Source organism: Luteimonas sp. A649 (assembly GCF_054072735.1).
Window position 1 is genome coordinate 392563 of the sequence record NZ_JBSVRQ010000002.1, and the last position, 55227, is coordinate 447789.

52 protein-coding genes and 2 pseudogenes (2 of these 54 cut by a window edge) are annotated in these 55227 nt (G+C 70.3%); 34 read left to right on the forward strand and 20 right to left on the reverse strand.

Going from position 1 to position 55227, the window contains the following annotated elements; genetic code table 11:
• Together hslU and ACW5E8_RS11315 are read left to right on the forward strand one after the other, a co-directional pair.
• Positions 1–985, forward strand: the 3' portion of a protein-coding gene (hslU, locus tag ACW5E8_RS11310; protein WP_456965622.1) for an ATP-dependent protease ATPase subunit HslU. 410 nt of this gene lie to the left of the window's left edge; the window shows 985 of its 1395 coding nt (coding positions 411–1395); the start codon falls outside the window, past its left edge; the stop codon is at positions 983–985.
• A 127-nt stretch (positions 986–1112) separates the two neighbouring features.
• On the forward strand, positions 1113–1544 hold the full coding sequence (locus ACW5E8_RS11315; protein ID WP_456965623.1) for a hypothetical protein: 432 nt from the start codon (positions 1113–1115) through the stop codon (positions 1542–1544).
• A gap of 70 nt (positions 1545–1614) precedes the next feature.
• On the opposite strand, the gene ACW5E8_RS11320 is transcribed toward ACW5E8_RS11315, so the two are convergent.
• Positions 1615–2070, reverse strand: a complete 456-nt coding sequence (locus ACW5E8_RS11320; protein WP_456965624.1) for a nucleoside deaminase — start codon at positions 2068–2070, stop codon at positions 1615–1617.
• A gap of 169 nt (positions 2071–2239) precedes the next feature.
• On the opposite strand from ACW5E8_RS11320, the gene ACW5E8_RS11325 reads away from it, so the two are divergent.
• The 4 genes from ACW5E8_RS11325 (at position 2240) to ACW5E8_RS11340 (ending at position 7448) form a co-directional block, all read left to right on the forward strand.
• Entirely contained in the window at positions 2240–3679 is a 1440-nt protein-coding gene (locus ACW5E8_RS11325) for a hypothetical protein (protein WP_456965625.1), read from the forward strand.
• Positions 3680–3686: 7 nt separating this feature from the next.
• Positions 3687–4460, forward strand: a complete 774-nt coding sequence (gene ubiE / locus ACW5E8_RS11330) for a bifunctional demethylmenaquinone methyltransferase/2-methoxy-6-polyprenyl-1,4-benzoquinol methylase UbiE (protein ID WP_456965626.1) — start codon at positions 3687–3689, stop codon at positions 4458–4460.
• Between the two features lie 83 nt (positions 4461–4543).
• Complete coding sequence (locus ACW5E8_RS11335; RefSeq protein ID WP_456965627.1) at positions 4544–6601, forward strand: M1 family metallopeptidase; 2058 nt, start codon at positions 4544–4546, stop codon at positions 6599–6601.
• 91 nt (positions 6602–6692) lie between these two features.
• Complete coding sequence (locus ACW5E8_RS11340) at positions 6693–7448, forward strand: hypothetical protein (protein ID WP_456965628.1); 756 nt, start codon at positions 6693–6695, stop codon at positions 7446–7448.
• Between the two features lie 3 nt (positions 7449–7451).
• On the opposite strand, the gene ACW5E8_RS11345 is transcribed toward ACW5E8_RS11340, so the two are convergent.
• Positions 7452–8780, reverse strand: a complete 1329-nt coding sequence (locus ACW5E8_RS11345) for a hypothetical protein (protein ID WP_456965629.1) — start codon at positions 8778–8780, stop codon at positions 7452–7454.
• Positions 8781–8833: 53 nt separating this feature from the next.
• On the reverse strand, positions 8834–9766 hold the full coding sequence (locus tag ACW5E8_RS11350; protein WP_456965630.1) for a carbohydrate kinase family protein: 933 nt from the start codon (positions 9764–9766) through the stop codon (positions 8834–8836).
• A gap of 278 nt (positions 9767–10044) precedes the next feature.
• On the opposite strand from ACW5E8_RS11350, the gene ACW5E8_RS11355 reads away from it, so the two are divergent.
• The 5 genes and pseudogenes from ACW5E8_RS11355 to rodA all read left to right on the forward strand — a co-directional run bounded on the left by ACW5E8_RS11355 (position 10045) and on the right by rodA (position 15569).
• The gene (locus tag ACW5E8_RS11355) at positions 10045–11088 is read left to right on the forward strand and encodes a rod shape-determining protein (protein WP_456965631.1); all 1044 of its coding nucleotides are present in this window, start codon (positions 10045–10047) and stop codon (positions 11086–11088) included.
• Positions 11089–11111: 23 nt separating this feature from the next.
• Positions 11112–12011: a rod shape-determining protein MreC gene (mreC, locus tag ACW5E8_RS11360; RefSeq protein WP_456965632.1), complete on the forward strand. Its 900-nt coding sequence runs from the start codon at positions 11112–11114 to the stop codon at positions 12009–12011.
• A complete protein-coding gene (mreD, locus tag ACW5E8_RS11365; RefSeq protein WP_456965633.1) occupies positions 12008–12493 on the forward strand; it encodes a rod shape-determining protein MreD in 486 nt (161 codons plus the stop codon). The genes mreC and mreD overlap by 4 nt, the downstream gene beginning before the upstream one ends.
• Positions 12493–14376 (forward strand): annotated as a pseudogene (gene mrdA / locus ACW5E8_RS11370) (penicillin-binding protein 2); the annotation flags it as partial. The gene mreD and the pseudogene mrdA, both read left to right, overlap by 1 nt.
• Positions 14377–14456: 80 nt before the next feature.
• Positions 14457–15569, forward strand: a complete 1113-nt coding sequence (rodA, locus tag ACW5E8_RS11375; protein WP_456965634.1) for a rod shape-determining protein RodA — start codon at positions 14457–14459, stop codon at positions 15567–15569.
• A gap of 42 nt (positions 15570–15611) precedes the next feature.
• Here the strand turns inward: rodA and ACW5E8_RS11380 are convergent, their stop codons facing one another.
• The gene (locus tag ACW5E8_RS11380) at positions 15612–16349 is read right to left on the reverse strand and encodes a hypothetical protein (protein ID WP_456965635.1); all 738 of its coding nucleotides are present in this window, start codon (positions 16347–16349) and stop codon (positions 15612–15614) included.
• A gap of 186 nt (positions 16350–16535) precedes the next feature.
• Between ACW5E8_RS11380 and mltB the strand changes: the two genes are divergently transcribed.
• The 3 genes from mltB to ACW5E8_RS11395 all read left to right on the forward strand — a co-directional run bounded on the left by mltB (position 16536) and on the right by ACW5E8_RS11395 (position 20300).
• A complete protein-coding gene (gene mltB / locus ACW5E8_RS11385; protein WP_456965636.1) occupies positions 16536–17669 on the forward strand; it encodes a lytic murein transglycosylase B in 1134 nt (377 codons plus the stop codon).
• Positions 17666–19000, forward strand: coding sequence for a septal ring lytic transglycosylase RlpA family protein (locus ACW5E8_RS11390; protein ID WP_456965637.1), 1335 nt, complete (start codon positions 17666–17668; stop codon positions 18998–19000). Before mltB ends, ACW5E8_RS11390 begins: the two co-directional genes overlap by 4 nt.
• Positions 19001–19076: 76 nt before the next feature.
• Entirely contained in the window at positions 19077–20300 is a 1224-nt protein-coding gene (locus ACW5E8_RS11395; protein ID WP_456965638.1) for a D-alanyl-D-alanine carboxypeptidase family protein, read from the forward strand.
• Positions 20301–20345: 45 nt separating this feature from the next.
• Here ACW5E8_RS11395 and ACW5E8_RS11400 read toward each other — a convergent pair whose 3' ends face one another.
• Both ACW5E8_RS11400 and ACW5E8_RS11405 read right to left on the reverse strand, forming a co-directional pair.
• Complete coding sequence (locus ACW5E8_RS11400) at positions 20346–20558, reverse strand: hypothetical protein (protein WP_456965639.1); 213 nt, start codon at positions 20556–20558, stop codon at positions 20346–20348.
• On the reverse strand, positions 20491–20862 hold the full coding sequence (locus ACW5E8_RS11405) for a hypothetical protein (RefSeq protein ID WP_456965640.1): 372 nt from the start codon (positions 20860–20862) through the stop codon (positions 20491–20493). The genes ACW5E8_RS11400 and ACW5E8_RS11405 overlap by 68 nt, the downstream gene beginning before the upstream one ends.
• Before the next feature lie 147 nt (positions 20863–21009).
• On the opposite strand from ACW5E8_RS11405, the gene ACW5E8_RS11410 reads away from it, so the two are divergent.
• The 6 genes and pseudogenes from ACW5E8_RS11410 (at position 21010) to rarD (ending at position 27561) form a co-directional block, all read left to right on the forward strand.
• Complete coding sequence (locus ACW5E8_RS11410; protein ID WP_456965641.1) at positions 21010–21288, forward strand: DUF493 family protein; 279 nt, start codon at positions 21010–21012, stop codon at positions 21286–21288.
• The gene (gene lipB / locus ACW5E8_RS11415) at positions 21276–21965 is read left to right on the forward strand and encodes a lipoyl(octanoyl) transferase LipB (protein ID WP_456965642.1); all 690 of its coding nucleotides are present in this window, start codon (positions 21276–21278) and stop codon (positions 21963–21965) included. Before ACW5E8_RS11410 ends, lipB begins: the two co-directional genes overlap by 13 nt.
• A gap of 83 nt (positions 21966–22048) precedes the next feature.
• Entirely contained in the window at positions 22049–23056 is a 1008-nt protein-coding gene (gene lipA, locus ACW5E8_RS11420) for a lipoyl synthase (RefSeq protein ID WP_456965643.1), read from the forward strand.
• 162 nt (positions 23057–23218) lie between these two features.
• Complete coding sequence (locus ACW5E8_RS11425; RefSeq protein WP_456965644.1) at positions 23219–25405, forward strand: carboxy terminal-processing peptidase; 2187 nt, start codon at positions 23219–23221, stop codon at positions 25403–25405.
• Between the two features lie 210 nt (positions 25406–25615).
• Positions 25616–26518: pseudogene (yedA, locus tag ACW5E8_RS11430) on the forward strand (drug/metabolite exporter YedA); the annotation flags it as partial.
• Positions 26519–26652: 134 nt separating this feature from the next.
• Positions 26653–27561, forward strand: coding sequence for an EamA family transporter RarD (rarD, locus tag ACW5E8_RS11435; protein WP_456965645.1), 909 nt, complete (start codon positions 26653–26655; stop codon positions 27559–27561).
• 84 nt (positions 27562–27645) lie between these two features.
• On the opposite strand, the gene ACW5E8_RS11440 is transcribed toward rarD, so the two are convergent.
• Genes ACW5E8_RS11440 through ACW5E8_RS11455 form a run of 4 tightly spaced genes read right to left on the reverse strand, consistent with a single transcriptional unit; the run spans position 27646 to position 32165 of the window.
• A complete protein-coding gene (locus ACW5E8_RS11440; protein WP_456965646.1) occupies positions 27646–28971 on the reverse strand; it encodes an ABC transporter permease in 1326 nt (441 codons plus the stop codon).
• Positions 28972–28980: 9 nt separating this feature from the next.
• Positions 28981–30147: an ABC transporter permease gene (locus tag ACW5E8_RS11445; protein WP_456965647.1), complete on the reverse strand. Its 1167-nt coding sequence runs from the start codon at positions 30145–30147 to the stop codon at positions 28981–28983.
• A 28-nt stretch (positions 30148–30175) separates the two neighbouring features.
• Positions 30176–30868, reverse strand: coding sequence for an ABC transporter ATP-binding protein (locus ACW5E8_RS11450; RefSeq protein WP_456965648.1), 693 nt, complete (start codon positions 30866–30868; stop codon positions 30176–30178).
• A 52-nt stretch (positions 30869–30920) separates the two neighbouring features.
• Complete coding sequence (locus ACW5E8_RS11455) at positions 30921–32165, reverse strand: efflux RND transporter periplasmic adaptor subunit (protein ID WP_456965649.1); 1245 nt, start codon at positions 32163–32165, stop codon at positions 30921–30923.
• Between the two features lie 154 nt (positions 32166–32319).
• Here ACW5E8_RS11455 and ACW5E8_RS11460 point away from each other — a divergent pair, with 154 nt between their 5' ends.
• The 3 genes from ACW5E8_RS11460 to ACW5E8_RS11470 are packed head-to-tail and all read left to right on the forward strand — an operon-like array spanning position 32320 to position 36042.
• A complete protein-coding gene (locus tag ACW5E8_RS11460) occupies positions 32320–34173 on the forward strand; it encodes a CIA30 family protein (RefSeq protein ID WP_456965650.1) in 1854 nt (617 codons plus the stop codon).
• Positions 34174–34192: 19 nt separating this feature from the next.
• Positions 34193–35443, forward strand: coding sequence for a sensor histidine kinase (locus tag ACW5E8_RS11465; protein ID WP_456965651.1), 1251 nt, complete (start codon positions 34193–34195; stop codon positions 35441–35443).
• Entirely contained in the window at positions 35440–36042 is a 603-nt protein-coding gene (locus ACW5E8_RS11470) for a response regulator (RefSeq protein ID WP_456965652.1), read from the forward strand. Before ACW5E8_RS11465 ends, ACW5E8_RS11470 begins: the two co-directional genes overlap by 4 nt.
• A gap of 66 nt (positions 36043–36108) precedes the next feature.
• Here the strand turns inward: ACW5E8_RS11470 and ACW5E8_RS11475 are convergent, their stop codons facing one another.
• From ACW5E8_RS11475 to ACW5E8_RS11505, 7 genes are read right to left on the reverse strand one after another with little or no spacing between them, the layout of a single operon-like run.
• Positions 36109–37485 carry a leucyl aminopeptidase family protein gene (locus ACW5E8_RS11475; protein WP_456965653.1) on the reverse strand — a complete coding sequence of 459 codons (1377 nt, stop codon included), beginning with the start codon at positions 37483–37485 and terminating at the stop codon, positions 36109–36111.
• Positions 37482–38228 carry an HAD family hydrolase gene (locus ACW5E8_RS11480; protein ID WP_456965654.1) on the reverse strand — a complete coding sequence of 249 codons (747 nt, stop codon included), beginning with the start codon at positions 38226–38228 and terminating at the stop codon, positions 37482–37484. Before ACW5E8_RS11480 ends, ACW5E8_RS11475 begins: the two co-directional genes overlap by 4 nt.
• Before the next feature lie 20 nt (positions 38229–38248).
• Positions 38249–39358, reverse strand: coding sequence for an AI-2E family transporter (locus tag ACW5E8_RS11485; RefSeq protein WP_456965655.1), 1110 nt, complete (start codon positions 39356–39358; stop codon positions 38249–38251).
• A gap of 17 nt (positions 39359–39375) precedes the next feature.
• Positions 39376–39903 carry a protein sip-5 gene (locus tag ACW5E8_RS11490; protein WP_456965656.1) on the reverse strand — a complete coding sequence of 176 codons (528 nt, stop codon included), beginning with the start codon at positions 39901–39903 and terminating at the stop codon, positions 39376–39378.
• Complete coding sequence (locus ACW5E8_RS11495) at positions 39900–40397, reverse strand: phage holin family protein (protein ID WP_456965657.1); 498 nt, start codon at positions 40395–40397, stop codon at positions 39900–39902. The genes ACW5E8_RS11490 and ACW5E8_RS11495 overlap by 4 nt, the downstream gene beginning before the upstream one ends.
• Before the next feature lie 5 nt (positions 40398–40402).
• Complete coding sequence (locus tag ACW5E8_RS11500) at positions 40403–40765, reverse strand: hypothetical protein (protein ID WP_456965658.1); 363 nt, start codon at positions 40763–40765, stop codon at positions 40403–40405.
• Between the two features lie 25 nt (positions 40766–40790).
• Positions 40791–42239: a Do family serine endopeptidase gene (locus ACW5E8_RS11505; RefSeq protein WP_456965659.1), complete on the reverse strand. Its 1449-nt coding sequence runs from the start codon at positions 42237–42239 to the stop codon at positions 40791–40793.
• 509 nt (positions 42240–42748) lie between these two features.
• Between ACW5E8_RS11505 and ACW5E8_RS11510 the strand changes: the two genes are divergently transcribed.
• The 3 genes from ACW5E8_RS11510 to ACW5E8_RS11520 all read left to right on the forward strand — a co-directional run bounded on the left by ACW5E8_RS11510 (position 42749) and on the right by ACW5E8_RS11520 (position 46384).
• Positions 42749–44908 carry an adenosylcobalamin-dependent ribonucleoside-diphosphate reductase gene (locus tag ACW5E8_RS11510; RefSeq protein ID WP_456965660.1) on the forward strand — a complete coding sequence of 720 codons (2160 nt, stop codon included), beginning with the start codon at positions 42749–42751 and terminating at the stop codon, positions 44906–44908.
• Between the two features lie 58 nt (positions 44909–44966).
• The gene (locus ACW5E8_RS11515; RefSeq protein WP_456965661.1) at positions 44967–45503 is read left to right on the forward strand and encodes a histidine biosynthesis protein HisIE; all 537 of its coding nucleotides are present in this window, start codon (positions 44967–44969) and stop codon (positions 45501–45503) included.
• 65 nt (positions 45504–45568) lie between these two features.
• Complete coding sequence (locus ACW5E8_RS11520) at positions 45569–46384, forward strand: TSCPD domain-containing protein (protein ID WP_456965662.1); 816 nt, start codon at positions 45569–45571, stop codon at positions 46382–46384.
• A 10-nt stretch (positions 46385–46394) separates the two neighbouring features.
• Here ACW5E8_RS11520 and ACW5E8_RS11525 read toward each other — a convergent pair whose 3' ends face one another.
• Positions 46395–48335 (reverse strand): pyridoxal phosphate-dependent decarboxylase family protein, encoded by a 1941-nt coding sequence (locus ACW5E8_RS11525; protein WP_456965663.1) that lies wholly within the window; start codon positions 48333–48335, stop codon positions 46395–46397.
• A gap of 151 nt (positions 48336–48486) precedes the next feature.
• Here ACW5E8_RS11525 and ACW5E8_RS11530 point away from each other — a divergent pair, with 151 nt between their 5' ends.
• From ACW5E8_RS11530 to ACW5E8_RS11540, 3 genes are all read left to right on the forward strand, one after another.
• Positions 48487–49587 carry a hypothetical protein gene (locus ACW5E8_RS11530; protein ID WP_456965664.1) on the forward strand — a complete coding sequence of 367 codons (1101 nt, stop codon included), beginning with the start codon at positions 48487–48489 and terminating at the stop codon, positions 49585–49587.
• An 89-nt stretch (positions 49588–49676) separates the two neighbouring features.
• The gene (locus ACW5E8_RS11535; protein WP_456965665.1) at positions 49677–50543 is read left to right on the forward strand and encodes an EcsC family protein; all 867 of its coding nucleotides are present in this window, start codon (positions 49677–49679) and stop codon (positions 50541–50543) included.
• 31 nt (positions 50544–50574) lie between these two features.
• Positions 50575–51039, forward strand: coding sequence for a YbjN domain-containing protein (locus ACW5E8_RS11540; RefSeq protein ID WP_456965666.1), 465 nt, complete (start codon positions 50575–50577; stop codon positions 51037–51039).
• Positions 51040–51069: 30 nt separating this feature from the next.
• Here the strand turns inward: ACW5E8_RS11540 and ACW5E8_RS11545 are convergent, their stop codons facing one another.
• Positions 51070–51342, reverse strand: coding sequence for a hypothetical protein (locus ACW5E8_RS11545; RefSeq protein ID WP_456965667.1), 273 nt, complete (start codon positions 51340–51342; stop codon positions 51070–51072).
• An 84-nt stretch (positions 51343–51426) separates the two neighbouring features.
• On the opposite strand from ACW5E8_RS11545, the gene ACW5E8_RS11550 reads away from it, so the two are divergent.
• A complete protein-coding gene (locus tag ACW5E8_RS11550; RefSeq protein ID WP_456965668.1) occupies positions 51427–51819 on the forward strand; it encodes a hypothetical protein in 393 nt (130 codons plus the stop codon).
• On the opposite strand, the gene ACW5E8_RS11555 is transcribed toward ACW5E8_RS11550, so the two are convergent.
• Complete coding sequence (locus tag ACW5E8_RS11555) at positions 51820–53013, reverse strand: PQQ-dependent sugar dehydrogenase (RefSeq protein WP_456965669.1); 1194 nt, start codon at positions 53011–53013, stop codon at positions 51820–51822.
• A 229-nt stretch (positions 53014–53242) separates the two neighbouring features.
• On the opposite strand from ACW5E8_RS11555, the gene ACW5E8_RS11560 reads away from it, so the two are divergent.
• The 4 genes from ACW5E8_RS11560 to ACW5E8_RS11575 all read left to right on the forward strand — a co-directional run.
• Positions 53243–53659, forward strand: coding sequence for an EF-hand domain-containing protein (locus ACW5E8_RS11560; protein WP_456965670.1), 417 nt, complete (start codon positions 53243–53245; stop codon positions 53657–53659).
• A gap of 83 nt (positions 53660–53742) precedes the next feature.
• Positions 53743–54456 carry an HAD family hydrolase gene (locus ACW5E8_RS11565; RefSeq protein WP_456965671.1) on the forward strand — a complete coding sequence of 238 codons (714 nt, stop codon included), beginning with the start codon at positions 53743–53745 and terminating at the stop codon, positions 54454–54456.
• Positions 54457–54544: 88 nt separating this feature from the next.
• Positions 54545–54976 (forward strand): copper resistance protein NlpE N-terminal domain-containing protein, encoded by a 432-nt coding sequence (locus ACW5E8_RS11570; protein WP_456965672.1) that lies wholly within the window; start codon positions 54545–54547, stop codon positions 54974–54976.
• A 17-nt stretch (positions 54977–54993) separates the two neighbouring features.
• Positions 54994–55227, forward strand: partial view of a hypothetical protein gene (locus ACW5E8_RS11575; RefSeq protein WP_456965673.1) — the 5' portion only. Its footprint extends 222 nt past the window's final position; only the first 234 of its 456 coding nucleotides appear in the window; the start codon lies at positions 54994–54996; its stop codon lies off the right edge, out of view.

Below are 55227 nucleotides of genomic sequence, written 5' to 3' on the forward strand. Positions count from 1 at the left end.
CCGCATCCTCGATGCGCTGCTGCCCAAGCGCCAGGGCCAGGCGCCGGCGTTCGGCTTCGGCCCCTCGGCGCAGTCCACCACCGTCGACATCGGCGCCGAGCCCTCGTCGCAGGAATCCGAGACCCGGCAGAAGCTGCGCCGCCAGCTGCGCAGCGGCGATCTGGACAATCGCGAGATCGAACTCGACCTCTCCGCCGGCGGCGGCGTCGACATCATGACCCCGCCGGGCATGGAGGAAATGGGCCAGCAGCTGCGGCAGATGTTCGCCAACCTCGGCAGCGGCAAGACCCAGAAGCGCACCATGGCGATCCACGCCGCGCGCCCGCTGCTGGTCGAGGAAGAGGCCGGCAAGCTGGTCAACGAGGACGAGGTGCGCGCGGCCGCCATCGAAGCCTGCGAGCAGCACGGCATCGTCTTCATCGACGAGATCGACAAGGTCGCCAAGCGCAGCGAAGGCATGGGTGCCGACGTCAGCCGCGAAGGCGTGCAGCGCGACCTGCTGCCGCTGGTGGAAGGCTCGACGGTCAGCACCAAGTACGGCCCGGTGAAGACCGACCACATCCTTTTCATTGCCTCGGGCGCGTTCCACTTGGCCAAGCCGAGCGACCTGATCCCGGAGATGCAGGGCCGCTTCCCGATCCGCGTGGAGCTGTCCGCGCTGACGAAGCATGACTTCGTGCGCATCCTGACGGAACCCAAGGCTGCGCTGACCCGTCAGTACGTCGAGCTGATGAAGACCGAAGGGCTGGAGCTCGCGTTTTCCGACGACGCCATCGACCGGCTCGCCGAGATCGCCGCCGACGTCAACGAGCGCCAGGAGAACATCGGTGCGCGCCGCCTGCACACGGTGCTCGAGCGGCTGCTCGACAGCCTGAGCTTCGAGGCGCCCGACCGCGGCGGCAAGGTCGCCATCGATCGTGCCTATGTGGATGCGCAGCTCGGCGAGCTGGTGCAGGACCAGGACCTGAGCCGCTACATCCTCTGACCGGAGGAAGCCTCCATCCACACGCCCCCGCCCGCGGGGGCGGTGCGTGCGTTCAGCAAGCGGAGCGTGTCCGGCGGCGATGGGCTGGCAGACTGGCCGCCCCCCCGACCGCTCCGTGAGGCCCGACATGCTTCGACCCCTGCTGATCACTGGCGCCGCACTGTCGATGCTGCTGGCTGCGCCCGCGGCGGCGCGCGACGTCTCCTGCCGCCTCGACTTCGACATGGCTGGCTGGTCAGCCTTCTACAAGACGGCATCGGGCACCGGCCGCGTGAGCTGCGACAACGGCCAGTCCATGGCCGTGCGCATCGACGCCAAGGGCGGTGGCCTGACCGTCGGCAAGTCCGAGATCCGCGGCGGACGCGGTGAGTTCTCCGGGGTCCGCGGCATCAACGAGGTGCTGGGCACCTATGTCACCGCCGAAGCGCACGCCGGCGCGGTGAAGTCGAGCAAGGCGCAGGTGATGACCAAGGGCGAGGTGTCGCTGGCCCTGGCCGGCACCGGCGAGGGCTTCGACCTGGGGGTCGCGTTCGGCGCGTTCACGATCGAGGCGCGTTGAGGGGTTGCCGGGGCGAGGCGCGGGTTCTCTGCCGGAAGCCGTTGCGGCCGCGAGTCGCGGCGCGCGTTGCTCAGTCCTCGCCGATATCCTCGTTCCAGAGCGCCGGATTCGCCGCAATCCATTCCTGCATCATCGTGATGCAGCGCGGGTCGTCCAGCACCACCACTTCGGTGCCGGCCTCGCGCAGCCACTCCACGCCGCCGGCGAAGTTCACCGCTTCCCCCACCACCACCGTGCCGATGTTGAACTGCCGCACCAGGCCGCTGCAGTACCAGCAAGGCGCCAGCGTGGTGACCATGATGGTGTCGCGGTAGGAACGCTGGCGGCCGGCCTTGCGGAAGGCGTCGGTTTCACCGTGGATCGAAGGGTCGCCTTCCTGCACGCGGCGGTTGTGGCCGCAGCTGAGCATCCGGCCGTCCTGGTGGTAGAGCGCGGCGCCGATCGGGATGCCGCCCCCGGCCATGCCCTTGCGGGCCTCCGCGATGGCGGTTTCGAGCATCGCGCGTGGATCGAAGGTCTGGATCATCGTGGTTCGCCGGGCCGTGGGGTGCATCACGATACCGGCGATGCACCGCGCCCGCGATCCGTGACGGCGGTCGTGCGGCTTGTCCCCGTTGCCGGGCTGTCACAGAATCGGGCGTCACGCTCACATCGTCACGGAAGGGGGAGCCGGGATGCGACGGATCAGGACAGGGATGGCAGCGCTCGCGCTGCTGTCATGCGCGTTCACCGCGCAGGCTGAAGTACTGCAGGGTGGATTGGAGCTGCGCTGGGGCGATCCGTTCGCGCCCGGTGGCGACGAGGGTCTCGCGCCGCGATTCCAGGCGACCCTGGTACTCGACAGCGGCGAGCGCATCACGCTCGATCCGGAGCAGGCACGGCGTGGCGCCGGTGACCTGTATGCGCTCGCGAACCGCCGCGTGGCGATCGAGTTCTCACGTCCGGCCGCGGCGCACGGGCGACGCGTGATCGAGGCGATCGTGCCCGCGGACGACATCGGCGCGCCGCGCGCCGAGCACCCCATCGCCGGCCGGTCCGATACGGTGGCGCAGGCGGTGTTGGGCTCGACGCGGTGGATCACCATCGCCTGCAAGTTCAGCGACATCACGGCGGAGCAGAAGACGGTGGACTTCTTCCGCGCCCAGTACGGCGACGCGGTCGGCCAGCTGGGGCACTACTGGCGCGAGGTGTCGTACAACAAGATCAACCTGGCCGGCAGCGGCGCGCGCGGCTGGTACACGCTGCCCAATCCGCGGTCGCACTACGTGACGTTCAACGCGGAAGAGGACAAGGACAAGGCCGACCTCGACGCGCTGTTCAACGACTGCACCGCCGCGGCCGATGCCGACGTCGACTTCCGCCAGGTGCTCGGCATCAACCTGATGTTCAACGGCGACCTCGACGGCTACGCCTGGGGCGGCGGCCGCTGCGTGACGCTGGACGGCGTGTACAACTGCTGGTCGACCACCTGGAACCCGCCGTGGTCGTTCAACAACGTCGCACCGCTCGCGCACGAGATGGGCCATGGCTACGGCCTCCCGCACTCCGACAACTCCGACGGCGACGACGATCCCTACGACAACCCCTGGGACGTCATGAGCAGCGCCTGGCACAACGCGGTGCAGGATGCGACCTACGGCACCCGGCCCAAGCACATCAACATCTACCAGCGCGACCGTCTGGGCTGGGTGGATGCCGCGCGCAAGCACACCATCGCCGCCGGCGCGCTCCCGGCGCAGGTGCGGGTCGACTACGCGAGCCTGCACGCCTCGGGCAATGCGCAGATGCTGGTCCTGCAGACGCCGGCGTCGCCGGATCCCTATCGCGGCACCATCTACACGGTGGAGGCGCGGCGTCCGCTGGGTGCCTACGAAGGCCAGCTGGCGGGCGACGCCATCATCATCCACAGCGTGGGCAGCGACTACCGGGCGATGGCGAAGAGCCAGGACGCGGACGTCCCGCCGGCGAACGTCTCCAACAACGAGGGCTCCATGTTCAAGGTCGGCGAAACCTGGCTGTCGCCGGACGGCCTGTTCTCGGTCCACGTGGAGTCGAAGACGGCCAGCGGTTTCGTGGTGGTCGCGGGCACGCCGGTGCGCACCGGCGGCAACCAGCGGCCCGCCGCGGTGCCATAATTGCCGGATGGACGACCGCGACCCCCGCCCCGACACCACCCATTTCGGCTTTCGCGACGTGCCGGTGGGCGAGAAGCAGAAGCTGGTAGGCGAGGTGTTCTCGTCGGTCGCCGGCAGCTACGACCTGATGAACGACCTGATGTCGTTCGGCATCCACCGGCTCTGGAAGCGCTATTTCACCGCCACCGCCCAGGTCGGCCGCGGCGACCGCGTGCTCGACCTCGCCGGCGGCACCGGCGACGTGGCGGCGCTGCTGCGCCAGCGCGTGGGCGACACCGGCGCGGCTTCTGACGGGTGTGTCGTGCTGGGCGACATCAATGGCGAGATGCTGCGCGTGGGCCGCGACCGCATGGTCGACCGCGGCAACGTCCGCGGCTTCAGCTACGTGCAGTGCAACGCGCAGTCGCTGCCGTTCCCGGATGCCAGCTTCGACCTGGTCACGATCGCCTTCGGCCTGCGCAACGTCACCGACAAGGACGCCGCGCTGTCGGAGATGCTGCGCGTGCTCAAGGTCGGCGGGCAGGCGCGGGTGCTGGAATTCTCGGAGGTCCCGGACTGGTTCAAGCCGGTCTACGACTTCCATTCCTTCAAGGTGCTGCCGCGGCTGGGGCAGCTGTTCGCCAGCGACGCCGGCAGCTACCAGTACCTGGCCGAGTCGATCCGCAAGCATCCGCCCCAGGCCGAACTGAAGGCGATGATGGAGGCCGCGGGCTTCGCGCGCTGCCGCTTCCGCAACCTGTCGGGCGGGATCGTCGCCATCCACGACGGTTACAAGGCCTGAGCGCAACCCGGGGGGCCGCCGGCGCGCTGGCGCCGGCCAGCGGCTAGAATCGGGGGCTGTTTCCAACCACCGGACCCCCGTCCATGACCTTGAGCCGTACCCTCCGCCTGGCCGCGTTCGCGGCCCTGCTCCTGTTCGCCGTCGCCGCGTGCAAGCGCGAGCCGACGCCCGCCGAGACGCCGGTGGCGCCCAAGCCGCAGGCCGCCGCCAGCGGCGACGACTACGACGAGCACTCCTACGCCGAGCCCGACAAGGTCGCCATCGACGACCTGGCGCTTGACCTGGCGCTCGACTTCGACGCCCGCACCATCAGCGGCACCGCCACCTACACCCTGGACTGGCGCGACGGCACGGCCACCGAGCTGGTCCTCGACACCCGCGACCTGACCATCGAGCGCGTGGAAGGCGAGGGCGAGGGCGGCACCTGGCAGCCGCTGGAGCACGCCCTGGCCGGTCGCGACGAGCTGCTCGGCAGCAAGCTCACGATCCAGGCCCCGGCGCGCAACGAACACATCCGCGTCGCCTACCGCACATCGCCGGAGGCTTCCGGGTTGCAGTGGCTCGATGCCGCGATGACCGGCGGCAAGGCCGCGCCGCTCATGTTCAGCCAGTCGCAGGCGATCCACGCGCGCTCGTGGGTGCCGCTGCAGGACACGCCGCGCGTGCGCTACACCTACAGCGCGCAGGTCACGTCGCCCGCCGACGTGATGGTGCTGATGAGCGCCGACAACGACCCGGCCGCCGTGCGCGACGGCGACTACAGCTTCAGCATGCCGCAGCGCATCCCCTCGTACCTGATGGCGATCGCGGCCGGCGACCTGGTGTTCAAGCCGATTTCCGCGCGCTCCGGCGTCTGGGCCGAGCCCGGCATGGTCGACCGCGCCGTGGCCGAGTTCGAAGACACCGAGAAGATGATCGCGACCGCGGAGTCGCTCTACGGCCCCTACCGCTGGGAGCGCTACGACCTGCTGATCCTGCCGGCGTCGTTCCCGTATGGCGGCATGGAGAACCCGCGCCTGTCCTTCATCACGCCGACCGTGATCGTGGGTGACAAGTCGCTGGTGGCCCTGGTCGCGCATGAGCTCGCGCACAGCTGGTCGGGCAACCTGGTCACCAACTCCAGCGCCAAGGACGGCTGGCTCAACGAAGGCTTCACCAGCTACGTCGAGAACCGCATCGTCGAGGCGCTGTACGGCAAGGAGCGCGCCGACATGGAGTACGTGATCTCGCGCAACGGGCTGAAGGCCGAGCTCGCCAACATGAGTCCCGAGGAGCAGGCGCTGGCCGTGCGCCCGGGCGTGGTCAAGGACCCGGATGATTCGCTGAGCGCGGTGTCCTACGACAAGGGTGCGTGGTTCCTGCAGTTCCTGGAGGAGCGCTACGGCCGCGCCGAGTTCGACGCCTTCCTGCGCGGCTATTTCGACCACTTCGCCTTCCAGTCGATCCCCACCACGCGCTTCGTGGAGTACGCGCAGGAACACCTGCTCGACAAGTATCCGGGCAAGGTCAGCCGCGAGGAGTTCGACACCTGGCTGTACGAGCCGGGCATCCCGGGCACCGCGCCGCAGGTGCTGTCGCGCAACTTCGGCGTGGTCGACAGCGCGCGCCTGGGCTGGCTGGGCAGCAACACCCTGCCGCCGCAGGTGATCACCGACGAGTGGAGCACGCAGGAGTGGGTGCACTTCCTGGAAGGGCTCCCGGAAACGCTGTCGATGGAGCGGCTCTCGCAGCTCGACACCGCCTATGGATTCACCGGCACGCCCAACGGCGAGCTTGCCCAGCGCTGGTACCCGCTCGCAGTGCGCAGTGGCTACGTGCAGGCCTATCCGGCGATCGCGGACTTCGTGCGCACGATCGGCCGTCGCAAGCTGATCATGCCGACCTACCAGGCGCTGGTGGCCACGGAAGCAGGACTCGAGTTCGCCAAGCAGCAGCTGGACGCCGCGCGCCCCGGCTACCACCCGATCACCACCGGCTCGGTGGAGCGGGTGATCGCCGAAGCGAAGCCGGTGCCGGGCAGCGGGACTCCGATCGTGCCCGCGGTGGAAGCGGCCGAGGCCGCGTCGCCTCAGGTTGACGACGCGCCGGCGATGCCGGCTGCCGACGGCGATCCGACGCGTCCGGCGCCAACCGGCCGCTGAGGTCGGACAGGCGCCGTCACCTGACGGCGCCACCACCGGACAGGGCGGCTGGAACCGCCCGGCGCCGCACCTTCATCCACCAGGAGGCCATATGAGCAAGTACCGCCCCGCGCACGCCCGACGCAGCGCACTGCTCGCGACGTCGCTTTTCGTCGCCTTGGCCGCGCTGGCCGCCTGCCAGGACCCGGCCGCACAGGCCGAAGCCCAGGCCGCGGCCCAGGCCGAAGCCAATGAGGCGGCAGCCACGCAGGCCGCTGCCGATTTCGATACAGCGTTTGCGGCGGAGAACTGGGTGCTGGCTGGCGCCCAGGGCGACGTGCTGCTTGCGCGCTGGCCGGACACGGCGGCCGCGGAGCGCATCCGCCCGCTGCACGAAGAGGTACGCGCCAAGGCGAACGCGGCCCGCGAGGCCGCGCGCCTGGAAGCACTGTGGGCCTACAACACGGAGGCCGTGAAGGGCGGCAGCCAGCTTTCGGCCGCGATCTTTTCCCGCGAGGGCGTGGACAGCGATGGCAGCGGCAAGAAGCCCGTGCGCCTGATCTTCCGCGACCATCCGTCGTGGGGTCGCAGCAGCTACCTGGTGATGCAAGCCGGCGACTTCGACTGCTACGGCGCCTGCCGCGTGTCGGTCACCGTGGATGACGCCGCGCCGGTGCGCATGGCCGCCAACCGGCCCGACACCGACGAGGCGATCGCGATGTTCATCGACGACGAGCGCGCGCTGTGGCGGATGAGCGACGGTGCCACGCTGCTGACGGTCGACTACCCGGTCAAGGCGGGTGGGACCCGCAAGGTCGTGTTCGAAGTAGGCGGCCTGGACCGCTCCAGCCTCCCGGGCTGGAACTGAGCTTCAGTCGAACCAGAGCAGGGGCAGGTCGGCGTTGAGGGAGATGTTGCGGAAGTCGCCTTCCGCATGGCCGATCGCTTCGACCACGTGGCAGCCCGGGGCGAGCGCCTCGGCCCCGGCGGCGAGCCAGCTGGCGCCGATGGTCCGCGTGCTGACCGCATGCGGCTTCGGCCCGAGCGCCTGCGAATTGCGCGCCACTTCGCGGCCGTCCACGCGCAGCGACAGGCTGACGGTGCCGCCGTCGTCGTTGTCGTCGCCCTGGATGCGCGTCCTGCTGGCGAACAGCACCTCGCCGTCATGCCCCGGCGGGATGCAGGCGCTGCCGCGCGCCAGCACCACCTCGGTGCCCATGGGCGGACACTTCTCGGGGCGAAAGCCATTCGTGCCGATGCAGACATAGGCGTAGCGGCGGTAGCGGCCGCGGGTGACGTAGTCGTGCGCCGGCGCATAGCCGCGGCCGACCACCTGCATCCCGCCGGCCAGGGTCACCAGGCCGGTGCTGGCGCCGACCCGGTAGCGCACGTTGTTGGTGCTGGCCATGCGCGGCCGGTAGTAGGGCGATTCGCTTGCCACCAGCTGCACGCTGCTGCCGTGCGGCGGCGAGGGGAACAGGGCCTGGGCGAACATCGGCGCCTGCACCTCGGCGCCCACGAACAGGTCGTTGATCGACCAGGTGGCCGAGTGCAGGGGCGGTTCGCGGCCGTTGAGGAAGATGCCCCACATCGCGTCGCCGGGCTGGTCGGACGCATGGGCGCGCCCCGATGCCATCGCCACCACGGGCCCGCCGGCATTCCCCGCATCCACCGACAGCACCGGCCACCAGCCGCGTCCCGCCGGCAGCGGCTGTCCTTCGGGGGCGAAGCGCGTGTCGAACTCCAGCCAGGGCGAGTGCGATTCGAGGAACGCACTGCCGGCATGTTCCGCGGCATCGGTGAGCACCGACAGGCTGCTGCCCGCCGTGACCGTGGCCGGGGCGCCGTGCATGCGCGCGCGTAGCGCCACCTGGGCGTGGCCGGCGGGCAGGTATACGGCGGCGATCGCATTGAACGCGTGGCGATTGGGTGCCCGCGAGCCGCGCCAGTCCACCACGCTTTCGTTGGAGACGCGGCGGCCGTCCACCGTGATGTACGCGTTGGCGATGGCCTCGCCCAGCGGCGCGAGGCCGCCGTCCGCGTGCAGGTAGGCCCAGCCCGCCCGCGGGACGTCGATCGTGGCCGAAAGCAGCTCGGCGGAGCCAGGTTCGACCACCCGGTCCGTCGCGAGCACCAGGTGCCGCGACCCGGTGTCCGACGCGGAGGTCGCCGCCGCGAACGCCAGCAGCAGGACGGCCACGAGCCGACGCGGCCATGCCGTCGCGCCGGCGGTCGATCGCCGGCCGCGCACGGCTACAGCGCGTATCCGAACTGTTGCCGGAACTGCGCGGCGAACTCGGCGTAGTCGAAGCGCTGGTTCTGCGTGCCCGGATGCTCGACCTTGAGCGCGCCCATCAGGTTGCCGATGCGGCCGATGGTTTCCCAGTCGTAGCCCTTCTCGATGCCGAAGATCAGGCCGGCACGGAAGGCGTCGCCGCAGCCGGTGGGGTCGGTGATCCGACGCTCGTGCGCCGGCGCCACGTTGTAGACCTTGCCGTCGGCATGGATGCACGCGCCCTGCGGGCCGCGGGTGGCGATATAGGCCTTCACCTTGCCGGCGATCGTCTTCTCGTCCCAGCCGGTGCGCTCCTGCAGCAGGTTCGACTCGTAATCGTTCACGGTCACGTAGTCGGCCTGCTCGATGAACGCGCGCAGCTCTTCGCCGTTGAACAGCGGCATCGCCTGGCCCGGATCGAAGATGAAGGGGATCCCGGCCTCGGCGAATTCCTTCGCGTTCTGCAGCATGCCCTCGTAGCCGTCGGGGCTGACGATGCCGATGCTGACGCCCGGCACGTCGCGCACGTGGTTCTCGTAGCTGCGCATCATCGCGCCCGGGTGGAAGGCGGTGATCTGGTTGTTGTCGTGGTCGGTGGTGATGAACGCCTGCGGGGTGAACAGTTCGTCGATCACCTTGACCCGCTCGAGCGTGATCTCGTTTTCCTCGAACCACTGCCGGTAGGGGCCGAAGTCCTGGCCCACGGTGGCCATCGGGATCGGATCGCCGCCCAGCAGCTTGAGGTTGTAGGCGATGTTGCCGGCACAGCCGCCGAACTCGCGGCGCATCCGCGGCACCAGGAACGACACGTTCAGGATGTGCACCTTGTCCGGCAGGATGTGGTTCTTGAACTGGTCGGGGAACACCATGATGGTGTCGTAGGCCAGGGAACCGCAGATCAGGGCAGGCATCGGGAAGGCGCTCCGGGGCTGGTGCCGGCCCGGAAAAAGGGCGGCGTTTTCGGTTTGGTGGGGGTGCCGGAGGGCCGGCGGCGGTCCGTCCGGGCCCTCGGGGCGCGGCGGCCGCATAGGTTAGCCTCTGCACAGGGGCGGGCCAAGCACGACGCGGCTCCGGCCCCGGTTTTCCTTGCCGGCGCAGGGGGTGGTTGTTACGCTTGACGATCCGGTTTTTCCCGGGGAATTCCCCCGTTCCCCCGTTCCTTGCCCCTCCTGACGGACGCCCGCCCCCGATGTTCAAGAAGTTCCGCGGCATGTTCTCCAACGACCTGTCCATAGACCTGGGCACGGCCAATACCCTCATCTTTGTCCGCGGTCAGGGAATCGTGCTCAACGAGCCTTCGGTCGTGGCGGTGCGCCAGGACCGCAACGGCGGCATGAAGGCGGTTGCCGCCGTGGGTGCCGAGGCCAAGCAGATGCTGGGCCGCACCCCCGGCAACATCACCACCCACCGGCCGATGAAGGACGGCGTGATCGCCGACTTCACCTACACCGAGGAAATGCTCAAGTACTTCATCCGCAAGGTGCACAAGGGCCGCTTCCTGCGTCCGAGCCCGCGGGTGCTGATCTGCGTGCCGGCCGGCTCCACCCAGGTCGAGAAGCGCGCCATCAAGGATTCCGCGCTGGAAGCCGGCGCCCGCGACGTGTCGCTGATCGAAGAGCCCATGGCCGCCGCGATCGGCGCCGGCATGCCGGTCACCGAGGCCCGTGGCTCGATGGTGGTCGACATCGGCGGCGGCACCACCGAGGTCGCGGTGATCGCGCTCAACGGCATCGTGTACTCGCAGTCGGTGCGCATCGGCGGCGACCGTTTCGACGAATCGATCATTAACTTCGTGCGCCGCAACCACGGCATGCTGATCGGCGAGTCCACCGCCGAGCGCATCAAGCTCGAGGCCGGCTGCGCCTACCCGCAGGAACGCGACGTGGAGATCGAAGTCTCCGGGCGCCATCTCGCCGAGGGCGTGCCGAAGATGATCAAGATCAGCTCGCGCGAGGTGCTCGAGGCCCTGCGCGAGCCGCTGGCCGGCATCGTCAGTGCGATCCGCCAGGCGCTGGAGCTGACCCCGCCGGAGCTGTGCGCCGACGTCGCCGAGCGCGGCATCGTGCTGACCGGTGGCGGTGCGCTGCTACGCGACCTCGACCGCCTGATCAGCGAGGAGACGGGCCTGCACGTGCAGGTCGCCGAGGATCCGCTGACCTGCGTCGCGCGTGGCGGGGGGCGTGCGCTCGAGCTGCTCGACATGCACGGAAACGAATTCTTCGCCTCGGAGTGAGCTGACAACCCCCGGCCCCCACAGTGTCCAACTACGCCGGTTCCGCCACCCCCCGATCCAGTGACGTTGCCGGCACGCTTCGGCTGCTCGCCTATCTCGCGCTGTCGGTCACGCTGATCGTGCTCGACCACCGCGGTGACTGGCTGGCCCAGGCGCGCGGCCACGGCAGCGTCGCCATGCAGCCGGTGTGGTGGCTGGCGGGGCTGCCCTCGCGCCTGGGCGAGGGCCTGCGCGACGATGCCGCCACCCGTGCGCGCTTGTCGGAAGAGAACAGGCGCCTGCGCAACGAACTAATGCTCGGCGCTGCGCGCCAGGCGCGGCTGCAGGTCGAGGCCGAAGAGAACGCGCGCCTGCGCGGCCTGCTCGGCGCCGCCGAGCGCGGCGGCCAGGCCGTGCAGCTGGCGCCGATCCTCGACGTCGACCTCGACCCCACCCGCCAGCGCCTGATGCTCAATGCCGGCACCCGCAGCGGCGTGCGCCGGGGGCAGGCGGTGATCGATGCCAGCGGCCTGGTGGGGCAGGTGATCGAGGCCACGCCGACCACTGCGGTGGTGCTGCTGCTGACCGACCCCGACCACGCGGTGCCGGTGGCGGTCGCGCGCACCGGCGTGCGCCTGATCGTCTACGGCACCGGCCGGAGCGACATGCTGGAGCTGCGCAACGTGCCGCTGTCGAGCGACGTGCGCGCCGGCGACGTGCTGATCACCTCCGGCCTGGGCGGGCGCTTCCCGCCGGGCTTCCCGGTGGGCACGATCGCCTCGCTGCGTCCCAACGACAGCCGCGCCTTCCTGGTCGGCGACGTGAATGCCGCAGCCCAGCTCGACCGCGGCCGCGACGTGCTGCTGTTGCGCGACGAGCCGCAGGATCCGGTGCCAACGGATGCGGGCACGCCGGCGGATTCGCCGGGCGGAGCGGGCGGATGAGTTCACGAGGCCGTTTCTGGGTGCTCCCGGTCAGCGTGCTGCTGGCCCTGCTGCTGGGGCTGCTGCCGATGCCGGCGCTGTTGCAGCCCGTGCGCCCCTACTGGCTGGCGCTGGTGCTGGCGTACTGGGTGATCGAGGACAGCGAACGCGTGGGTCTGGGCTTCGCGTTCGCGGCGGGCCTGGTGGCGGACCTCGCCTTCGGCGGGCTGCTCGGCGAACAGGCGCTGCGCCTGGTGGTGATGACCTTCATCCTGCAGCGCTTCCGCACCCAGCTGCGCTTCTTCCCGATGCCGCAGCAGGCGCTGGCGATTGGCGGCCTGCTGCTCAACGACCGCGTGATCAGCACCATCATCCACCTGGGCCTGGGTGAACCGGTGCTGCCGCTGGCCTACTGGTGGGCGCCGCTGCCGGGCATGCTGCTGTGGCCACCCCTGTTCGTGCTGCTGGACGCGCTGCGCATGGGCCGCGGCGCACGCCGGTGATGGTCGGCGCGCGCGGCCGCCGGTTGCGCAACCCCGAGGCGGAGGCGCGGATGTTCCGCGGCCGCGCGCTGTTCGGCTTCGCGGTCGTGCTGCTGTCGCTGGCCGGGCTTGCGGGCTGGTACTTCAAGCTGCAGGTGCTCGACCACGACGACTACGCCAAGCGCTCGCAGGCCAACCGCATCAAGCCGCGGCCGGTGGTCCCCGGGCGCGGCCTGATCCTCGACCGCGAAGGCCGCATCCTGGCCGACAACATCCCGGCCTACCGCCTGGACGTGACGCCGGAGGAGGCCGGCGACATCCCGGCGCTGGTCGAGGCGCTGTCGGCCGTGGTCGAGCTCTCGCCGGAAGACATCGAACGCTTCGAGGCCACGCGCAAGTCCACGCGCTCCTTCCGGGCGATCCCGCTCAAGCTGCGCATCGACGACGAGGAAGCCGCGCGCTTCGCGGTCGAGCGCTGGCGTTTCCCCGGCGTCGAGCTCGTGCCCTACCTCAACCGCCGCTATCCCTACGGCGACCTGCTGGCGCACGTGGTCGGTTACGTCGGACGCACCGACGAGGACGACATCGCGCGCTTCGGCGAAGGCCATGCGGTGTTCACCCACACCGGACGCGCCGGCCTCGAGCGCTATTACGACGAGGCCCTGCGCGGCGTGGTCGGCTACGAGCAGGTCGAGACCAACGTCGAGGGGCGCGCCCTGGGGCGGCTCGGGCTGGTGCCGGCCACGGCGGGGGGCGACCTGAAGCTGTCGATCGACGCCGAACTGCAGCGCGCGATGGTGCTCGCATTCGGCGAGATGCACGGCTCGGCGGTGGCGGTGGATCCGGCCACCGGCCAGGTACTGGCCATGGTCAGCCTGCCCAGCTACGACCCCAACCTGTTCGTCAACGGGATCTCCACCACCGACTACCGCGCACTGATGGACGACCCGGCGCGGCCGCTGTTCAACCGCAACGTGCTCGGCGGCGGGCCGCCGGGCTCGATCGTGAAGCCCTTCGTGGCCCTGGCCGGGCTCGACAGCGGCCTGCGCACGCCGGAAAGCCAGGTGTTCTCGACGGGCGAGTTCTTCATCCCCGGGCAGAGCCGCGGCTACCGCGATGCCGGCCGCGCCGCCGGCTGGGTCGCCCTGCGCGACTCCATCTCGCGCTCGATCAACTACTACTACTACAAGCTTGCCTATGACCTGGGCATCGACCGCTTCGCGGAGTACATGCACCGCTACGGCTTCGGCGAGCCCACCGGCATCGACCTCACCGGGGAAACCTCCGGCATCGTGCCTTCCAGGGAGTGGAAGCTGCGCAACAGCCGGGAGCCCTGGTACCCGGGCGAGACCGTGATCGCCGGCATCGGCCAGGGCTACTGGGTGACCACCGCGCTGCAGATGGCGCGTGGCACCGCGGCGATCGCCAACGGCGGCGACCTGCACCCGCTGCGCCTGGTGGCGGAGCGGCGCAGCGGCTATGACGCACCCTGGCTGCCGCTCGCAGTGCCCCCCGCGCCGCGCATCACCGACAACCCGGCGCACCTGCACGCGGTGCAGGAAGGCATGGAAGCCACCATCCACGGCCGCGGCACGGCGACGGCGATGGCGCGCGGGGCGCCCTACCGCATGGCCGGCAAGACCGGCACCGCGCAGCGGATCAGCCGTCGCGGCAGCGTCAGCCTGGATCCGCGCACGCTGCCCTACCACCTGCGCCACCAGGCCCTGTTCGCCGGCTACGCGCCCGCGGAGCAGCCGACGATCGCACTGGTGGTCGTGGTGGAGCACGGCGGCTACGGCGGTGCCACGGCGGCGCCGATCGCGCGGCGCATCTTCGATGCCTGGCTGCTCGGCGAGATGCCCGAAGCGGCCTCGGCGGTCGATGGCGAGGACGGGCCGGTGGCCGATCCATTTGAAAACGTGGCATCGGCGGTCATCGGCGGTCCCGGGGCACGGGTGCTGGACGACGGCGTGGAGCTGCAGCCTTGAACATCATCCTGGGCTTCCTGCTCGAGCTGCTGCAGCGCTTCGTGCGCACCCTGGACTGGGTGCTGCTGGGCGCGCTGGTGGCGCTGATGGGCATCGGCCTGGCGGTGCTGTACAGCGCGGGTGGGCAGAATCCCGCCCTGGTCACCTCGCAGGGCGCGCGCTACGGCGTGGGCCTGGGCGTGCTGTGGCTGCTGTCGCGGGTGCCCCTGCTGCGGCTGCGCGACGCGGCGCCGGCGGTGTACCTGGTGTCGCTGCTGCCGCTGGTGGCGGTGCTGTTCGTGGGCACCGGGCGCAGCGGCGCGCACTGGCTCGACCTGGGCGTGTTCTATTTCCAGCCCGCGGAGCTGCTCAAGCTCAGCCTGCCGCTGGCGGTCGCCTGGTATCTCAACGAGCGCCCGCAGCCGCCGGGCTTCGTGACCACCGTGTTGGGCATGCTGGTGGTGGCGTTGCCCACCGGGCTCATCCTGCTGCAGCCGGACTTCGGCACGGCGATGCTGGTCGCCACCAGCGGCGTGTTCGTGCTGTTCCTCGCCGGCATGTCGTGGTGGTGGTTCGTGGCCGCGGGAGCCGCGGCGGCGGCGGTCGCGCCGGCGGCATGGGTCTGGCTGCTGCGGCCGTACCAGAAGGACCGGATCCTCACGTTCCTCGACCCGGAATCGGACCCCCTGGGCGCGGGCTGGAACATCATCCAGTCGAAGATCGCGATCGGCTCCGGCGGCCTGGGCGGGCAGGGCTGGGGGCAGGGCTCGCAGTCACACCTCAACTACGTGCCCGAGCACACCACCGACTTCATCTTCGCGGTGCTGTCGGAGGAGTTCGGCTGGTTCGGCGTGGTCACGGTGCTGGCCCTGTACCTGGTGGTGGTGGGGCGTTGCCTGTGGATCGCGGCGGCGTCGCGCGACGGCTTCGGGCGGTTGCTGGCCGGCGCCCTGGGACTTGCGCTCTTCGTCTATGTGCTGGTCAACGGCGGCATGGTCTCGGGGCTGCTGCCAGTCGTGGGCGTGCCGATGCCGCTGCTGAGCTTCGGCGGTACCGCAGCGGTGTCGCTGCTCGCGGGCATGGGCGTGGTGATGGCGGTCCACGCCGGGCGACCGGTGCGCGGGCGCTGAGCGCGGCCGCCGGCCTCAGTGGCGGCGGCCGCGCGTGCACGGTCAGCCCGCGGGCGCGGCGGGGCGCAGCGTCTCCGGCGTCACCTGGCCCGTGACGTCTCCCTTTTCGTCGAGGAAGTCGATCGAGGCGGCACCCTCCGGCGTGACTTTCAGCTGCATGCGCGGGAGGCCCTGGGCGTCACTCAGCATCAAGGTCGCGTCGCCACCGCCGTTGCGGCCCACGAACAAGCGGCCGGCGCCGTAGTGGTTTTCCTTGTTGCGGGCGGCCATGAGTGCCTTGCGCTCGTCCGCCGGCATGGCATCGAGCGTGGCCTTCTCCTGGAAATCCAGGGCGATCGAGCGATCCGGGCGATCGGAGACCTGCATCCCGGCCAGCACGCGATTGCCACCCTGGTCCAGGCCCATGATCTGCACGACCTGGTCCTGCTCGTAGCGGTCGAAGGTCAGGCTGCCGCCGGAGCGGACCTTGCCGTCGGGCCCCTTGCTGCCGGCAAAGATCAGGCCCCCGACTTCCGAGCCTTCGTCGTTGTAGAACAGCATGCCGGCCTGTGGACGGGGATGCTCGTACTCCTGGTCCTTGATGATGGCGCCCGGGAACCGCGCCGAGCTGGACAGTACGTAGCGCAGGGTGCCGTCGGGTTCGCGCAGGTTGAGCCGCTGCACGTCGAGCTCCTCGAACGTGGCGCTGTTGCCCGAGGTGGCGCCGGTCAGCAGCGCCGTGGCGACGGCGACCGTGAGCACGCCGGCATAGAGGGTGAGATAGCGTTCCGCGCGGGTCATGTCCATTCCTTCCGTTGGTTTTGGAGCCCGCAGCGTCTCCCGCTCGCATACCGCATGTATGTGCGTATCGTCATGGGGAGGAATGGCCGCACGCCGTGACCGCAAGTGGCTCCGGCGCACGCGCCGCAACCGGCGTTCAGGTGGCGCCAAGCCAAGCCCGCGGGGCTGCGTGATACGCTCCCGAAGATGCTTAAACATCCGCTGGCAATCCTCACCGCCGCCCTTGTTTCGTCCGCGCTGTTCGCCTGTGCAACCCCTGCGGCAACCCCGCCGGAAGCGGCGGACGCGACAGGACCGCAAGCCCCGATCGTGCCTGTCCCGCAGGATGCGGCGCCCGCGCTGCTGCCTGCCGTGCCACAGCCCCCGGAGCGCCCGGTCGCACCGCCGTCGGTGACCGATCCGACGATCGGCCGGGAGCAGCGCATCGCCGCCTTCGTCGACTACACCGCGACCACCTACGGCGTCGATCGCGCGCATATCCGCAGCGTGCTCGCGGGCGCGGAGCACAGGCAGTCGATCATCGACGCCATGTCGCGCCCCGCCGAGGCCGTGCGTCCCTGGCGCGACTACCGCCCGATCTTCATCAACGATGCCCGCATCAGCGGCGGCAAGGCCTTCTACGCCGAGAACCGCGAGGCGCTCGACCGCGTGGCCGCGGAGACCGGCGTGCCGGCCGAGTACATCGTCGCCATCATCGGCGTCGAGACCAGCTACGGCCGCATCACCGGCAACCATCGCGTGCTCGATGCGCTGTACACGCTGGCCTTCGGCTTCCCGAAGCGCGCGCCCTTCTTTGCCGGCGAGCTGGCGCAGCTGTTCGCGCTGGCCAAGGAAGAGCCCCAGCTCGACATCGTCGCGCTCAAGGGCAGCTATGCCGGCGCCATGGGCATGGGCCAGTTCATGCCGTCCAGCTACCGGCTGTGGGCGAAGGACGGCGACGGCGACGGCCGCCGCGACCTGCTCACCCACAAGCCCGACGTGTTCGCCTCGATCGCCAACTACTTCGTGATCCATGGCTGGGAACGCGGGGCCCCGGTGGTCGCGCGTGCCAGTCGCGACGCGGATGCCGCGGACTTCAAGCCCGATGGCCTCGATCCGGTGCATCCACTGCCGGCCCTTGCCGAGCGTGGCTACCGGCCACTGCCCGGCCAGCCGCTCGCCGAGGGCGCGACCCTGCTGTCCTTCGATGGCGCGAACGGCCCCGAGTACTGGCTCGGCTACCGCAATTTCTACGTCATCAGCCGCTACAACCGCTCGCCGATGTATTCGCTGGCCGTGCACCAGCTGGCGCAGGCGATCGCGGGGCGCGAACCGCAATGAGTCCGTGGCGCGCGAAGCCCGCGTGCTGGGCGATCGCCGCCGCGGTGCTGCTGTTGGCCGGCTGCGCAGGTGCGCCCAAGCGCGCCCCGGCGCCCACCGGCGAAGCACCTGCGACGCCCGGGCCCGCGGATGGGCCGAGGGTCTCGCCCTACGCGCCGGCGCGGGAAGATCCATCCACCCGCGGCGATTACGTGGCTGGCGGCCTGTACAAGCCCGGCGTCGCGGACACGACCCCCGACTACGTCCCCGACGTGGACGCGATCCCCGAGCCGGAGGTGGTGGCGCTGGAGCGATCGCGCCATGGCAACCGCCCGACGTACAAGGTGCTGGGCAAGTCCTACCACGTGCTTGACGACGCCGAGGGCTTCGTCGAGACCGGGCAGGCGTCCTATTACGGGCAGAAATTCCATGGCCGCCTGACCTCCAACCAGGAGGTCTACGACATGTACGCGTTCACTGCGGCACACAAGTCGCTGCCGCTGCCGAGCTTCGCGCGCGTGACCAACCTCGACAACGGCAAGTCGGTGGTCGTGCGGGTGAATGACCGCGGCCCCTTCCACGAGGGGCGGGTGGTCGATCTCAGCTATGCCGCGGCGGTGAAGATCGGCGTGCATCCGCGCGGCACCGCGCGCGTGGAGGTGCGTGCACTGAGCCCCGGCGAAAACGCGCGCCACCAGCCCGATACCCGCGTCGCCGCGATCGATCCGGCGACCGGCCTGCCGCCCGGTGTACGCGTGGCCACCGGCCGGCCGCAGCCGATGCCGCCGAGCGCGATGGATGGCCTCGTGGCGGGCTTGCCTGCCTCGCAGCCGGACGCAGCGCAGGACTGGCGCTTCGACATGCACCAGGACGGCCGCGCGATGACCGCTGACGAATTCGACGCCTGGATGAAGTCCCGCCGCGCGCGTGTTGCCACGGGTCGCGCGGGCAAGCCCGACCCCTATGGCTCGGCCGCGCCGGGTGCCGTGGCGAGCGCGGCCGCGAACGCGAACGCGAATACGCCGGCTGCGCCTTCACCAACACCCTCGGCGAGCTCCGCCCTTGCGTCCTCTTCCACCCCGGTCGCTGCAGCCCCTCCGGGCCGGACGTCAGACTCCGGTGCCGGCGTGCTCCTGCAGGTCGCGGCCTTCGGGTCCAGGGCCAATGCCGAGCGCGCGCTGGCCCTGCTCGGCAGGGCCGGCATCGCCGGCGCGCGGCTGTACGACGGCAGTGCCGCCGGCAAGCCCGTCTGGCGCCTGCGCGTCGGACCGGTGGCGCCAACCGTGGTCGCGGAACTCAGCGCCCGCGTCGCGGGTCTGGGGTTCGGTGCGCCGCACCCCGTGCGCGAGTGACTCGCGCGGTTAAAATAGTCTCTTGTCCATGCCGTCCGTACGCGGGCGGCCCGAAGTTTCCGGAGTTCCCTGCCTGATGAAAGCCCACGCCGTCCGCGTCGCGCTGTTCGCCGCTGTTTCCGTCGCCACGCTCGGCCTTGCCTTTGCCCAGGATCCCGCGCCCGCCCAGCCTGCTCCCGCGCCGGCGCCTGCACTGAGCGAAGAGCTGCCCGTGCCCAGCGCGCCCGATGTCACCGCCACCGCCTGGGTGTTGATGGATCACGCCACCGGCCAGGTGCTGGCGGGGGAGAACATCGACGAGCGCGTCGAGCCCGCGAGCATCACCAAGGTGATGACCAGCTACGTGATCGCCGCCGAGATGGCGGCTGGCAAGCTCGGCAACGACGACGATGTGATGATGAGCGTCAACGCCTGGCGCAGCGGTGGCGCCGGCACCGACGGCAGCTACAGCGGCTTCGAGGTCAACAAGACCGCCAAGCTGATCGAGATGGAAAAGGGCATGACCGTGCAGTCGGGCAACGACGCCGCGATCGCCCTGGCCGAGCACGTTGCCGGCTCCGAGGAGGCCTTCGCGGCGCTGATGAACGCCTACGCTGCGCGTATCGGCATGGAGAACACGCACTTCGTGAACTCGCATGGCCTGTCGCACCCGGAGCACTTCTCCACCGCGCGCGACCTGGCCCTGCTCGGCCGCGCGCTGGCCCGCGACTTTCCCGACCACTACGCCTACAACAAGATCAAGGAGTTCCAGGTCGGGCGCATGGACCCGCAGATGAACCGGAACGTGCTGCTGTGGCGCGACCCGAGCGTGGACGGCATCAAGACCGGCCACCACTCCGGCGCCGGCTACTGCCTGATGGCTTCGGCCAAGCGCGGCGACCAGCGCCTGATCTCGGTGGTGATGGGCTCGACCAGCGAATCCAAGCGCGCGACCGACTCCCAGGCCCTGCTCAACTGGGGCTTCCGCTTCTTCGAGACCCACGAGCTCTACGCCGCCGGCGAACCGGTGGCCACCCAGAAGATCTGGAAGGGCAAGGTCAACGAGATCGGCCTTGGCGTGGCGCAGCCGCTGCTGGTGAGCATGCAGCGCGGTCAGTACGCGAAGCTGCAGCCGAGCATGGACGTGCCGCGCACCCTGGTGGCGCCGCTCGAGCGCGGCCAGGCCGTGGGCACGGTGCGGGTGATGCTCGACGGCAAGCAGGTGGCCGAGGCGCCGCTGGTGGCGCTGGAAGAAGTGCCCGAAGCCGGCTTCTTCAAGCGCTTGTGGCACGAACTGCTGATGTGGTGGCAGTCGGTGTAGGAGGGGCTCGGCTACAGCCGCGATTGGAGAGGGGATCCGGCGGGGTCAGCGCGCGTTCGAGAGCTGGGCGGAATTGATCCAGCCGCGGTTGCCGACCTCGTCCTCCACCTCCCACATCGTTCCTTCCTTGACGCCGGTGGGATAGAGCAGCATCCCCGGATCGAGGTCGCGCACGGCGCCGCCGCTGCCGTCAGCTGACTTCAGCAGCCGGCCCGGGCGGGTCAGGGTGACCGCCTGGCTGGCATTGCCAGCCGACATCGGTCTTGCTGGCATGGCCTTCGGTCATGGCGACCTGCTCCGAGGAGCGCGCATCGGTGACGGTCAGCACCACGTCGGCCGTGCTGCGCTTGAGGTTGACCCCGCCGACCACCGCCGCCGCGTGCCGGTTGCCGAGCAGGCCGCCGACCAGGCCGCCGATGTTGGTGCCGCCGCGAAGCTCGCCCGAGGACGCCAGCGCGCGCTCGGCCTGCATCGCCTGCATGCCGGCGCCGCCAGGCGCTGGCCGGTCCACCAGTTCTGGCCGGTCGGCTCGATCACCGCGATGGTGCCCAGGGCGCGACACGGGCGGCTCCGCTGAGACGGGGGTATCCCCTGTCCATCGTCGAACGCGCTCCACCACCGCCAGGGGACGCCGATCGTTGCAATGCCCGGGCCGCGCTGTTGCGGCCACGGCGTTGGGAACCCGGCGGCGCGGCCCCATAATCGGTCGATGGAGATCAAATCCGACAATCCCGACCACGGCTTCCAGTTCCCCGGCGATTTCGAGATCACCGCCATGGGTCCGGCTTCGGCCCGGCTCGAGGTGGAGGTGCCGAACCTGCTGCGCGCAGCGGGACTGACCGTGGTCCACGAGACGCTGACCATCCGGCCTTCGAGCGGCGGCCGCTACGTGTCGGTGCGCCTGAGCTTCCGTGCCAATTCGCGCGAAGAGTACGAGAGCGCGCACGCCGCGCTGCGCGAGCACCCCGAGGTGAAGTGGACGCTGTAGCCGCTCCGGGCGCACGTCCGCTGCTGGTGCGCGACCTCGGCCGGCGTGCCTACGAACCGGTGTGGCGCGCGATGCAGGCCTTCACCGACGCCCGCGATGCGGACACGCCGGACGAACTGTGGCTGGTCGAGCACGACCCGGTGTTCACGCTCGGCCAGGCCGGCAAGCCCGAACACGTGCTGGCGCCGGGCGACATCCCGGTGCTGAAGGTCGATCGCGGCGGCCAGGTGACTTACCACGGCCCCGGCCAGCTCGTGGCCTATCCACTGTTCGAACTGAAGCGGATGAAGGTCGGCGTGCGCGACTACGTCTGCAGGATCGAGCAGGCGATCATCGACACGCTGGCCGGCTGGGACATCGCCGCGCAGCGCCGGGACGGCGCGCCGGGCGTGTACGTCGACAACGGCGCCAAGATCGCCGCGCTCGGCATCCGCGTGCGCCGCGGCTGCACCTTCCACGGCCTGGCCTTCAACATCGCCATGGACCTGGAGCCGTTCCACCGCATCAACCCCTGCGGCTACGCCGGGCTGGAAGTGACCTCGGTGGTAGAATGCGGCGGTCCCGCAAGCCTCGCAGCCGCCCGCCCCGCGCTGGTCGCGGCCCTTGCCGCGCAGTTCGGTTTGTCGGCGGTGGAGGCTGCGGAAGAGAGCGCTTTTGCCACGGATTTACGCGGATGACGCGGATCAGGGGCAAAAGCCTTAGCGGCAGAGCTTCTCCGCTTTATCCGCGTTCATCCGCGTAAATCCGTGGCCAAAAAATCATGACCAACATCCCCGCCGCCAAGTCCATCCCGCTCGAAGTCGTCGCCGATGCGCCGCCGTCCCTGGTGCCGGGCGTGAAGCAAGTGGCGGGGGACAAGATCGCGCGGTCGCCGGTGCAGTTCGTGGATGCGCCGGTACTGCGCAAGCCGTCGTGGATCCGGGTCCGGATCCCGTCCAACGGCGCGGTGGCTGCGCTGAAGTCGAAGCTGCGCGAGAACCGCCTGGTCACGGTGTGCGAAGACGCCAGCTGCCCGAACATCCACGAGTGCTTCGGCCATGGCACCGCCACGTTCATGATCCTGGGCGAGGTCTGCACCCGCCGCTGCAGCTTCTGCGACGTCGCCCACGGCCGGCCGAAGCCGCCGGATGCGGACGAGCCGCGTCGCCTGGCCGAGACCGTCGCCGACATGGGCCTGAAGTACGTGGTGGTGACCTCGGTCGACCGCGACGACCTGCGCGATGGCGGTGCCCAGCACTTCGTCGACTGCATCGCGGCCATCCGCACGGCCACGCCGTCCACGAAGATCGAAATCCTGACGCCGGACTTCCGCGGCAAGGGCCGCATGGACCGCGCGCTGGAGATCCTGGCCGCCAATCCGCCGGACGTCTTCAACCACAACGTCGAAACCGTCCCGGACCTGTACCGCAACGTGCGCCCGGGCGCCGACTACCAGTGGTCGCTGACCCTGCTCAAGCGCTTCAAGGCCCAGCACCCGGACATCGCCACCAAGTCCGGGATCATGCTCGGCCTGGGCGAGACCCTGGAGCAGGTGCAGGCCACCCTGCGCGACCTGCGTGCGCACGATGTCGACATGATCACCATCGGCCAGTACCTGCAGCCAAGCGCCCACCACCACCCGGTGCTGCGCTACTGGACGCCCGAGGAGTTCAAGGCCTTCGAGGACTACGGGATGGCGCTCGGCTTCACCCACGTCGCCTCCGGGCCGCTGGTGCGCTCGTCCTACCATGCCGACCGCCAGGCCGCAGGTGCCGGCGTCGCCGGCTGAGCGCCAGCGCGCCGCTTGGCGAATTGTTCACACCCCGCCCCGTGGCCGCGGTTAGAGTGGCTTCGGGCACCATGATGCGACTTCCAGCACTGTCCGGCCCCTATCCGGAAACGGCATGGTGCGAGGACGCTGCGCCCCCCACGTGAGCACCGAGCCGAACGCATGAAAGCACGCCAAGCCCTGTCCGCCACCGCCATTGCGCTGGCCCTCGCGATGCCGCTGGCGCTCATGGCGCGCGCGGACGGAGACGCAATCCCGGCGGCACCGACCGCGGACCACGCGACCACGTCGAAGCTGGTCTACGGCCTGCTGTCCGACAGCCGTTACGCCTATCGGCCGCGTGGGCTGGACGCGACCCTGTCGCAGGACATCTTCCGTCGCTACCTGGAAGCGCTGGACGGCAACAAGCTGTTCCTGGACGCGGCCGACGTCGCACGCTTCCAGCCCTTCGAGTCGCGCATGGGTGAAGCCGTGCGCAATGGCGACACCGGGCCGGCGATGGAGATGTACGCGGTCTACAAGCAGCGCGTGGACCAGCGCGTGGAGTACGCACGCAGCCTGCTGAAGCAGGACATCTTCGATTTCGAGGGCGAGGAGCGCTGGTACTACGACCGCGAGGACGCGGCCTGGGCCGCGGACGGCGCGGAGCTCGACGAGCTGTGGAAGAAGTCTGTGCGCAACGACTGGCTGCGCCTGAAGCTTGCGGGCAAGGAGCCGTCCGAGATCCGCGCGACGCTCGACAAGCGCTACGCCAACATCTCCACCAGCGTCGCCCAGCTCAACAACGAAGACGCGTTCCAGACCTTCCTCAACGCCTACACCTCTTCAATCGACCCGCACACGGATTACTTCAACCCGCGCACCGCCGGCCTGTTCAACCAGAGCATGTCGCTGTCGCTGGAAGGCATCGGCGCGCAGCTGCAGAAGCAGGATGACGTCGTGGTGATCCGTGAGCTGATCGCCGGCGGCCCCGCCGCGAGCAGCAACAAGTTCACCCCCGGCGATCGCATCGTCGGCGTCGGCCAGGACCGGAGCGGGCCGATGGAAGACGTGATCGGCTGGCGCATCGACGACGTGGTCGAAAAGATCAAGGGCAAGGCCGGCAGCCAGGTGCGGCTGGACGTGGTGCCGGTGGAGGCGCTGCTCGACAGCGAACCCGTGCGCATCACCCTCACCCGCGCCAAGGTGCGGCTGGAAGAGCAGGCGGCCAAGTCCAAGGTGATCGACATTCCCGCAAGCCCGGTCGGCGATGCCAAGCGCATCGGCGTGATCGAGCTGCCGGCGTTCTACCAGGACTTCGAGGGCCGGCGCAGCCGCAACGGCGACTACGCCTCGGCCACTCGCGACGTCGCGCGGATCCTCGGCGAGTTCCGCGAGCAGGGCATGGACGGCATCGTGCTGGACCTGCGCAACAACGGCGGCGGCTCGCTCAACGAAGCGGTGGAGCTGACCGGCCTCTTCATCGACACCGGCCCGGTGGTGCAGGTGCGAGAGTCGGGTGGCCGGGTGAACGTCGAGGCCGACCGCAAGGCCGGGGTGTCCTGGGAGGGTCCGCTGGCGGTGCTGGTCAACCGCGGTTCGGCGTCCGCTTCCGAGATCGTCGCCGGCGCCATCCAGGACTATGGCCGCGGGCTGGTCATCGGCGAGACCACCTTCGGCAAGGGCACGGTGCAGAACCTGTTCGACCTCGACCGCTGGCCGGCCAACGAGGGCACGCGCCACGGCCAGGTCAAGATGACCATCGCCCAGTTCTTCCTGCCCGGTGGCAGCAGCACCCAGAACAAGGGCGTGGTGCCCGACATCCGTTTCCCGGCCACGGTCAACGGCAGCGAGTTCGGCGAAAGCACATACGACAACGCGCTGCCCTGGACGCGCATCTCGGCGGTGCCGCACACGCAGTACGGCAACTTCGCGCCGCTGCTCCCGCGCCTGGACGAGCTTCATGCCGGCCGCGTGGCCGCCGACCGCGAGTTCCAGTGGTGGAAGGAAGACGTGGCCGAGTTCCGCGCCGAGGCCGACAAGGACTACATCTCGCTCAACGAGGCCGAACGCCGCGCCGAGCGCGATCGCCAGGCGGCGAAGCGCACCGATCGCCAGGAAGAACGCAAGCGCCTGGGCCTGGACCTGGATCCGCTGGCCGAGCTTGCCGCCGACGACGGCCTGACCGCCAACGAGCGCGACATCGCTGCCGACACGGCGCGCGAGGAAGCCGCCGAACAGCGCCCCGACCCGCTGCTGCGCGAAACCGCCGCGATCCTTGCCGATGCGGTACGCCTGCTCAACGCCGACCGCCAGCTGTCGGCGGCGGTACTGCCGGAGTCCACGGGCCCCGGCCGCTGGGCGCGCTGAGAGCTGAAGCAAGCTGTTTGTGGGAGCAGCTATAGCTGCGATAGGTCGTTGTCGGCCTGCTCCTTGAATGCCGGACGTTGATCGCAGCTGTAGCTGCTCCCACAGGGGCGAGGGTGCGGCCAAGGCCGGGCGGCGGAGTAGAATCACCGCCTCGGCCGGCGGACTCCCGTCGACCGATCTCCCTCCCACTCCAACGCCCCGGACGCCACCATGGGTGCCGCTTCGCCGTCTCTTGCTTCCACCCGCCCGCCGCCGGCCGCGATCGCGGTCGCGCTTGCGCTGTCCGCGCTCTACCTGGTCTGGGGTTCGACCTACCTCGGCATCCGCTTCGCGCTTGAAGGCGGCTATCCGCCGCTGCTGATGGCGGGCATCCGCTTCCTGGCCGCGGGCGGGCTGCTGTATGCGGTGCTGCGCGCGCGCAAGGTGCCAGCCCCGACCCGGGCGCAATGGCGCGACCTCGCGATCATGGGCACGCTGCTGCTTGGCCTCGGCAACGGCATGGTCTGCATCGCGCAGCAGACGGTGTCGTCGGGATTGGCCGCGGTGGCCGTGGCCTCGTGCCCGCTGTGGATGGGCCTGTTCGCGGCGCTGCGCGGCGAGCGCCCCTCGCGCATCGAACTTGCGGGGCTGGTGATCGGCTTCGCCGGCGTCATCTGGCTCAACGTCGGCAGCGCGCTCACGGCCTCGCCGCAGGGGCTGATCGCGCTCCTGATCGCGCCGCTGGCTTGGGCCTTCGGGTCGATCTGGAGCCGCGGCCGTGCCCTGCCGCAGCCCTTCATGACCGCGGCCTCGCAGATGCTGTGCGGCGGCGTGCTGATGCTGGTCGCGGGCTGGCTGCTCGGTGAACGCATCACCGCCATGCCGACGCTGCGCGGCACGCTGTCGCTGGGCTACCTGGCGGTGTTCGGTTCGATCCTGGCGTTCTCGGCCTATGCCTGGCTGCTGCAGAACGTGCGCGCGACGCTTGCCGGCAGCTATGCCTACGTCAACCCGCTGATCGCGGTGCTGCTGGGCGCGTGGCTGGCGGGCGAGCGCTTCGGCATCAACGACCTCGGCGCGATGGCCGTGATCCTGGTTGGCGTGGTCGCGATCACGGTCAGCGCCGGCAGGCGCAGGCGCAGCGCGCGGCAGATCGCCGCCGCGACGCCCGTGGTGGCCGCGGGGCTGGCAGTGGCCGCGGAATCCGACGGCTCCGCCACGCAGGCCACATCGACCCCGGCGCCCGCGCCCGACGCGGTCGTGCGTCGATGAGCACCAGCACCCATACCCGCGGCCTGTGGATGGCGGTGGGGGCCTTCATCATCTGGGGCCTGATGCCGCTGTACTGGCACCTGCTCAAGCACGTGCCCTCGCTACAGGTGGTGGCGCACCGGGCGCTGTGGTCGGCGGTGCTGGTGGCGGCCTACCTGACGCTCACCCGCGGCCGCGGCTGGCTGCGCGCGGTGCTCTCGCAGCCGCGGCTGGCGTTGATGCTGTTCGCATCGGGCATGCTGATCGGCTTCAACTGGAGCCTGTACGTGTGGGCGGTCAACGCCGGGCACGTGGTCGAAAGCAGCTTGGGCTACTTCATCAATCCATTGCTCAACGTGGTGATCGGCGTGGTCTTCCTGCGCGAGCGGCTGGTGCCGGCGCAGTGGGTGGCGGTGGCGCTGGCGGCCTGCGGCGTGCTGTGGTTGACCTTCAACTACGGCAGCTTTCCGTGGATCGCGATGGCGCTCGCGGGTTCGTTCGCGCTCTATGGCCTGATCCGCCGCCAGGCGCAGGTGGACGCGGTGGCCGGGCTGGGCGTGGAGAACCTCTACCTGTTGGTTCCCGCCGCGGGCCTGCTGGCCTGGCTTGAACTGGGCGGCAGCGGCGGCTTCTCGGACCTGCGTTGGGGCCTGGGCAGCAACCTCCTGCTGGTGCTCGGCGGCGCGCTCACCGCGCTGCCACTGATCGGCTTTGCCTATGCGGTCCGCCAGGTGTCGCTGACGACGGTCGGCCTGCTGCAATACCTTGCGCCGACGCTGCAGCTGCTGTGCGGCGTGCTGGTGTTCGGCGAGTCCTTCGGCCGCGACCGCGCGATCGGCTTCGCGGTGATCTGGATCGGCCTGGCGGTGTTCGCCATCGACGGTTTCATCCGCGCGCGGCGGCGGATCGTGGCCCAGCAGGCCTGAGCCGCCCGCGGCTGCGAGGCGCATCCGCCGCGCCTGCAGGTGCTGCTGTCGCGCAGCCCCGTGCAGGCGCGGGCGCCGCGGCCTTCAGGCCGCGCGCAGGGCGTCGGTCACCGGCATGGTGGCCGCGCGCAGGGCCGGGAACAGACCGCCAACAAAGCCAATGGCGAGCGCCCACTTCAGGCCTTCCCACAGCAGCCCTGGCGAGACCTTGAACTCGAAGGTGAGCTGGGACATGCCGCCGGCCAGGGTCGACGCGGTGTAGCCGTTGAACACCAGCCAGGCCAGCAGGCCGCCGAGCGCGCCGCCGATCGCCGCGAGCAGCATCGTTTCCAGCATCACCGCCACCACCACCGGGATGCCGCGGAAGCCGATCGCGCGCAGCGTGGCGATTTCGCGCGCACGCGAGGCGACGCTGGCAAACATGGTGTTGAGCGCGCCGAACACCGCGCCGATGGCCATGATCGAACCGACCACGATGCCGATGATGCGCAGCACCTTGGAGATGCCTTCGGACTGCGCCTGGAAGTATTCCAGCGTGGTCTGGGCCTCGACCTGCAGCCGCGGGTCGGCGGCCAGCGTGGCCTTGAAGGCGTTGAACGCCGAGGCATCGGTCAGCCGCGCGAACACCGAGGCGCGGCTGCTGCCGCGGCGATAGGTGGTGGCGACCACCTCCGCATCGGCCCATATCTCGGACGCCATCGAGTCGCCCGACTCGAACACGCCGACCACCGTCCATGACTGGTTGCCCAGGCGCACTTCGCTGCCGGGGTCCAGGCCGAGGAACTGGCGGCGCGCACCCGTGCCGACCACCAGTTCGCGCATGCCGGTCTCGAAGCGCCGGCCCTCGACCAGCTGCACGTTCGGCCGCACCGCCCAGGCCATGTCGCCGACGCCTCGCAGCTGCACGCTGCCGTCCACGCCGGCGTCGCCGCCGCGGATCGGCAGGTTGGCCGCGACCACCAGTTCGGGCGAGGCCAATGGCCGGCCCTCTGCGTCGCGGGCGATCTCCGGCGCGCGCTCGATGGTGGTGATGGCGTCGCGCGAGATCACCGACATCAGCTCGGCCGCGGAGCCGCCGCGCAGCACGATCGCCGTGGTCTCGTCGCCGCTGCTGCTGACCGTGTGCCGGTAGCCCTCGGCCATGGCCAGCAGCGCCACCAGCACGCCGACGACGCCGGCGATGCCGATGATCACCACCGACGACGAACCCAGGCGCTGCGAGAGCGTGCTGACCCCGACCCGGGTGACGGATGCTGCCTGGCGGCCGCTGCGGGTGAGCAGCATCCACAGCGCGAAGGCCACCGCGACCGCGAGCAGCGCCTGCCACGGCAGCAGGATCCAGGCCGCGAGGAACGCGACCAGCAGCAGCACCAGGCCGGTACCGCGCAGGAAGGACTTGAGCTTCTTCATGGCGTGCTCCTAGCGGCCCGCGAGGGCGTCGACGATGTTCAGGCGCATGGCGCGGATCGCCGGCAGCGCGCCCACCAGCAGGCCGATGGCCAGCATCAGCCCCAGTCCGAGCATCCAGCTTTCGACACCCACCGGCGGCAGGTTGACCATGCCGCCGCTGCCGGCGGTGGCCGCCTTGCCGATCACCGATGCAAGGCCCAGGCCGAGCGTGCCGCCGATGACCACCATCAGCATCGACTCGGCCAGCACCATCGCCAGCACGCTGGTGCTGGAAAAGCCGATCGTCTTCAGCACCGCAAGCTCCGAAGTCCGTTCGCGCACCGCCTGCGCCATCGTGTTGCCGGTCAGCAGCAGCAGGGTGAAGAACACCGCGCCCATGATCGAGCCCACGATCAGGCCGATGTCGGCCATCTGCTTGAGCTGCGAGGCCATCGCCGCCTGCTCGTTCATGGTCTTGGTCTCGTGCGGCGAGTTGGCCGAGAGTGCGTCGATCGCCTTGGCCGCCGCGTCGCTGCGGCGCACGTCGGACACGCGGCTGATGTACCAGCCGACGTCGCCGTCGACGTAGGGCGTGGACTCCTCGAAGTAGTCGTAGTGCATCAGCATCATCGCGCCGGTGAAGCCGCCGCCCTCGCCGTCCTTCGTGCGCAGCACGCCGACGATGTCGAAGGCCCAGTCCAGCGTGCCGTCGCTGTTGGGATAGATGGCCGACTGCAGCGGGACGCGCTGCCCGACCTTCCAGTCGAAGCGTTCCATCATGGTTTCACCGACCAGCATGCCGGTGCGGTTGCGCTTCCAGGCCTCGAGCTGCGCGGGATCGACTTCGACCTCCGGATAAAGCTCGAGGTAGTTCGACGCCACGGCGAGCGTGAACAGCTGGTTGCGTGGCCCCTGGTAGGTGCCGCCGAACCAGTTGGCGTGGGTCACGGCCTCGATGTTATCGATGGCCACGATCCGCGACTGCAGCGACAGCGGCAGGGTCTCGATGAAGGACAGCTTCGACGCCGTCTGCAGGCGTTGCGCGCCGTCGGCGTTCTGCCCGAGCTGGGCGAAGCTGGTGCGGATGCCGTCGAGCAGGCCGAACAGCAGGAACGCGGCCATGATCGAGGCCAGCGTCAGGAAGGTGCGGGTCTTGCGCCGGAACAGCGCCGCCCAGACCAGGTGGAAGTACTTCATGTCGACCTCCTCCGGTTGCCGGCGCGGCTCATGCCGCGTGCGACTGCTGTTCGACCAGCACGCCCTTGTCGAGGTGCAGGGTGTGGCTGGCGTGTTCGGCCGCCTTCGGGTCGTGCGTCACCATCACGATGGTCTTGCCGTGTTCGCGGTTGAGCTCCTGCAGCAGGCCCAGGATCTCCTCGGCCGACTGCCGGTCGAGGTCGCCGGTGGGCTCGTCGCAGATCAGCAGGGTGGGGTCGGAAACGATGGCGCGCGCGATCGCCACGCGCTGCTGCTGGCCGCCGGACAGTTCGGACGGCTTGTGCGAGGTGCGGTCGGACAGGCCCACCAGTTCCAGCGCGATCTGCGCGTTGCGCTTGCGCTGCGCGCCGCCGAGCTTCGTCAGCAGCAGCGGCAACTCCACGTTTTTCTGCGCACTGAGCGCCGGCATCAGGTTGTAGAACTGGAACACGTAGCCGACGTTGCGGCTGCGCCATGTCGCCAGCTGCCCGGCGCCCATGCTGTCGATGCGCTGGCCGTCGATCTCGATCTCGCCGCCGGTGGGCGCATCAAGGCCGCCGATGAGGTTGAGCAGCGTGGTCTTGCCCGAACCCGACGGGCCCATCAGCGCGACGAAATCGCCGGATGCGATGTCCAGGTCCAGGCCATGCAGCACTTCGACCTTTTCAGGGCCGCGCTGGTAGGACTTGCTGAGGTTGCGGATCGATACCAGGGTGGTCATGGGCATGCCTCTTGGTGGATGCGTGGGGCGCGCGGAACATGCGCAGAACGGATTACTCGGCAGTGACGCGGATGCTGTCGCCGTCCGCGAGTCCGGCGGGCGGATCGAGCACCACGGTTTCGCCCGGGGCGATTCCGGACAGCACGGTGCGCTGGGCGCCGCCGGTGCCGCCGGTGCTGACGCTGCGCCGCTCGGCCACGGCATCGTCGCCGCTGCCGGCCACGACGAAGACGACATCGCCGCCGTCACGCGCGGCCACGGCCGCCGCTGGCACGCGTACGCCGCGCGGCGTGTCGTCGTCGGCCGGTTCCGGCGCGCGCTCCAGGAAGCTCACGGTCACGCCCATGTCCGGCACGATCCGCGGGTCCTTCTCCTTCAGCGCCACGCGCACCTTGACCGTGGCCTTGCCGCGGTCGGCGGTGGGGATGATCGCGATCACCTCGGCCGGGATCTTCCAGTCCTGGTAGGCATTGAGCGTGGCCTCGACCGGCATCTTCGGCTGCACGCGGCCGATGTAGGCCTCGCCGACGTCGACTTCGACCTCGAGCGAATCCATGTCGACGATGGTGCCGATGCCGGTGCGGGTGAAGCCGCCGCCGGCCGACAGCGGCGAGATGATCTCGCCCGGCTGCGCGGCCTTGGCGATGACCACGCCGGCGAAGGGCGCGCGCACCACGGTGTTGTCGACGCCGATGTCGCTGATGCGCAGCTGCTCGCCGGCAACCTGCGCATTGCGCTGCGCGGTGGTGAGCTGGGCGCGCAGCGAATCGCGCTGCGCCACCGCCTGGTCGAACTGCGCGCGCGACACCAGCTGCTGCCCGACAAGCGATTCAAGCCGCCTGGCCTGTGCCTCCGCCTCGACCAGCTGGGCACGCACCGAGTCCGCCTGGCTGCGCGCGGCGCCGAGCTGGGCCTGGGCGAGGTCGTTTTGCGCATCGGCATCGACCGGGTCGAGCGTGGCCATGACCTGGCCTTCCTCCACTGCCATGCCTTCCTCGATCAGCACTTCGCGCACGCGGCCGGTGATTTTTGCCGAGACCGTGGCCATGCGCCGCGCGACCACGTAGCCGCTGGCGTCGAGCACCGACGTGGCGCCGTTGCCGCCGCCGGTGGCGACCGCGGTGGCGGTGCGCACCTCGACGCCGCGCTCGCCGCCCAGCAGCGCCCAGGCCAGCCCGGCAAGCAGCAGGACGGCGACGGCCACGCCGAGCGTGATCCACAGGCCGCGCCGCGAGGGCGGTGGCGTGGGCTGGCGGTCGATGCGGAGTTCGCGCAGCAGGTCTGCTTTCGTGTTCATGGAATCCCCGACGGTGGCAGGGGGCCGAGTGTGACGGCATCGGGCCCGCAGCGTCACCTGACGACTGTCATGCGCGATGCGTGATCGGCTGGACTGCACCCGGTACCCGGAGGCGTCCAGCCTGTGTGCACACCGGACGAACAGGAGTCTTTCCATGAAACGCTGGCCCCAGGTCCTTGCCGCAAGCGTCATCGCCGTCGCCGTGGCGGGCGCGGTCGTCGCCCAGGCCCAGACGCGCCCCGCAGCAGACAACGCGCACGCCGCGACGCTGCCCTCGGGCGGGCAGGGCGCCGCCTTCGCCATCGCCGACGTGCGCGTCTTCGACGGCGAACGCGTGCTGCCCGCCGCCAATGTCATCGTCCGCGACGGCCGCATCGAGGCCGTGGGCGCCGATGTCGCGATCCCCGCGGACATCGAGGTTGTCGACGGCGGCGGCAGGACCCTGCTGCCGGGCTTCATCGATGCGCATACCCATAGCTGGGGCCACGCGCAGCGCGATGCCCTGCGCTTTGGCGTCACTGCCGAGCTGGACATGTTCGGCGACTGGAACCGCATCCCGCAGCTGCGCGCGCAGCGCGAATCGCTGGACGCCGTCGACGGGGCCGACCTGTGGACCGCCGGCGCCACCGTCACCACCGAGGGCGGCCATGGCACGCAGTTCGGCATCCCGGTGCCCACGCTCGCCGCCGGTGCCGACCCCGCGCCCTTCGTTGCCGCGCGCGTGGCCGAGGGATCGGACTACATCAAGCTGATCGTCGAGGACTTCAGCACCCACTCCGAGGGACGCCGGCTGCCGACGATCACGCCGGCGCAGGTGACCGGGGCGATCGCTGCCGCGCAGGCGCACGGGCGCCTCGCCGTGGTCCACGCCGCCACGCAGGCCGATGCGCTGCACGCGGTGGCGTCGGGCGCCGACGGACTGGTGCACGTCTTCCACGACGTGGCCGCATCGCCGGAGTTCGTCGCCGCTGCGAAGGCCGCGGGCAGCTTCGTCGTGCCGACGCTGTCGGTGATCGCGGGCTTCGCCCAGGACGGCAGCGGCGCCGCGCTCGCCGATGACGCGCGCCTGTCGCCGTGGACGGACGCGGAGCAGCGCGCCACGCTCGCGGCCGCCTTCCCCGGTCCGCCGCGCCCTCAGAAGCTCGACGCGGCGCTGCGCAGCGTGGCTGCGCTGCACGCCGCCGGTGTCGACATCCTCGCCGGCACCGACGCCGGCAACCCCGGCACCGCGCACGGCATCAGCTTGCACGGCGAACTGGCGTTGCTGGTGCGCGCCGGGCTGTCGCCGGCCGATGCGCTGGCCGCCGCGACCTCCCTGCCCGCGCGCCGCTTCGCACTCGACGACCGCGGCCGCATCGCGCCCGGCCTGCGCGCCGACCTGCTGCTGGTCGAGGGCGATCCGACCGCCGACATCGAAGCCACGCGCGCCATCGTCGGCATCTGGAAGAACGGCCACGCCGTCGCCCGTCAGCGCATCGACCAGGCGTCGGCGGCGCCCGTGATCGCCGAGGGCGCCCTGGTCGCCGACTTCGAGGATGGCGGTACCGGCGTGCGCTTCGGCCACGGCTGGCAGATCACCACCGACGCCATGGCCGGCGGCACGTCGGTCGCGGAGCAGGCTTGGTCCGAGGGCGGCGCGGCCGGTTCACGCGGCGCGCTGCGGGTCACGGGCAAGATCCGCCCAGGCTTCGCCTTCCCCTGGGCCGGCACCATGTTCCATCCCGGCGCGCAGCCGATGCAGCCGGTCGACGCCTCGGCGCGCAGCGAACTGGTGTTCCAGGCGCGCGGCGACGGCCGCAGCTACCAGGCGATGCTGTTCTCCGGCCCGTCGATGCAGGCGATGCCGAGCATGCAGTCCTTCGTCGCCGGGCCGGACTGGCAGGAGGTGCGGATGCCGCTGTCGTCGTTTGCCGGCGCCGACGCGGCCACGCTGCGCGCGATCGCGATCACCGCCGGCCAGCCGGAGGGTGTGTTCGAGCTGTACATCGACCAGGTCGAGCTGCGCTGACATGGGGCATCATCGCCCCATGCGGCAAGCGGTCACTCCACCTCCGGCGTCCAAGGGCTGGCGCGCCTGGCTGTCCCCGGCGCCGGATTCGCTCATCGCGGTGACGATGCGCCAGGGCCGGCCGCCGTGGATCGAGTGGGTGCACCTGATGTGGACGGTGTGGGTGTTCATTACCCCGCTGTTCGTGCCCGGCGGCTACGACCTGCGCTGGGCGGCGTTGACCCTGCTGTCGTATCCGCTGTTCGTGCTGTTGTACGCCGGGGTGCTGCTCCGACCCGGGCGGGAGGCGCTGTACTACGCGCTGGGGATGGTCGCGCTCAGCCTGGTGCTGCTGCCCTGGTATCCCTCGGGCATGAGCTACTTCGTGTTCGGCTGCGTGATGCTTCGCGGCTGGCGCGCCGGTTCGCTGTACCGCTACCTGCTGCTGCTCGCGGTGCTCAATGCCGCGTTCGTCGGCCTCGCGCTGGCGGTCGGCTATCCCTGGCAGGCGCTCGTCTGGCTGCCACTGGTCACGGTGATCGTCGGCCTGCTGATCCACGCCGAGCAGGTCGGCCACAGCAAGGACGCCGCGCTCAGGCTCTCGCACGACGAGATCCGCCGCCTGGCCGCGCTCGCCGAGCGCGAACGCATCGGCCGCGACCTGCACGACCTGCTCGGACACACGCTGTCGCTGGTGGCGCTGAAGTCCGACCTCGCCGCGCGCCTGGTGGAGCGCGATCCGGCGGCGGCGCGCAGCGAGATCGATGCCGTGAGCCGGGTCGCGCGCGACGCGCTGGCGCAGGTGCGCTCGGCGGTCAGCGGCATCCGCGCGGCCGGCATCGCCGCCGAGCTGGCATCGGCCAAGCTGCTGCTGGAATGCGATGGCGTATCGCTGCGTCACGACTGGGACGAGAGCGGATTGGCCGGTGCCCACCTGACGCAACCGGCAGAGACCACGCTGGCGCTCGTGTTGCGCGAAGCAGTGACCAACATCCAGCGCCATGCCCGTGCGCGCAGTGCCGGGATCACGCTGCGGGCGGACGCGGACGGCGTGCTGCTGCGCATCCACGACGACGGCCGCGGCGGTGCGATTGCGCCAGGCAACGGCCTGGGCGGCATGCGCGAGCGGCTCGAGGCGCTCGGAGGAAGCCTGCACGTCGTGTCAGCGCGTGGAAGCGGCACCGTGCTTGAAGCGCGGCTGCCGCTGGCCGCCGTGACGGCGATCGAACCCGTCGCGGGCGCCGACGCAGCCGCGGACGCAGACGCAGCGGCGGTGGAGGGCGTCGGATGATCCGTATCGTGCTTGCCGAGGACCAGGCCATGCTGCGCGGCGCGCTGGCTGCCCTGCTGGCGATGGAGGCCGATATCGAGGTCGTGGCCACCGCGGCAGACGGCGAGGCGGCCTGGCGCGAGCTGCAGCGGACCACGCCTGACCTGCTGGTCACCGATATCGAGATGCCCGGACTCACCGGCCTGGAACTGGCGCAGCGCATCCAGCGCCACGGGCTGGTGACGAAGGTCGTGATCGTCACCACGTTCGCGCGCGCAGGCTACCTGCGCCGCGCGCTCGACGCCGGCGTGCGGGGCTACCTGCTCAAGGACGCCCCGGCCGAAGAGCTGGCCGCGGCGCTGCGCAAGGTGCACGACGGCGGTCGTGCGATCGATCCGCAGCTCGCGCTCGAGGCCTGGTCGGAAGTCGATCCGCTCAACGAGCGCGAGCGCCAGGTGTTGCGGCTGGCCGGCGAGGGACAGTCGGCGGGCGAGATCGCCGCCGTGCTGGGCCTCTCGCAGGGCACGGTGCGCAACTATCTGTCAGAGGCGATCGGCAAGCTTGGCGTCGGCAACCGCATCGAGGCCGCACGCTTGGCCCGCCAGAAGGGCTGGCTGTAGCCGCTCCCACAAGGGCTGCTCCCACAAAGGGGGGCTGCCAAGGGGGCGGGGATCGATGCTTCGCGCCTAGGCTGCGCGGGCTTTCAACATTTCGTAGGCGGCGCGGAGGCCCAGCGCCTCGCCGCCGGCGGGGCGGCCGGGGCGATCGCTGTCGTTCCAGGCATACGTGTCCAGGTGTGCCCAGGGCATGTCCTTGGGCACGAAACGCTCCAGGTACAGCGCGGCGGTTACGCTGCCGGCCATCTTCGAGCCGGCGTTGGCCATGTCGGCGACCTTGCTGGTCAGGTAGCGCAGGTACGGCCGCCACAGCGGCATGCGCCAGAGCGGGTCGCGCACCTGCATGCCCGCGTCCAGCCACGCCTGCGCCAGCGCATCGTCGTTGCTGAAGAGCGCAGGCAGGTCGGGGCCGAGCGCGATGCGCGCGGCGCCGGTCAGGGTGGCGAAGTCGAGGATCAGGTCCGGCGCCTGTTCGCCGGCATAGGCCAGCGCGTCGCCGAGGATCACCCGGCCTTCGGCGTCGGTGTTGTCGATTTCCACGCTCACGCCGGTGCGCGTGGCGATGACCTCGCCGGGGCGGAAGGCGTCGGGACCGATCGCGTTTTCCACCGCCGGCACCAGCAGGGTGATGCGCAGCGGCAGGCGACGGGCCATGACCAGTTCGGCCAACCCGATCGCGTGCGCGGCGCCGCCCATGTCCTTCTTCATGTTGCGCATGCCGTCGGCGGGCTTGATGTCCAGGCCGCCGGTGTCGAAGCACACGCCCTTGCCGACGATGGCGACGTGCGGATGCGAAGCGTCGCCCCACTGCAGTTCCAACAGGCGCGGCGCACGGTGTGACGCGCGGCCAACGGCGTGGATGGCGGGGAAGTTCTGCTCGAGCAGCGCATCGCCGGTGATCGCGGTGAAGGTGGCGCCGTGGGCGCCGGCGATGCCGCGCGCCACGTCTTCGAGCTCATCGGGCCCCATGTCCTGCGTGGGGGTGTTCACCAGGTCGCGTACGCGCGCGCAGGCTGCGAGGACGTCCAGCGCTTCGGCATCGGCATCGGCCAGCACCAGGTGCGCAGCCAGGGGCTTCGGCGTCCGGTAGCGGTCGAAGGAATAGCTGCCCAGGCCCCAGCCGAGCTGCAGGGCGCGCAGCGCGTCGGCGGCCAGTCCGTCCGCCGGTGCCCAGGCGCCGGCAGGCAGCGTGCGCGGTGCGTGGGCGTAGCTGCAGGGATCGAGCATGTCGCCCACGCCGATGACGGCGCCGGCCGGGGTGCCGTCGCTTCCCGGCAGCGCCAGGCAGCTGCAGGGCGAGGCGTCGAAGGCGTGCGCGTCCAGCCACGCCATGACGGCTGCAGGCTGCGTCGCGCGCCAGGCATCCAGTCCGCTGCGGTCGACGATGTGCAGCGGCCGCGCGCCGGTGGAACCGGCGGCGGGAACGTAGCAATGGGGAAGGCTCATGCGGGGGTGCTCCGGATGCGTTCGCCCGAAGCGGACCGCGCCGCCTCGAGCCAGTCGGCCAGTGCGGCCAGGGAATCGAAATGAAGGTCGGGTTCGACCTCGGCGTGTTGCCACTGCACCCGGTGGCCGGCGTCATCGGCGCGATTGATCCAGCAGCTGCGCAGGCCCGCGCGCGCGGCCCCGGCCACGTCGGCCTCGGGGTGGTCGCCCACGTGCAGCACCTCGGCCGGGGGCACGCCCAGCAGCTCGCAGGCGGCGAGGAAGATCGCGGGATCGGGCTTGGCGGAACCGAAGCTGCAGGCGCTGAGCTGGGCGGTGAACAGGTGGTCCAGGCCGATGCGGGCGAGATCGGCGTTGCCATTGCTGAGCGCGGCGATGGGAAGCACGGCGCTGATGCGTTCCAGCGCGTGGATCGCGTCGGGATAGCACTCCACCTTGTTGCGCTCGGCGAAGAAGGCATCGTAGGCCGCGTCCGCCAGCGCCACGTCGCCGCCACTTTCGCGCAGGGCCGCCTCCAGGGTCAGGCGGCGCAGCGCGGACATGTCGTGGTACAGCGCCGGATGCTCGGTGGCCACGCGCTCGCGCAGCGCGCGCATTCCCTCGACCGGGAACATCTCCGCGGTCGCCGGACTGTGCCGCCGCATCCATTCGTCGAGCACGCGCTCGATGCGCACGCCGATCGGCGCAAAGGGCCAGACGGTGTCGTCGAGGTCGAGGGTGATGGCGCGGACGGCGAAGGCCATGTCGCCATTGTACGGCGCGGCTAACCGAGCAGCCGCGCCCAGCCCTGCAGGCCGTCGATGCGCGCCAGCACGCGTTTCACGCACACCAGCAGCGGCACCGCCAGCAGCAGGCCGACGATGCCCCACAGCCAGCCGAACACCAGCAGCGCCAGGATCAGGACCAGCGGCGACAGCTGCATCCGCTGCCCCAGCACCAGCGGCGTCACCAGCTGGCCTTCCAGCGTGTGCAGTCCCAGGTAGATCCCCGCCGGCATCAGCGACGGCCCGACCTCGTCCCAGCTCACGAAGCCCATCGCCAACATCAGCACCACGCCGATCGCGGGCCCCACGTAGGGCGCGAAGTTGAGCAGCATGGCGATCGTGCCCCACAGCAGCGCCTCCGGGACTTCGACCCCCAGGCCCCAGTGCAGGATCGCCGCCAGCACCAGGCCCACGGCAGCGTTGATCAGGGTGATGGTGAACACGTAGCGCGACACGTCGCGCTCGATCGACTGCATGATCTCGACCGTGATCTTCTGCCGCTGCCGGGTGGGCAGGAGCGCGATCGCGCGGCGCTGCAGGTCCTCGCCGAAGACCATGAAGAAGAAGGTGAGCAGCACCACCGCGAGCACGCCGCCCACTGCGCGCGGCGCCCGGGTGACCAGGCCGTAGGGATCATCCTGTTGCGTACGCACGACCTCGACCTTGCCGCCGCCGTCGCCGCTGGCCTGGCGCGCGATGTCCTCGGCCACGCGGCCGGCCTCGTGCACCGGCTCGACCAGCGCGCTCAGCTCCTTGCCGATCTGGCGCATCTGCCGCGGCGCTTCCTGCATCCAGTCCATGGCCGGTGCCAGCAGCTGCTGGCCGAGCAGGCCGGTGGCCGCGATGCCGCCGACCAGCACCAGCAACGCGGCGAGGAATCGCGGCACGTAGAGCCGGTGCAGCGCGCGGATCACCGGGTTGCCGATAAGGGCGAAGAACATCGCCAGGAGCACCGGCAGCACCAGGCCCTGGGCCGCCCATAGCGTGTAGCCGACGGCGAGCGTGGCCAGGACCAGCATCGCTGCGGAGGCGCGGGGGCGGGGTTCGGGCGAGGGCGGTGCCGCTGCGGCGGCGGCCTCGCCCGGTGCGTCGGGTGCGGTGTCGGCCATGGTCGGCGCCGGCGCCCTCAGCGCCGTTCGGACAGTTCCGTGGCGGCTTCCGCAGGGCGTGGCGGCGCGTCCCATGACGGGTCGGGAACGCGCCTGCGATCGGCAGCCGCAGGGATCCGGCCAGGCGGGGCGGCCTCCTCCGCGCGCGCGCGGTCTTCCGCAGGCTGCCCCACAGCAGGCTGTGCTGCCGACGCCGGCCCGCCGGTTGCCACGTCCGCGGCATCGGCCGCCACGGCCCCGGCGTCCGCGGCGGCGTCTTTCGCTTCGGATGCCGCGAACGCGGCCTGGACGCTGCCGACCAGGCCAGCCAGGCTGCCCGCCAGCTGCAGCCAGCGCGTGGGTTCGATGCCGGCCACCGCGCGCGCCGGCCGTGCCCACCCGGCGAGGAAGCCCGCGGCGAGGCCGGCCACGATCACCCGTGGCGGCGTCCATGCTTCGCGCCACGAGCCGCCCAGCACGCGCAGGTTGGCGGCCACTCGCCGCTCCTGTGCCTCGAGCATGTCTTCGGCCCGGGCCACCTTGGCCTGCAGTTCCTCGAAGCTCATGGCGGTGTCGCTCCGGCGGCGCGGGCGCTGTCGCGCAGGGTGGCCTCCGCGGCGCGCGCCGACTCCGCCGAGCCGGCCGAAGGCATCAGTTCGGACAGTTCGCCGATACCCAGGCGCGCCAGCTGGCGCCGCGTCGCCTTGAGGCGCGTGTGTTCGAAATAGTCCGTGGCCTTCTGCAGTGCGAGCCAGGCACATAGCGCACTGAGCAGCCCACAGCCGCCAAGCGACAGCCACCACGGCAATCCCACCTGGTTGCTCAGGACCACGATCAGCGCGGTCATCAGCAGCAGCCAGGCCGAGGCGCCGAACATCACCGCCGCGCCGGCGAAGACGGCGCTGCGCCCGGCGGCGCTGCGGGCCAGCGAGACATCCGCGGCCAGCAGGTCGCGCAGCGCCTTGGCGGCGTCGCCGGTTGCGCTGATCCCGGCCAGGCCGCTCTCGCGCAGTTCGCGCAGCGACTCGGCGAGGTCCGGCGGTGGCGGCTGCGACTCCACGCCGCTTACTTGTCGCCGCTGCGCGCGAGCTTGGCGATGATCCAGCCGGCCGCGAAGGCCGCGCCGAAGGATGCGATCGGGCGTTCGCGGATCAGGTCGGCGGCGCTGTCGATCAGGTCACGGCCCTTCTCCATGAGCTGGTCGACCTGCTCGCTGCCGGCACCGGCGGCCTGTTCCAGCGCGGACAGGCCGGCGATCGCGCCGTCGGCAAGGTCGGCCTTCAAGTGGGCCTTGCCCAAGCGCATTTCCTCGCCCGCGGCCGCGGCTGCACCGCGCACGGCGTCGGCGGTGTCGACGGCGGCCTGCTTCAGGTGTCCGCCGGCCTCGGACAGGTTGGACTTCATGTTGTCGGTGTGGGTGGGGCTCATTGCGGTCTCCTTGCTTGGGGGCGGGTCATTTCATCAACAGGGTGCCTTGTCCGCGGCCCCGTTGGATGTGAAGGGCCAGTTGCTCAGGTGCCTCTGACAGCGCAGCGCGCAGTGCGGACAGGTCGCCGGCGCGCGCGTTGCCGGCGCCGAGCACGATGTCGCCGGCGCGCAATCCGCTGCGCGCCGCGCGGCTGTCGCGTGCGACGTCCTCCACCAGCACGCCCGACACGCCGCCGCGCCGCAGGGCCTCGGGCAGCTCGGCGAAGCTGGCGCCCGACAGGCGTGGATCGAGCTGTTGGCCGGCCAGTACCCGCGGCTGCTCGCGCAGGGTGGCCTGCACCTGCACCGGTTTGCCGTCGCGGCGCACGTCGAGGGTGACGCGCGCGTTCGCCGGCTGCAGGCCCTGGAAGTTGCGCAGGGACTCGCCGTCGGCGATGCGCTCGCCGTTGGCGGCCACGATCACGTCGCCGGGGCGCAGGCCGGCATTGGCGCCCGCGGAATCCGCGTGGACGCGGGTCACCACCGCGCCGTGGCTCCCGGCCGCGAGCCCGAGGCTGGCGGCCAGGCGGTCGTCGAGGTCCTGGGTGTCGATCCCGAGCGTGCCGCGGCGCACTTCGCCGGTGGCAGCAAGCTGCTGCATCACGCCGCGCGCAAGGTTCGCGGGGATGGCGAAGCCCAGGCCGATGTTGCCGGCCATGCTGCCGCGCGGGTTGAAGCTGGCGGTATTGATGCCGACCAGCTCGCCGCGGAGGTTCACCAGCGCGCCGCCGGAGTTGCCCGGGTTGATGCTGGCGTCGGTCTGGATGAAGTTCTGGTAGCCCACGCCGGGCACGTTGCTGCGGCCGACCGCGGACACGATGCCCGAGGTCACCGTCTGGCCGACGCCGAACGGGTTGCCGACCGCGACCACGAAGTCCCCCACCTGCAGCGCGCTGCTGTCGGCCAGCGCGATCGCCTGCAGCGGGGCGCCGTCGGCCGGCACCGGGATCTTCATCAGCGCGAGGTCGGTGTCGCCGTCGGAACCGACGAACTCGGCGGCCAGGGTGCGGCCGTCGGACAGGGTCACCGACACCTCGTCGGCGCCCTCGATGACGTGGTGGTTGGTGAGCACGTAGCCGCGCGCGGCGTCGACGATCACGCCCGAGCCCAGCGACTCGTTGATGCGCTCCTCGGGGATGCCGGGGAACATGCGGCGGAAGAAGGGATCGTTGGCGAACGGATTGTTGATGCGCACGCGCTGCTTGGTGTGCACGCTGACCACGGCCGGCGTGACCCGGCGCAGCATCGGCGCCAGGGAAGGCAGGGCCTGGCCATCGATGGTGGCCGGCAGCGCCGCCACCATGGGCACGGCTGCGGCCGGCGCGGGCTCGGCGCGGGCCGGTACCTGCAGGCCGTCGCGGATCAAGGTTGCGGCGAATCCGCCGAAGGCGGCGGCAAGCGTCAGTGCGAGGAGGGTCCGGGTCGATTGCTTCATCGGCATGGTGCGGAAGGGAAACCCTTGCCAGTTTCGATGGAGGTCATGGAATCGCGCCTGAAACGCAGCGGTCGCGACGCGGTGCGCGCTGCGCCCGCCGGGTCCGGGGTTGCCTAACTTACCGTATCCGCATGGTGGTGATGCCGACTGCTGCCGGCTTGCCGATGCCAAACGCGCGCATCTGCGGCGTGCCACGGGATCGGTTGACTTGGCTGCCGCCCGCGAGTAGCGTCAACTTTCCACTTGCCACTACATCTTGGGGTGGGCATAGTGTCATCGGCCCAAGTGGTGGGGTTTGGCCCATTCATTCCATCCGCGGCGGCGGGAGGTACTGGCGCATGCAGGATGTGACAGGGGACACGCAAAAAACGACATGAGCCACGGTGCGCGAATGCGCGCGGCGTGGCTTCGCCATCGGCGCGATCAGCCCCTCGGGGTGCGCCGGGCATGACAGGACAACGACACCCGGTTCGCACGCGGACGGGCAGGATCAAGGAGATGGAAGCAGCATGAGTACGGTTCGCCTGGAAGCTGTGAGGAACACGATGGCTGGCACCGACCAGGACATCCCGATGCAGCCGGCGTCGGTCGACATCTGGGACAAGAAATATCGCCTGAAGACCAAGCAGGGCGACGCGCTGGATGCCGACATCGACGGCACCTGCCAGCGTGTCGCGCGCGCGCTGTCCGAGGCCGAGACCACGGCCGAGAAGCGCAAGTACTGGAACGAGCGCTTCCTCTGGGCGCTGCGCCGCGGGGCGATCCCCGCCGGCCGCATCACGTCCAACGCCGGCGCGCTGGAACACAAGCCCGCCACCAGCACCATCAACTGCACCGTCAGCGGCACCATCCTCGACTCCATGGACGGCATCCTGGAGAAGGTCCACGAGGCCGGCCTGACGCTGAAGGCCGGCTGCGGCATCGGCTACGAGTTCTCGACGCTGCGCCCGCGCGGTGCCTTCGTCGCCGGCGCCGGCGCCTACACCTCGGGGCCGATGTCGTTCATGGATATCTACGACAAGATGTGCTTCACCGTGTCGTCGGCCGGCGGCCGTCGCGGCGCGCAGATGGGCACCTTCGATGTCAGCCACCCCGACGTGCGCGACTTCATCCGCGCCAAGCGCGAGGACGGGCGCCTGCGCCAGTTCAACCTGTCGCTGCTGGTCACCGACGGCTTCATCGATGCGGTGAAGTCCGACGGCGACTGGCCGCTGGTGTTCCCGATCAACGAGAAGGAGCAGGGCGACATCGATCTCGCCGATCCGGGCGCGGTGGAGTGGCGCGACTGGCCGCAGCACCAGGGCTACATCGTGCGCGACGACGGCCTGGTGGCCTGCAAGGTGTACGGCAAGGTCCGCGCGCGGCACCTGTGGGACATGATCATGGTGTCCACCTACGACTATGCCGAGCCGGGCTTCATCCTCATCGACCGCGTCAACGAGATGAACAACAACTGGTGGTGCGAGACCATCCGCGCCACCAACCCCTGCGGCGAGCAGCCGCTGCCGCCCTACGGCGCCTGCCTGCTGGGCTCGGTCAACCTGACCAAGTTCGTGCGCGACCCCTTCACCGACCAGGCCGAGTTCGACTGGGAGGAATACAAGGAAGTGGTGCGCGTGTTCACCCGCATGCTCGACAACGTGGTCGAGGTCAACGGCCTGCCGCTGCAGCAGCAACGCGATGAGATCATGCGCAAGCGCCGGCACGGCATGGGCTTCCTGGGCCTGGGTTCGACCGTGACCATGCTGAAGATGAAGTACGGCTCGAAGGAGAGCTGCGACTTCACCGACCGCGTCGCCCGCGAGATGGCCGTCGCTGGCTGGGAAACCGGGCTGACGCTGGCGCAGGAGAAGGGCCCGGCGCCGATCATGGAAGAGCGCTTCGAAGTCACCGCCGAGATGCTGCGCAAGCGCCCGGAGATGGTCGCCGACGGCTGGAAGCTCGGCCAGGAGATCCCCGGCAAGGTCCTGCACGCGCGGTATTCGCGCTACATGCAGCGCATCGCCGGCGTCGCCCCGGAACTGGTCGAACAGCTGGCGGAGACCGGCGCGCGCTTCACCCACCACAGCTCGATCGCGCCCACCGGCACCATCAGCCTGTCGCTGGCCAACAACGCCTCCAACGGCATCGAGCCCTCGTTCGCGCACCACTACAGCCGCAACGTGATCCGCGAGGGCAAGAAGTCCAAGGAGAAGGTGGACGTGTTCTCCTTCGAACTGCTGGCCTACCGCCACCTGGTCAACGCCGGCGCCATGCCGTTCAGCGACGACCCGGCCACGCAGCTGCCGGACTACTTCATCTCCGCCGACGACATCAACCCGAAGGAGCACGTCGACGTGCAGGCCGCGGCGCAGAAGTGGGTCGACTCGTCGATCTCCAAGACCGCCAACGTCCCGACCGACTACCCCTACGAGGACTTCAAGGACATCTACCTCTACGCCCACGCGCAGGGCCTGAAGGGTTGCACCACCTTCCGCTTCAACCCGGCCGCCTTCCAGGGCGTGCTGGTGAAGGAGTCCGACCTTGTCGGCACCACCTACCGCTTCGAGCTCGAGGACGGGACCACGGTGGAGGCCAGGGGCAACGAGGAGATCGAGTACGACGGCGAGACCCACACCGCCGCCAACCTGTTCGACGCCCTGAAAGAGGGCTACTACGGAAAGTTCTGAGCGCGTTACATTCCGCCTGCGGGCGCCCCGCCCGCGACATGACGACGAGGCAAACACAATGAGCAACGGCAATGGGGTCGCGGCGACCCTCGGCACGGCCGCCGAGGTCGTCGCCGACAAGGCGAAGGCTGTCGGCGGTGCGGTGTCCAAGCGTGCGTCGACCGTGGTGAAGCAGGCGAAGACGGCGGCCGGCAAGGCCGAGGACGCGGTGGTGAAGTCGGCTGCGAAGGCGAAGACGGCGGTTGCCAAGCGTACCGGCACGGCCAGGAAGGCCGTGGCCAAGCGCGTTGCCGGGGCGAAGCAGTCGCTGGCCGCCACCAGCGCCGGTGCCAAGGCCGAGGCGGCCGCGCTCACGCGCAAGCGTGCGGCGAAGAAGGTCGCGAAGAAGACCGCCAGCAAGGCGGCCGCGAAGAAGGCCGTGGCGAAGAAGACTGTCGCCAGCAAGTCGGTCGCCCGCAAGGTCGCGGCAAAGAAGCCGGTCGTCAAGAAGGCGGCGGCGAAGAAGAAGAAGGCGCCCGCGAAGGCGGCAGTGAAGAAGGCGCCCGCCCGCAAGGCGGCGCCGCGGAAGGCGGCATCGAAGGCCGCAGGCAAGTAATCCGCCCGGCCTCCCCCGTGCCCCGGGGGAGGCCAGGGCATCCACGAACAGCAGGAAAACGCGTCATGGCCGTCAAGATCCAGAAGAAAATCACCGGTTACTCCGTCGCCACCGCCGAGAGCGGGGACAAGGCAGCGCCTGCCAAGGCCGCAGCCAGCGATGCGCAGGGCACGCCCGCGGTCCGCCCGACGGCCGAAGTCATCCACATGCACGAGCGCATCGAGCGCCCGGAAGTGCTGATTGGCAGCACGTTCAAGATCAAGTCGCCGCTGGTGGAGCACGCCATGTACGTGACCATCAACGACATCGTGCTCAATGCCGGCACCGAGCACGAGCTGCGGCGCCCGTTCGAGATCTTCATCAACTCGAAGTCGATGGACCATTTCCAGTGGATCGTCGCGCTGACCCGCATCATGTCGGCGGTGTTCCGCAAGGGCGGCGACGTCACCTTCCTGATCGAGGAAATGAAGTCGGTGTTCGACCCGCGCGGCGGCTACTTCAAGGCCGGCGGCGTGTACATGCCCTCGCTGGTGGCCGAGCTCGGCGCGATCGTCGAGGAGCACCTGAAGTCGATCGGCATGCTCCACGATCCGGACATGAGCCCGGAGCGGCGCGCGCTGATCGAAGAGAAGCGCCGCGAGTACGAGGCACGCTCAAAAAAAAACGCTGATGCCGACGTAGCCGCCGCCGATGCCGGTCCGGTAGGCAGCCTGTTCGCGGACCAGGGTCGCGATGGCAGCGGCGAGGACGTGGCGGTCACCGGCGATGGCACCAGTTTCCCGCCCTCGGCCACTATGTGCCACAAGTGCAGCACCAAGGCGGTGGTGGTCATGGACGGCTGCGCGACCTGCCTGAACTGCGGCTACTCCAAGTGCGGGTGAGGCGGGTGTTTCAGGCACGGACCGCCTGTGCGCCGGGAGCCAGCGCCGCGGACACCAGCCGCTCCAGGTAGTCGAAGTAGCCGCGGATGTAGCCGCCGTCGGCGCAGCCGGCGTCGAGCAGGAAGGGATTCATCAGCGTGTGGCGCAGGACCACGATGCGATCGTGGTCTTCGCTGCCTTCGTCCAGGTCGCCGGACTCGAATCCCAGCGCCTGCAGCACGCGCGCGGTGTCGACAGCGCCCATGGCCTCGGGCCGCAGCGTGGTCATCGAGCCAAAGTATTCCCCGCGCTGCGTCGCTTGCCCGGGATCGGCGCGCAGTGCCCGGTGCAGCCCGCGCATGAAACGGTTCATGCGCGCGACGTCGTGGTTGCCGCGGGGGTTCATCGCCAGGCAGACCAGGTTGCAGTCGGGTTCGAAGGGCAGCACGGCGGTGGCCAGCGCTGCGATGCGTTCGATGAAACCCCGTGCCTCGGCCATGAACGCCTCGGCCGCGAGGATGCCCTGCGCCGGCAGGCGGCCGAAGTGTTCATGGTCCAGCGGCAGCACGCGGTGGGTGACGTAGACCGCGGCGGCGTTGGCGCCGGGCTTGGAACCCTCGGGGATGTAGCGACCGAGCTGGCGGTGGCGCTGGAAATAGCCGGTGTCCGGCGCGTCGTCGAAGACGTAGTCGGCGTCCTCGGCCAACAGCCCGATCGCGCGCTGGTCGCGGCACAGGAAGGCACCGGCGCCGTAGGGCAGGTAGCCGAGCTTGTGCGGATCGATGGTGACCGAGTCCATGCGCGGGATCGCGGCGAAGGCGGCGTGTACCTCGGGGTGCGGAAACGACTGGAACCCGGCGGCGACGTCGTCGCGCGGGCGCAGGCGGCCGTCGGGCTCGCGGAACAGCGCCGCCAGGTAGCCGCCCCAGGCGGCATCCAGATGCAGGGACAGGCCCAGGCCTCGCGCCTGCATGCGCGCGCGCGCGTCGGCCAGGCGGTCGATCGGGTCGATGGTGCCGAACTCGGTGCTGCCGAGTACGCCCACCGCCATCAGCACCGGCTCCCGCAGCCGCAGGCACGCCTGGAGTGCCTCCTCCAGCGCATCCACATCCAGGCGCATCGCCCGACCGGGGATCAGTTCCAGCTGTGCGCGCCCCAGGCCGAGCATCTTCATGCCCTTGCTCCACGAATAGTGCGCGGTGGCGGGAGCGAACACCCGCGGCGACGACAGTTCCGGGTGGCGTTCGAGGAAGCCGGCCAGGCCCAGGGTCTCGATGCGCTGCGCGTCGACACGACGCTGCCAGGCCTGGCGCTCGCGCGGCTGCAGGGCGTCGCGCCAGGCGCACCACTGCGCGAACAGCGCGGTGCCCGCGTCCGGCCCGGTGTTGAAGGCCTCCCAGTCATCGTCGGGAACCTCGGGCAGCGGCACCGCCGCCGCACGCAGCGCCACCGGGAAGGCCTTCAGCGCCAGCGCCAGGCGCAGCCCCTGGACGTTGGCCAGGGTGCCGCCCGAGGTGAGGTGGCCGAAGGCGCAGTCGTCGCGCGCGGGATCGGCCGGGTAGCCGATCATCGCCGCAAGCTGCAGCCCGGCCTTCAGTTCCAGGTCGATGGTGATCGGGGCCGCATCGGCACTGACGTTGTTGGGGTTGTAGGGGAGCGCCAGCATCTGCGCGGCCAGGCCCGGGATCAGCAGGTCGCTGACCATGTGGCCCATGTAGCGCGGGCTGTGGAAGGGCACGCTGCGCTTGAGCGCCGCCGACAGCAGGTGCAGTTCGCGGCGCAGGCGCGATTCGAAGGCGATGTAGTCGGGCCGGCGGTTGGCGCCGGTGGGGATCGCCGGGAGGTCTTCGGGATGCAGGTTGCGCCGCCAGTACACGTGGTCGCGCAGGAACTCGACCATGAGTGATTCAAGCAGCGCGTCGTTCTCGCCGTAGGGGCCGAGGAAGCAGGGATACAGGGCAGGCTGGTTCACGACGGCGGCTCGCGGCTGCGACTGGGTGTCCAGCCTGAGCGCGACGGACCGCCAGCGCCTTGAGCAGGGTCAAGCGCGGCGCGGTCCCGTCCATCCGTGCTTCGCGTAGGATTGCCGCGATGGCGCCGGGGGGCGCGGCGCGGGGAGCGCAATGGGGATCGTGAAATGTCTTGGCGTGGCGACGTTGCTGCTGGCGGCGGCGTCCGTGCCGGCGGCCGAGAAGAATGTCGCCCGGGACCCGGCGGCTGCTGCGCCCCGCGCCGACGTGATCAGCCTGGTGCTGCCGTGGCGCGAAGGCGTCGAGCTGCGCTATGCGACCGAGGACTACGACGACGACCGCGATGCCGACGGCCGCGAGCGCACGCGCGTGACCTCGATTGAAACCGTCCGCATCACCGAGGCGCGCGACGACGGGTTCCTGCAGGCATGGTCGTTCGCGGACAGCCGCTATGAGGTGCTGGAAGGCGAGCCCGATGGTGCCCACGTCATCGAGGGCATGCTCGAGTCGCTGGGCGACCTGGTGCTGGAGATCGAGCTCGACGCCGCCGGGAGTTTCGCCGGCATCCGCAATCTGTCGCTGGTCGCCGAACGCATGCGGCCGGTCATGGAGACGGCCCTGCTGGCCGGCTTCGAGGCCGGGCTGGCCTCCGCCGAAGGTGACGACGCCGCCGATGCGGACGCGCTGGCGAAGGCGCGCGCCACGGGCGCGCCCCAGGTGCAGGCGATCATCGAGCAGCTGATGGCGCCCGACATGTTGCAGATGCTGCTGTCGGAAGATGCCGTGCAGTACAACGACTTCGTGGGCGTGGAGCTCGAGGAAGGCCGCCGCTACGAGGTCGATGTCGAACTCGACCATCCCCTGGGCGAGGGCATGCTGCCCGCGCGCGTGGCCCTGGTGCTTCATGTCCACGACCGCGATTCGGACGACGTGCACCTGGAGTGGACCACGCACCTGGATCGGGAGAAGGCGGCCGAACTCGCGATCGCCGTGGCCGAGAAGATGTTCGACGCGGACATCCCGGCCGAAGCGCGCGAGCAGGTGCTGGCCGAGCTGTCGATAGTCAAAGCCGGTGCCGCGCTGTTCCGGCATTCGACGGGGGTCGTCGAGATGCTGGAGATCACGCAAACGGTGCGCGCCGGCGACGAACTCAAGGTCAAGCGCAGGCGCATGCGCCTGCTCGACGGCGACCATGACCATCAGTGGCCGGACGACGGTCCGCCAACGCCCGGCAAGGATCCCGACGCCGGCTGAAACCAGGGCCGGGCGCGATGCGCAACGCCGCCGCCGCTGCAAATCGCGCGTTGTCGCGAGGGCGACATCGCCTGCGCTAACGTGCGCCCATGCCACCGTCCCTCCCGACCCACATCCCCACGCCGCCCGTGGCGCTCGATGCCGCAGCGCTGGGCGAGCTCAGGCAGGCCTGCGACCTGCTGGAGAACCCCGGCATCGCCGCCCAGCTGGCCAATCTCGTCGGCGCGCCCCTCGAGTACGTGATGGCCAAGCGCTTGCCGGCGCCTGCGACGAAGCTCGTCAACGCGCTGGTGCGCAAGGCCCTGGAGCAGTCGCTGCGCGCGGCCATGGCGACGCTGGGCAAGGAAGCCGGGCCGCCTGCGCGCCCGCGTACCCACACCATCGTCGCCGCGGCCAGCGGCGCCGCCGGCGGCGCCTTCGGCCTCGCCGGCCTGGTGGTGGAGCTGCCGCTCACCACCACCCTGATCCTGCGCTCGATCGCCGAGATCGCGCGCGCCGAAGGCGAGCCGCTGGATGATCCGGCCACCACGCTGGGGTGCTTCGAAGTGCTGACCATGGGCGGGCGCGCCGGTGCCGACGACGGCGCCGAGTCGGGCTATTTCGCAGCCAGGGCCGTGCTCGCGCAGCAGGTGGCCGCGGCCGCCGAGTACGTGGCCGTGCACGGCCTGGTCGGCAAGGGCGGTCCACTGATCGTGCAGCTGCTGTCGGCGGTCGGGTCCAGGTTTTCGGTCAACGTCAGCCAGAAGGTGGCGCTGCAGGCGGTGCCGATCGTGGGCGCGGCCACCGGCGCCGCGCTCAACACCTTGTTCATGCGCCATTTCCAGGCCATGGCCCGCGGCCACTTCATCGTACGGCGCCTGGAGCGCAGCCATGGCGCGGACGCGGTGCGCCGGGCCTACGATGCACTCGCTGCCGCGGCCCGCAAAGGTGACCGCAACCCGCCTGCTTTCGGATAGCATTTGCCCCCTTACCAAGGGGGAATACACGATGCGCAAAGTGACCGCGGGCCTGCTGGCCCCGCTGCTGGCCCTGGCCGTCGCGCCGGCGCTCGCCGACACCGGCAAGGGCGTGACCGGCGACGAAGCCATGTCCGTGCTGCAGGCGATGGACCTGTCGCCGGAACTGCTCGAGGACAGCGTGGGTGATCCGAAGATCAAGTTCCTGGTCGACGGCCTGAACGCCTACATGAACTTCTACGACTGCGACGCCGGGCGCTGCGGCTCGTTGCAGCTCGAGATCGGGCTTGACCTGCCGAACGGCACCTCATTGCAGGTGGCCAACGTCTACAACACCCGTTACCGCTATGGCAGGGTGCTGCTGGATGACGAGATGGACCCGTTCTTCCAGTACGACTTCGAAGTGCTGCACGCGCGGCACGCCGATCACATCAAGAGCCAGGTCGAGATCTTCAGCCAGCTGCTGGGCGATTTCACGCAGGCCGTGGACTTCTGACCGGACGCGACGCATCCGGCGCCGCGAGGCTCAGGCCTGGCGCAGCGCCGGGAACTGCGCGGTCATGCGCGTTCCTTCGGCCAGGCCCCAGCGGATGGCGATGCGGCGCAGTCGCGCCTCGGTGCTGTCGCGCAGGTGCGGCGGTGACAGGCGCATGATCGCGTCGTGCCGTTCGGCCCAGGCGTTGGCATAGGCGAAGAGATCGCGGTACTTGAGCTGCAGGTCGGCCATCTCGCCTTCGAGCTCGGCAATGGCCTGCTCGAGTTCGGGTGGGCCGGGTGCATCGGAGGTGGTGCCGGGCATCGGTATCGCATCGAACGTGGTCGCCGTACTATGGCAGGTATGTGTTCAAAAACGATGAACAAGCGGGCGATCACGCGACGGGTCATGCCTTGTGCGCTCGCCCTGGCCTTGCCCCTGGTGCTGGCCGCCTGCGGCGGAGCGCCGCAGCAGCCGGAGGCCGCCGCGACGGTGACGCCGCCGCGGCTCGACTATCCGGGCAGGCACCGCATCCCGGTGCGCCTGGACATGCGCGCCACCGCCGACGGTGGTCGGGTGGTCGGGATCGCCGGCGCATGGCGCGGGCAATTCATCTTCGACGGGGGCGTTGACGTGCGCTGCGCCGTCGATGGCGGCGGCGTGGGAACGATCGAACCCGGCACCCGCCACGAGGTGCACCTGGTCTGCAGCGGCGCGGTGCGGCTGCCCGACGATGGCAGCCGCGGCTTCCGCGTTCTGGAGGACGGGCAGGAGATCGGTTCGGGCGCCGTCCTGCCCTGATCAGCCTTCGGTGGGCAGCAGCTTCAGCAGGCGGCCCTGGCCACCATCCTGGCCACCATCCTCGAGCAGCCACAGTCCCCCTTCGGGACCCTGCTCAACCGCGCGGATGCGATGGCCCATGTCGAAGCGTTCGGCTTCGCGTGCGCCGTCGCCATCGAATGCGACGCGCACCAGCGACTGCGACGACAGCCCGCCGATGAAGGCGCTGCCCTTCCACTCGGGGAACACGTCGCCGCTGTAGAACACCAGGCTCGAGGGCGAGATCACCGGCGTCCAGGTCACCGCGGGCGCAATGAATTCCGGCCGCGTGTCATGGTCGGGAATGGGGCGGCCGTCGTAGTGGTCGCCGTTGGAGACGATCGGGTAGCCGTAGTTGCCGCCGCGCTCGACGCGGTTGAGTTCATCGCCGCCGGCCGGACCCATCTCCACGTCCCAGAGCTGCCCGCTGGCGTCGAAGCCGATGCCGAGCACGTTGCGGTGGCCAAGCGACCAGACTTCCGCGGCCACGCCGCCGTCGGCGGCGAAGGGATTGCCCGCGGCAGGGTGGCCGTCGTCTTCGAGGCGCAGGATCTTGCCCATGTTCGAAGCCATGTCCTGGGCCGGGTCGAACTTCTGGCGCTCGCTCGAGCTCAGCCACAGCTTGCCTTCGGCGTCGAAGGCCATGCGGTGGCCGTAGTGGCCGCGGCCGCTGACCTTGGGCACCTGGCGCCAGATGACCTCCAGGTTTTCCAGGCGGTCGCCGCCGTCCGCATCGAGCACGAGCTTCGCCCGGGCCAGTGCCGCGCCGCGGGTGTCGCCTTCGCCGGCTTCGGCGTAGCTGAGGTAGACGATGCCGTTGTCGGCGAAACCGGGGTGCGCAAGCACGTCGCCGAAGCCGCCCTGGCCACCGTAGTCGACCTCGGGCGCGCCGGCGATGTCGCGGGTGGCGCCGCTCTCGACGTCGACCAGCTTCAGCCGCCCCTTCTTCTCGGTGACGAGCAGGTGGCCGTCGGGAAGGAAGGTCATCGCCCAGGGTTCTTCGAAGGCCGCGATGACGTCGATCTCGAAGGGGCGGGCGTCGGTGCGGTCCGCAGCGGGCGCCGCGGCGGCTGCGGCTGCGTCGACGGATGGCTCCGCCGTCGGGCGGGCATCGCCGCTGCAGGCGGTGGCGGCGAGGGCCAGCGCGGAGGCGGCAACCAGGGCGTGCAGTTTCATGATGTCGATCTCCGGACGGGCGGAGCGGCAGTATCGGGCAGGCCGCCGGCGCGTGCACGCGGTCATAAACGCAGGCGCGGCGGAAGTGGTTAAGGCCGCGTGCACGCGCGGATCGCGGGGTGCATGCGGTTAATGCGCGGCGGTGCAGGGTGTCGCCGCGGTCCGACACGTGTGGCCGCCACCCCTGAATCGAGCGGATGCCCCCGCATCCGCCAAGGAGAATCCCCTGATGAGCAATGCACGCACCCACCTCGCCGCCATCGCCGCCCTGGGCGCAGCGCTGGCCATGCCGCTGGCCATGGCCCAGAGCACGGTGCCCCCGGAAGTCCGCGATGCGCAGAAGGCCGCCTCGGAGCACGCCGCCTCGGAGCACGCCGACACGGAGCACGCCGCCTCGGAGCACGCCGACACCGCTCATGCGCAGGACGCGACGCAGCCGCCCACGACCTCCGGCGCGCAGCCCGCTGCGCGCCAGCTTGGTTGGGCCGACGTCGATGCCGACGGCAACGGCACCATTTCGCGCGATGAGTCGGCCGCGCTGCCGGCGCTCGCCGCGGTGTTCGCCGAGGCCGATGCAGACGGCGACGGTGAGCTCACTGCCGAGGAGTACCGCGACCACGCTGCCAAGGCCGGCGGCGAGGGCTGATCGAAGGGCCGCGCCCGCCCCGGGCGCGGCCACGGCATGCGCGGCGGCACCTGCCGCCGCGCTGTTTCACCGATAATCGTTCGATGGCCACTATCAGGATGGTCGGCTTCGATGCCGACGACACCCTCTGGCGCAGCCAGGACTGGTTCGACCAGGCCCAGCGCGACTTCGAGGCAATCATCGCCGGCTACGTCAACGGTGATGTCCGCACCAGCGAGCGCCTGTACGCCGTCGAGAAGGCCAATCTGGCCGTGTTCGGCTACGGCGTGAAGGGCATGGCCCTGTCGATGATCGAGGCCGCGATCGATATCACCGCGGGGCGGATCACTGCCGCCGACCTGCACCGCATCGTTGCGCTGGCCAAGGCGCTGCTGCGGCATCCGGTTGAACTGCTGCCGGGCATACGCGACGCCGTCGAAGCGGTCGCCGCCGAGGTGCCCGTGGTGCTGGTCACCAAGGGCGATCTGTTCCACCAGGAAGCCAAGGTCCGTGACTCGGGGCTGTCGGGCCTGTTCCGGCGCATCGAGATCGTCAGTGAAAAGGACGTGCCGACCTACCGCAGGTTGCTGGAGGAATTCGCGATCATGCCGGCGGAGTTCGTGATGGTGGGCAACTCGCTGCGCTCGGACATCGCGCCGGTGCTGGAGCTTGGCGGATGGGGCGTGCACGTGCCCTATCACCTCACCTGGGAACACGAGCGCGAAGCCGAGGTCACGGCCGGCAACGGCAGGCGCATGCGCACGATCGCGTCCGCGGCGGGATTGCCGGATGCGTTGCGTTCGATCCTGGCGGCCTAGTTGACGCGCAGCGTGTGCCGGTCGAGCGCCGGCGCCGGGCGAGGCCACCGGGCCTGCGTGCAGGCGCGCCCTGCGGCACAATCACGCCATGCCACGCGTCCATGCCATCGCGCTCGCGCTGCTGCTCGTCGGCCTGGTGGCGGGCTGCGCGCGCGACGGGGACCCGCAGCCCGCGCTCCCCGGCATCGACCCGGCGGGCCATGGCGCGGTCGAATGGCGCGGCAGCCTGCCCTGCGCGGACTGCGAAGCCATCGACACCAGGCTCGTGCTCGAGCGCCAGGATGGCGCGCAGCGCTACGAGCTGGTGGAGGTGTATGTTGCGGTCGAAGGCAGCGTGAGCTTCGAGGAGCGCGGCGAGTGGCAGCTCCACCACGCCCTGCTCAGCCTTGAGCCCGACACCGGCGGCCTGCGCCGCTACGCCCTGGTGCACGGCGGTGCGCTGCAGGTGCGCGACCTGCAGGGACGCACGTTCCCCGGCCGCGATGGCGACCTCCTGCAGCCACTCGGCCGGCAGCCCTGAACACGCAAGGTATCCACATGAACCATCGACTTCTCCTGCTGCTCGCCTGCCTGATCCTGCTGCTGGCGCCCGCCGCCGCGCAGGACCAGGCCGCGGCCTGGGAGCCGCGTACCGGCGACGCCGTCGTCGATGCCAGGCTGGCCGACCTCAACCGCTACGCCGCGCGCTATCCCGACGCCTTCATCGATGAGCTGGTGCGTTATTTCGATGCGCCGCGGCCGCTGCTGGAGGAGCTGCTTGGCAAGCCCGCG

Coding starts and splice junctions, on each gene's coding strand:
- ACW5E8_RS11395 (WP_456965638.1), top strand. CDS start 19,077: ATGAAAGCCCACGCCGTCCGCGTCGCGCTGTTCGCCGCTGTTTCCGTC.
- ACW5E8_RS11480 (WP_456965654.1), bottom strand. CDS start 38,228: ATGGCCTTCGCCGTCCGCGCCATCACCCTCGACCTCGACGACACCGTC.
- ACW5E8_RS11410 (WP_456965641.1), top strand. CDS start 21,010: ATGGAGATCAAATCCGACAATCCCGACCACGGCTTCCAGTTCCCCGGC.
- mreD (WP_456965633.1), top strand. CDS start 12,008: ATGAGTTCACGAGGCCGTTTCTGGGTGCTCCCGGTCAGCGTGCTGCTG.
- ACW5E8_RS11320 (WP_456965624.1), bottom strand. CDS start 2,070: ATGATCCAGACCTTCGATCCACGCGCGATGCTCGAAACCGCCATCGCG.
- ACW5E8_RS11355 (WP_456965631.1), top strand. CDS start 10,045: ATGTTCAAGAAGTTCCGCGGCATGTTCTCCAACGACCTGTCCATAGAC.
- ACW5E8_RS11450 (WP_456965648.1), bottom strand. CDS start 30,868: ATGACCACCCTGGTATCGATCCGCAACCTCAGCAAGTCCTACCAGCGC.
- ACW5E8_RS11470 (WP_456965652.1), top strand. CDS start 35,440: ATGATCCGTATCGTGCTTGCCGAGGACCAGGCCATGCTGCGCGGCGCG.
- ACW5E8_RS11560 (WP_456965670.1), top strand. CDS start 53,243: ATGAGCAATGCACGCACCCACCTCGCCGCCATCGCCGCCCTGGGCGCA.
- ACW5E8_RS11565 (WP_456965671.1), top strand. CDS start 53,743: ATGGCCACTATCAGGATGGTCGGCTTCGATGCCGACGACACCCTCTGG.
- ubiE (WP_456965626.1), top strand. CDS start 3,687: ATGGACGACCGCGACCCCCGCCCCGACACCACCCATTTCGGCTTTCGC.
- ACW5E8_RS11570 (WP_456965672.1), top strand. CDS start 54,545: ATGCCACGCGTCCATGCCATCGCGCTCGCGCTGCTGCTCGTCGGCCTG.
- ACW5E8_RS11315 (WP_456965623.1), top strand. CDS start 1,113: ATGCTTCGACCCCTGCTGATCACTGGCGCCGCACTGTCGATGCTGCTG.
- rarD (WP_456965645.1), top strand. CDS start 26,653: ATGAGCACCAGCACCCATACCCGCGGCCTGTGGATGGCGGTGGGGGCC.
- ACW5E8_RS11325 (WP_456965625.1), top strand. CDS start 2,240: ATGGCAGCGCTCGCGCTGCTGTCATGCGCGTTCACCGCGCAGGCTGAA.
- ACW5E8_RS11455 (WP_456965649.1), bottom strand. CDS start 32,165: ATGAACACGAAAGCAGACCTGCTGCGCGAACTCCGCATCGACCGCCAG.
- ACW5E8_RS11465 (WP_456965651.1), top strand. CDS start 34,193: ATGCGGCAAGCGGTCACTCCACCTCCGGCGTCCAAGGGCTGGCGCGCC.
- ACW5E8_RS11460 (WP_456965650.1), top strand. CDS start 32,320: ATGAAACGCTGGCCCCAGGTCCTTGCCGCAAGCGTCATCGCCGTCGCC.
- ACW5E8_RS11555 (WP_456965669.1), bottom strand. CDS start 53,013: ATGAAACTGCACGCCCTGGTTGCCGCCTCCGCGCTGGCCCTCGCCGCC.
- ACW5E8_RS11425 (WP_456965644.1), top strand. CDS start 23,219: ATGAAAGCACGCCAAGCCCTGTCCGCCACCGCCATTGCGCTGGCCCTC.
- ACW5E8_RS11400 (WP_456965639.1), bottom strand. CDS start 20,558: ATGTCGGCTGGCAATGCCAGCCAGGCGGTCACCCTGACCCGCCCGGGC.
- ACW5E8_RS11390 (WP_456965637.1), top strand. CDS start 17,666: ATGAGTCCGTGGCGCGCGAAGCCCGCGTGCTGGGCGATCGCCGCCGCG.
- ACW5E8_RS11500 (WP_456965658.1), bottom strand. CDS start 40,765: ATGAGCCCCACCCACACCGACAACATGAAGTCCAACCTGTCCGAGGCC.
- ACW5E8_RS11350 (WP_456965630.1), bottom strand. CDS start 9,766: ATGCCTGCCCTGATCTGCGGTTCCCTGGCCTACGACACCATCATGGTG.
- ACW5E8_RS11340 (WP_456965628.1), top strand. CDS start 6,693: ATGAGCAAGTACCGCCCCGCGCACGCCCGACGCAGCGCACTGCTCGCG.
- ACW5E8_RS11520 (WP_456965662.1), top strand. CDS start 45,569: ATGGCCGTCAAGATCCAGAAGAAAATCACCGGTTACTCCGTCGCCACC.
- ACW5E8_RS11545 (WP_456965667.1), bottom strand. CDS start 51,342: ATGCCCGGCACCACCTCCGATGCACCCGGCCCACCCGAACTCGAGCAG.
- ACW5E8_RS11505 (WP_456965659.1), bottom strand. CDS start 42,239: ATGAAGCAATCGACCCGGACCCTCCTCGCACTGACGCTTGCCGCCGCC.
- ACW5E8_RS11380 (WP_456965635.1), bottom strand. CDS start 16,349: ATGACCCGCGCGGAACGCTATCTCACCCTCTATGCCGGCGTGCTCACG.
- ACW5E8_RS11550 (WP_456965668.1), top strand. CDS start 51,427: ATGCCTTGTGCGCTCGCCCTGGCCTTGCCCCTGGTGCTGGCCGCCTGC.
- ACW5E8_RS11515 (WP_456965661.1), top strand. CDS start 44,967: ATGAGCAACGGCAATGGGGTCGCGGCGACCCTCGGCACGGCCGCCGAG.
- ACW5E8_RS11490 (WP_456965656.1), bottom strand. CDS start 39,903: ATGAGCTTCGAGGAACTGCAGGCCAAGGTGGCCCGGGCCGAAGACATG.
- ACW5E8_RS11440 (WP_456965646.1), bottom strand. CDS start 28,971: ATGAAGAAGCTCAAGTCCTTCCTGCGCGGTACCGGCCTGGTGCTGCTG.
- ACW5E8_RS11485 (WP_456965655.1), bottom strand. CDS start 39,358: ATGGCCGACACCGCACCCGACGCACCGGGCGAGGCCGCCGCCGCAGCG.
- ACW5E8_RS11540 (WP_456965666.1), top strand. CDS start 50,575: ATGCGCAAAGTGACCGCGGGCCTGCTGGCCCCGCTGCTGGCCCTGGCC.
- ACW5E8_RS11530 (WP_456965664.1), top strand. CDS start 48,487: ATGGGGATCGTGAAATGTCTTGGCGTGGCGACGTTGCTGCTGGCGGCG.
- ACW5E8_RS11335 (WP_456965627.1), top strand. CDS start 4,544: ATGACCTTGAGCCGTACCCTCCGCCTGGCCGCGTTCGCGGCCCTGCTC.
- ACW5E8_RS11475 (WP_456965653.1), bottom strand. CDS start 37,485: ATGAGCCTTCCCCATTGCTACGTTCCCGCCGCCGGTTCCACCGGCGCG.
- ACW5E8_RS11510 (WP_456965660.1), top strand. CDS start 42,749: ATGAGTACGGTTCGCCTGGAAGCTGTGAGGAACACGATGGCTGGCACC.
- lipA (WP_456965643.1), top strand. CDS start 22,049: ATGACCAACATCCCCGCCGCCAAGTCCATCCCGCTCGAAGTCGTCGCC.
- ACW5E8_RS11445 (WP_456965647.1), bottom strand. CDS start 30,147: ATGAAGTACTTCCACCTGGTCTGGGCGGCGCTGTTCCGGCGCAAGACC.
- ACW5E8_RS11535 (WP_456965665.1), top strand. CDS start 49,677: ATGCCACCGTCCCTCCCGACCCACATCCCCACGCCGCCCGTGGCGCTC.
- mltB (WP_456965636.1), top strand. CDS start 16,536: ATGCTTAAACATCCGCTGGCAATCCTCACCGCCGCCCTTGTTTCGTCC.